The 57,671-nt window shown below is 36.4% G+C and carries 52 protein-coding genes and 1 rRNA gene (1 of these 53 running past the window's edge); 34 read left to right on the top strand and 19 right to left on the bottom strand.

All coding sequences use genetic code 11. From position 1 onward, the window contains the following. From ptsI to A9G10_RS12160, 3 genes are all read right to left on the bottom strand, one after another. Positions 1-404: the beginning of a phosphoenolpyruvate-protein phosphotransferase PtsI gene (ptsI, locus tag A9G10_RS12170; protein ID WP_065559774.1), read on the bottom strand. The gene continues 1,324 nt to the left of window position 1, outside the view; 404 of the gene's 1,728 nt are visible here — the first part of the coding sequence; its start codon is at positions 402-404; the stop codon falls past the left edge of the window. 55 nt (positions 405-459) lie between these two features. Next, a complete protein-coding gene (ptsH, locus tag A9G10_RS12165) occupies positions 460-717 on the bottom strand; it encodes a phosphocarrier protein Hpr (protein WP_065559773.1) in 258 nt (85 codons plus the stop codon). A 141-nt stretch (positions 718-858) separates the two neighbouring features. Further along, positions 859-1,203, bottom strand: coding sequence for a hypothetical protein (locus tag A9G10_RS12160; RefSeq protein ID WP_065559772.1), 345 nt, complete (start codon positions 1,201-1,203; stop codon positions 859-861). Between the two features lie 123 nt (positions 1,204-1,326). On the opposite strand from A9G10_RS12160, the gene A9G10_RS12155 reads away from it, so the two are divergent. Continuing rightward, positions 1,327-1,869: a UPF0149 family protein gene (locus A9G10_RS12155; protein ID WP_081299208.1), complete on the top strand. Its 543-nt coding sequence runs from the start codon at positions 1,327-1,329 to the stop codon at positions 1,867-1,869. 29 nt (positions 1,870-1,898) lie between these two features. Further along, positions 1,899-3,212 carry a Xaa-Pro aminopeptidase gene (gene pepP / locus A9G10_RS12150; RefSeq protein ID WP_065559770.1) on the top strand — a complete coding sequence of 438 codons (1,314 nt, stop codon included), beginning with the start codon at positions 1,899-1,901 and terminating at the stop codon, positions 3,210-3,212. A gap of 102 nt (positions 3,213-3,314) precedes the next feature. Here the strand turns inward: pepP and A9G10_RS12145 are convergent, their stop codons facing one another. Next, positions 3,315-4,154, bottom strand: a complete 840-nt coding sequence (locus A9G10_RS12145; RefSeq protein WP_065559769.1) for a TonB family protein — start codon at positions 4,152-4,154, stop codon at positions 3,315-3,317. A 154-nt stretch (positions 4,155-4,308) separates the two neighbouring features. Here A9G10_RS12145 and ispB point away from each other — a divergent pair, with 154 nt between their 5' ends. Beyond that, positions 4,309-5,295 carry an octaprenyl diphosphate synthase gene (gene ispB, locus A9G10_RS12140; RefSeq protein ID WP_065559768.1) on the top strand — a complete coding sequence of 329 codons (987 nt, stop codon included), beginning with the start codon at positions 4,309-4,311 and terminating at the stop codon, positions 5,293-5,295. A gap of 167 nt (positions 5,296-5,462) precedes the next feature. Then, a complete protein-coding gene (locus tag A9G10_RS12135; protein WP_065559767.1) occupies positions 5,463-6,329 on the top strand; it encodes an EamA family transporter in 867 nt (288 codons plus the stop codon). Positions 6,330-6,428: 99 nt separating this feature from the next. Here A9G10_RS12135 and ffh read toward each other — a convergent pair whose 3' ends face one another. Continuing rightward, positions 6,429-7,796, bottom strand: coding sequence for a signal recognition particle protein (gene ffh / locus A9G10_RS12130; RefSeq protein ID WP_065559766.1), 1,368 nt, complete (start codon positions 7,794-7,796; stop codon positions 6,429-6,431). 185 nt (positions 7,797-7,981) lie between these two features. On the opposite strand from ffh, the gene A9G10_RS12125 reads away from it, so the two are divergent. From A9G10_RS12125 to galU, 4 genes are all read left to right on the top strand, one after another. Then, positions 7,982-8,365, top strand: a complete 384-nt coding sequence (locus A9G10_RS12125) for a RidA family protein (RefSeq protein ID WP_065559821.1) — start codon at positions 7,982-7,984, stop codon at positions 8,363-8,365. 422 nt (positions 8,366-8,787) lie between these two features. After that, positions 8,788-9,981, top strand: a complete 1,194-nt coding sequence (locus A9G10_RS12120) for an amino acid aminotransferase (RefSeq protein ID WP_065559765.1) — start codon at positions 8,788-8,790, stop codon at positions 9,979-9,981. A gap of 29 nt (positions 9,982-10,010) precedes the next feature. Continuing rightward, positions 10,011-10,160 carry an entericidin A/B family lipoprotein gene (locus tag A9G10_RS12530; protein ID WP_081299206.1) on the top strand — a complete coding sequence of 50 codons (150 nt, stop codon included), beginning with the start codon at positions 10,011-10,013 and terminating at the stop codon, positions 10,158-10,160. Positions 10,161-10,917: 757 nt separating this feature from the next. After that, entirely contained in the window at positions 10,918-11,832 is a 915-nt protein-coding gene (gene galU / locus A9G10_RS12115; protein WP_065559764.1) for a UTP--glucose-1-phosphate uridylyltransferase GalU, read from the top strand. Between the two features lie 79 nt (positions 11,833-11,911). On the opposite strand, the gene A9G10_RS12110 is transcribed toward galU, so the two are convergent. The 5 genes from A9G10_RS12110 to orn all read right to left on the bottom strand — a co-directional run bounded on the left by A9G10_RS12110 (position 11,912) and on the right by orn (position 17,872). Next, complete coding sequence (locus tag A9G10_RS12110; RefSeq protein WP_065559763.1) at positions 11,912-13,333, bottom strand: cation:dicarboxylate symporter family transporter; 1,422 nt, start codon at positions 13,331-13,333, stop codon at positions 11,912-11,914. Positions 13,334-13,517: 184 nt separating this feature from the next. Beyond that, complete coding sequence (locus tag A9G10_RS12105) at positions 13,518-14,849, bottom strand: CoA-disulfide reductase (RefSeq protein ID WP_065559762.1); 1,332 nt, start codon at positions 14,847-14,849, stop codon at positions 13,518-13,520. Between the two features lie 207 nt (positions 14,850-15,056). Further along, positions 15,057-16,022 carry a ferrochelatase gene (gene hemH / locus A9G10_RS12100; RefSeq protein ID WP_065559761.1) on the bottom strand — a complete coding sequence of 322 codons (966 nt, stop codon included), beginning with the start codon at positions 16,020-16,022 and terminating at the stop codon, positions 15,057-15,059. A 9-nt stretch (positions 16,023-16,031) separates the two neighbouring features. After that, entirely contained in the window at positions 16,032-17,303 is a 1,272-nt protein-coding gene (waaA, locus tag A9G10_RS12095; RefSeq protein ID WP_065559760.1) for a lipid IV(A) 3-deoxy-D-manno-octulosonic acid transferase, read from the bottom strand. A gap of 5 nt (positions 17,304-17,308) precedes the next feature. Then, positions 17,309-17,872, bottom strand: coding sequence for an oligoribonuclease (orn, locus tag A9G10_RS12090; protein WP_065559759.1), 564 nt, complete (start codon positions 17,870-17,872; stop codon positions 17,309-17,311). 79 nt (positions 17,873-17,951) lie between these two features. Between orn and rsgA the strand changes: the two genes are divergently transcribed. Next, positions 17,952-18,980, top strand: coding sequence for a small ribosomal subunit biogenesis GTPase RsgA (gene rsgA, locus A9G10_RS12085; RefSeq protein ID WP_065559758.1), 1,029 nt, complete (start codon positions 17,952-17,954; stop codon positions 18,978-18,980). Positions 18,981-19,088: 108 nt separating this feature from the next. On the opposite strand, the gene A9G10_RS12080 is transcribed toward rsgA, so the two are convergent. Continuing rightward, positions 19,089-19,637, bottom strand: a complete 549-nt coding sequence (locus A9G10_RS12080; RefSeq protein ID WP_065559757.1) for an HdeD family acid-resistance protein — start codon at positions 19,635-19,637, stop codon at positions 19,089-19,091. A 187-nt stretch (positions 19,638-19,824) separates the two neighbouring features. Beyond that, on the bottom strand, positions 19,825-21,498 hold the full coding sequence (gene dauA, locus A9G10_RS12075) for a C4-dicarboxylic acid transporter DauA (protein ID WP_065559756.1): 1,674 nt from the start codon (positions 21,496-21,498) through the stop codon (positions 19,825-19,827). A 269-nt stretch (positions 21,499-21,767) separates the two neighbouring features. Here dauA and A9G10_RS12070 point away from each other — a divergent pair, with 269 nt between their 5' ends. Beyond that, positions 21,768-23,147 (top strand): histidine-type phosphatase, encoded by a 1,380-nt coding sequence (locus A9G10_RS12070; protein WP_065559755.1) that lies wholly within the window; start codon positions 21,768-21,770, stop codon positions 23,145-23,147. Between the two features lie 90 nt (positions 23,148-23,237). Here the strand turns inward: A9G10_RS12070 and dtd are convergent, their stop codons facing one another. From dtd to rpsT, 4 genes are read right to left on the bottom strand one after another with little or no spacing between them, the layout of a single operon-like run. Further along, positions 23,238-23,672: a D-aminoacyl-tRNA deacylase gene (dtd, locus tag A9G10_RS12065; protein ID WP_065559754.1), complete on the bottom strand. Its 435-nt coding sequence runs from the start codon at positions 23,670-23,672 to the stop codon at positions 23,238-23,240. Positions 23,673-23,679: 7 nt separating this feature from the next. Then, positions 23,680-24,522 (bottom strand): virulence factor BrkB family protein, encoded by an 843-nt coding sequence (locus tag A9G10_RS12060; RefSeq protein ID WP_065559753.1) that lies wholly within the window; start codon positions 24,520-24,522, stop codon positions 23,680-23,682. A gap of 8 nt (positions 24,523-24,530) precedes the next feature. Next, entirely contained in the window at positions 24,531-25,199 is a 669-nt protein-coding gene (locus A9G10_RS12055; protein ID WP_081299205.1) for an SPOR domain-containing protein, read from the bottom strand. 34 nt (positions 25,200-25,233) lie between these two features. Next, a complete protein-coding gene (rpsT, locus tag A9G10_RS12050; RefSeq protein ID WP_025316521.1) occupies positions 25,234-25,497 on the bottom strand; it encodes a 30S ribosomal protein S20 in 264 nt (87 codons plus the stop codon). 229 nt (positions 25,498-25,726) lie between these two features. Here rpsT and pgk point away from each other — a divergent pair, with 229 nt between their 5' ends. The 22 genes from pgk (at position 25,727) to A9G10_RS11940 (ending at position 53,188) form a co-directional block, all read left to right on the top strand. Continuing rightward, positions 25,727-26,890 (top strand): phosphoglycerate kinase, encoded by a 1,164-nt coding sequence (gene pgk / locus A9G10_RS12045; protein ID WP_065559751.1) that lies wholly within the window; start codon positions 25,727-25,729, stop codon positions 26,888-26,890. A 74-nt stretch (positions 26,891-26,964) separates the two neighbouring features. Further along, positions 26,965-28,044, top strand: coding sequence for a class II fructose-bisphosphate aldolase (gene fbaA, locus A9G10_RS12040; RefSeq protein WP_065559750.1), 1,080 nt, complete (start codon positions 26,965-26,967; stop codon positions 28,042-28,044). Between the two features lie 175 nt (positions 28,045-28,219). Next, complete coding sequence (gene rplK, locus A9G10_RS12035; protein WP_065559749.1) at positions 28,220-28,648, top strand: 50S ribosomal protein L11; 429 nt, start codon at positions 28,220-28,222, stop codon at positions 28,646-28,648. 3 nt (positions 28,649-28,651) lie between these two features. Then, positions 28,652-29,353, top strand: a complete 702-nt coding sequence (rplA, locus tag A9G10_RS12030) for a 50S ribosomal protein L1 (RefSeq protein ID WP_065559748.1) — start codon at positions 28,652-28,654, stop codon at positions 29,351-29,353. A 234-nt stretch (positions 29,354-29,587) separates the two neighbouring features. Then, positions 29,588-30,085, top strand: a complete 498-nt coding sequence (rplJ, locus tag A9G10_RS12025) for a 50S ribosomal protein L10 (protein WP_025316516.1) — start codon at positions 29,588-29,590, stop codon at positions 30,083-30,085. 58 nt (positions 30,086-30,143) lie between these two features. Next, positions 30,144-30,512, top strand: coding sequence for a 50S ribosomal protein L7/L12 (rplL, locus tag A9G10_RS12020; protein ID WP_065559747.1), 369 nt, complete (start codon positions 30,144-30,146; stop codon positions 30,510-30,512). A 245-nt stretch (positions 30,513-30,757) separates the two neighbouring features. After that, the gene (gene rpoB, locus A9G10_RS12015; protein ID WP_065559746.1) at positions 30,758-34,786 is read left to right on the top strand and encodes a DNA-directed RNA polymerase subunit beta; all 4,029 of its coding nucleotides are present in this window, start codon (positions 30,758-30,760) and stop codon (positions 34,784-34,786) included. 91 nt (positions 34,787-34,877) lie between these two features. Further along, positions 34,878-39,095 (top strand): DNA-directed RNA polymerase subunit beta', encoded by a 4,218-nt coding sequence (gene rpoC / locus A9G10_RS12010; RefSeq protein WP_065559745.1) that lies wholly within the window; start codon positions 34,878-34,880, stop codon positions 39,093-39,095. 79 nt (positions 39,096-39,174) lie between these two features. Continuing rightward, positions 39,175-39,489 (top strand): antibiotic biosynthesis monooxygenase family protein, encoded by a 315-nt coding sequence (locus A9G10_RS12005; RefSeq protein ID WP_065559744.1) that lies wholly within the window; start codon positions 39,175-39,177, stop codon positions 39,487-39,489. Positions 39,490-39,937: 448 nt separating this feature from the next. Next, positions 39,938-40,534, top strand: a complete 597-nt coding sequence (locus tag A9G10_RS12000) for a LemA family protein (RefSeq protein WP_065559743.1) — start codon at positions 39,938-39,940, stop codon at positions 40,532-40,534. A gap of 8 nt (positions 40,535-40,542) precedes the next feature. Next, a complete protein-coding gene (locus A9G10_RS11995) occupies positions 40,543-41,460 on the top strand; it encodes a TPM domain-containing protein (protein ID WP_065559742.1) in 918 nt (305 codons plus the stop codon). Positions 41,461-41,717: 257 nt separating this feature from the next. Beyond that, a complete protein-coding gene (yceD, locus tag A9G10_RS11990; protein ID WP_065559741.1) occupies positions 41,718-42,227 on the top strand; it encodes a 23S rRNA accumulation protein YceD in 510 nt (169 codons plus the stop codon). A 4-nt stretch (positions 42,228-42,231) separates the two neighbouring features. After that, positions 42,232-42,399 (top strand): 50S ribosomal protein L32, encoded by a 168-nt coding sequence (gene rpmF / locus A9G10_RS11985; RefSeq protein WP_025316508.1) that lies wholly within the window; start codon positions 42,232-42,234, stop codon positions 42,397-42,399. A 33-nt stretch (positions 42,400-42,432) separates the two neighbouring features. Further along, positions 42,433-43,479, top strand: coding sequence for a phosphate acyltransferase PlsX (gene plsX, locus A9G10_RS11980; protein ID WP_065559740.1), 1,047 nt, complete (start codon positions 42,433-42,435; stop codon positions 43,477-43,479). 4 nt (positions 43,480-43,483) lie between these two features. Continuing rightward, positions 43,484-44,437, top strand: a complete 954-nt coding sequence (locus A9G10_RS11975; RefSeq protein WP_065559739.1) for a beta-ketoacyl-ACP synthase III — start codon at positions 43,484-43,486, stop codon at positions 44,435-44,437. 35 nt (positions 44,438-44,472) lie between these two features. Then, positions 44,473-45,408: an ACP S-malonyltransferase gene (fabD, locus tag A9G10_RS11970; RefSeq protein ID WP_065559738.1), complete on the top strand. Its 936-nt coding sequence runs from the start codon at positions 44,473-44,475 to the stop codon at positions 45,406-45,408. A 19-nt stretch (positions 45,409-45,427) separates the two neighbouring features. Then, the gene (fabG, locus tag A9G10_RS11965; RefSeq protein ID WP_065559737.1) at positions 45,428-46,162 is read left to right on the top strand and encodes a 3-oxoacyl-ACP reductase FabG; all 735 of its coding nucleotides are present in this window, start codon (positions 45,428-45,430) and stop codon (positions 46,160-46,162) included. A 150-nt stretch (positions 46,163-46,312) separates the two neighbouring features. Further along, positions 46,313-46,546 (top strand): acyl carrier protein, encoded by a 234-nt coding sequence (acpP, locus tag A9G10_RS11960; RefSeq protein WP_065559736.1) that lies wholly within the window; start codon positions 46,313-46,315, stop codon positions 46,544-46,546. A 160-nt stretch (positions 46,547-46,706) separates the two neighbouring features. Next, positions 46,707-47,951 carry a beta-ketoacyl-ACP synthase II gene (fabF, locus tag A9G10_RS11955; RefSeq protein WP_065559735.1) on the top strand — a complete coding sequence of 415 codons (1,245 nt, stop codon included), beginning with the start codon at positions 46,707-46,709 and terminating at the stop codon, positions 47,949-47,951. Between the two features lie 169 nt (positions 47,952-48,120). Next, positions 48,121-51,597, top strand: coding sequence for a DNA polymerase III subunit alpha (gene dnaE, locus A9G10_RS11950; RefSeq protein WP_065559734.1), 3,477 nt, complete (start codon positions 48,121-48,123; stop codon positions 51,595-51,597). A gap of 241 nt (positions 51,598-51,838) precedes the next feature. After that, positions 51,839-52,798, top strand: a complete 960-nt coding sequence (gene accA, locus A9G10_RS11945) for an acetyl-CoA carboxylase carboxyl transferase subunit alpha (RefSeq protein ID WP_065559733.1) — start codon at positions 51,839-51,841, stop codon at positions 52,796-52,798. Between the two features lie 21 nt (positions 52,799-52,819). After that, complete coding sequence (locus tag A9G10_RS11940) at positions 52,820-53,188, top strand: diacylglycerol kinase (RefSeq protein WP_065559732.1); 369 nt, start codon at positions 52,820-52,822, stop codon at positions 53,186-53,188. A gap of 70 nt (positions 53,189-53,258) precedes the next feature. On the opposite strand, the gene A9G10_RS11935 is transcribed toward A9G10_RS11940, so the two are convergent. The 3 genes from A9G10_RS11935 to metK all read right to left on the bottom strand — a co-directional run bounded on the left by A9G10_RS11935 (position 53,259) and on the right by metK (position 56,013). After that, positions 53,259-54,101, bottom strand: a complete 843-nt coding sequence (locus tag A9G10_RS11935; protein WP_065559731.1) for a 23S rRNA (adenine(2030)-N(6))-methyltransferase RlmJ — start codon at positions 54,099-54,101, stop codon at positions 53,259-53,261. Between the two features lie 273 nt (positions 54,102-54,374). Next, positions 54,375-54,878 (bottom strand): SprT family zinc-dependent metalloprotease, encoded by a 504-nt coding sequence (locus A9G10_RS11930; RefSeq protein WP_065559730.1) that lies wholly within the window; start codon positions 54,876-54,878, stop codon positions 54,375-54,377. Continuing rightward, positions 54,862-56,013, bottom strand: a complete 1,152-nt coding sequence (gene metK, locus A9G10_RS11925) for a methionine adenosyltransferase (protein WP_065559729.1) — start codon at positions 56,011-56,013, stop codon at positions 54,862-54,864. The genes A9G10_RS11930 and metK overlap by 17 nt, the downstream gene beginning before the upstream one ends. 213 nt (positions 56,014-56,226) lie before the next feature. Between metK and murI the strand changes: the two genes are divergently transcribed. After that, positions 56,227-57,042: a glutamate racemase gene (murI, locus tag A9G10_RS11920; protein WP_065559728.1), complete on the top strand. Its 816-nt coding sequence runs from the start codon at positions 56,227-56,229 to the stop codon at positions 57,040-57,042. Between the two features lie 376 nt (positions 57,043-57,418). Next, a 16S ribosomal RNA gene (locus A9G10_RS11915) occupies positions 57,419-57,671 on the top strand; the annotation flags it as partial.

Here is a 57,671-nt window from a genome sequence, read left to right as displayed (position 1 = left end):
TTGCCAATATCACGAATATCAGCAGCACGCTCTTTTAAGTATTCATCGTCTAAGTTTTCAAGCTCTTTAGCTTGAGTTTCAAATACTGATTGGACAGCGGCATCAGCGGTTGAATGCTTGCTTTGTATACGAGAAATAACTTCTTGCTCCAAATCCTCATCTTCTAAAAGCATAATATGCCCTTCAAAGATAGCAGCTTTATCTTCGCCTAATGTGGATTTTGCTCGTTCCATTATCGCATTTAATTGCTCGCTTGATTTTTGACGAGCATCTTTAAAACGCGCAATTTCAGCATCAATTTTGTTATCTGGAATTGCCCTATTATTAACAACAATAGGTTCTTCTTTTAATAATAGCGCTTTTGCAAAAGCGATACCGGGGGAAACAAGTATACCTGATACCATAACATTTAATCCTTATTCAATTTTAAATCTGTTCTTTATCGCATTTTGGATCTAATTATTCCAATTCAGGAATCAATTTAACTAGATGATTTACCGCTTCTTTTTCATCTTCGCCTTCTGCTGAAATGGTGATGGTGGTACCTTGTGTTAGACCAAGTGTTTGTAGTTTGAATAGACTTTTAGCACTAGCACTTTTACCATTTGATGTGACGGTAATTTCAGCATTAAAGTTTTTTGCTTCTTTTACAAATTGTGCAGCAGGGCGGGTATGGAGGCCATTTGGTGCGGTAATGGTTACATCTTGTTTATACATAATAATTCTACTCCTAAAAAAAATTTCATTTACGCGACCAATATAAATAAAAACCGCCTTAATGGCTAGTAACATTTAATCGATCTTTGGAAATTTAGTTAATCTTATTCAAATCAAAATATAGTTGTATATCCATATTTATCAATAACGGTAAATTCGAGTGATTCTATCACTACATTTTTTAAATTCTACTTCTCCATGTATACCACGCTTTATATTTTCAAAAACAATTTCTTCACTACCATCGAGTTGTGACTCTTTTATTTCTTTACTGCAAAATGTTTCAAATTGTTGAAGCTCGTGTTCGCCATTACCTAGTTTATAGTAGTGGGGCAAGCCTTGGCTTGTTACAAAAGTTTGATTTTTATTTTGTACATCGAGAATAATGATACCTTTGTTTGAGAACCATGAACTACAAGCAGTTAATGATACAACAAAAGCTAAAATGAGAAGGGGAAGTTTCACCACAAATCTTACAATATTCAAAATAATTCCTTTATAAAGCCCAGTAACCTGTTTATTATTTATAGCTAGCTGTGGATTATATACTAATAATTAATGAAAGTGCAGAGTGCTTTTTATTGATATGACAAAATCAGGGTGACATTAATGACCAAAACTGTAAATTATGATGAACTTAATCATGAATTAAACTTAAATAAAATGGGTATTACTGCTGCTGAATTACATGGTTTTATTTCCGGTATTTTAGCCGGAGGCAATCATGATGAAAGTTGGCGCCCTTTAGTTGAAGATATGCTTAATAATGGGCAAAAAATACCAGAATCTTTAAATAAGAAAATGGTTGAGCTTTATTGTATTACCAAGCAACAATTTTTGGATGATGATTTTGAATTCCAATTGTTACTTAACGAACATGATCTTTTTTCTCAAATTGATGATTTAGTCGGTTGGGTTAACCATTTTTTATTAGGGATTGGATTGGTTCAACCAAAATTAAATCATATTAAAGGCGATGTGGGTGAAGCAATTTATGATTTAAGGCAAATTGTGAAGCTAGGTTACGATGAAAACGAAGATCAGCAAGAGTTAGGCTTTGCATTTGAGGAGATCAAAGAGTATGTTCGCATGACTTCGATTCTCTGTTTTGATGAATTTAATGAGGCTGATATCATACCAACCATTCATTAATATTAACTTGTTTTTAAAAGGTTATCACTATGCTAAATATCGATACCAAAAAAGAGCTTTTTTCTCGTCGAGAAAAACTTCTTTCGCAAATGCAACCTAACAGCGTCGCACTGTTTTTTGCTTCACCCGAAGTCGTTAGAAGTAATGACACGCATTATCCTTATCGGCAAAATAGTGATTTTTGGTATTTCACCTGTTTTGATGAACCTGAAGCCGTATTAGTGATGATTAAACAACAAGATAATCATACTCGATATGTGCTGTTTAATCGTAAAAAAGACCCTCTGGCTGAAACATGGATAGGATACCGCTTAGGGCAGCAAGCTGCGTTAGAAACCCTTGGCGTTGATGAAGCGCATCCTTTTGATAAAATTGATACTATTTTGCCAGAGTTGTTGAATGGTAAACAGGCAATTTATCATGCTGATCTGCAATATGATTATGCTGACACGATTGTCAAAAAAGCCCTTACGATTTTAAAACAGGGTGCAAGATTTAAGCTTTCAGCACCCAGTAGTGTGATTGATTGGCGTCCTATTGTGCATGAAATGCGGATGTTTAAATCTAATTTTGAAATAGACATCTTACGTCAAGCGTGCAAAATTAGTGCCCAAGCCCACTGTCGAGCTATGCGTAAATGTAAACCTTCGATGTATGAATATCAATTAGAGGCAGAAATTTTACATGAATTTGCTTGGCATGGTGCTCGTTTTCCTTCCTACAATACGATTGTAGGAGCCGGTAACAATGGTTGTATTTTACATTATGAAAATAACAGTGCGCTTTTAAACGAGGGTGATTTGGTGTTAATCGATGCTGGCTGCGAATATCAATATTATGCAGGAGATATAACACGGACTTTTCCTATCAATGGTCAATTTAGCCAAGCACAGCGGGATATTTATGACATTGTTTTAGCAGCTCAATATCAAGCAATTGATCTGTTAAAACCTGGAACATCGATTATGGAAGCAAATAACCATGTTGTGAAAACAATGGTGACGGGCTTAGTTAAATTAGGCATTATGCAAGGGGATGTCGATTCGCTCATTGCTGATAAAGCTTATACCGCATTTTATATGCATGGTTTAGGGCATTGGCTCGGTATTGATGTACATGATGTCGGTAGTGGAAGGGATCGTATTTTAGAGCCGGGTATGGTGTTGACTGTTGAGCCAGGGCTTTACATCAATCAAGATGCAGATGTGCCGGAGTGTTATAAAGGTATTGGTATTCGTATTGAAGATAATATTTTAATCACAACATCAGGTAATGAAGTATTGACCAGTGATGTGCCAAAAGAACCAGAACAAATCGAAAAATTGATGTTATTGGATCAATAATCTTATCGCGAAAGCAATAATCTTCTAACTGTGATTATTGCTTTTGTTTTGATTATAAATAATAAAATCGTCTTTTATTATTTTAAGAAACTATTCAGCCGATTAATTATCTAATCTGATTGATTTATCACGATTAAAGATTATTTTTATTTTTAAATCTTTTGCTTTTTTACCTTCGTATTTCCACGTTTTCATCGCTGTGATAACGGAACGATTAAAAATATTGTTCGGTTTGGTTTCGATAATTCGAATATTTTCGACCCGCCCATTACTATTGACATCAAAAAGTACAACGACATAGCCTTCTATGCGCATATCAAGTGCCCGACGGGGATATTCTGGCTGATTACGACTAATTGGCGAAGGATTACCCGAATGTTGACGGCTATCAGAAATGGAAGATGCGACGGCTGTTTTGGCAAAGTTATCCGTGATCACTTCTTGTCTGACTTGTTGACGAGACTCTTTTTGAATCGGTTTCGAATCCGTTCTTGGCTTGGGTTTTGGCTTCGGTTTCGGTTTTTGCTCGATGATAACGTCATTTTCGGGAATGACTTCCGGTTTTTTTTCAGTAATAGGTTCCGGCTTTTCTTCATTAGTCATTTGGGTTTCGATAACTGGCTCAACTATCGGTTCTGGTATTGGTTTGTTATCGATAATGTCACTTTCTTTTACACCTTTGATATCTGGCGAATTTTCAACTAATGATTGTTCAGGTGCTGCCATTTGCGATATGTCAATCATGATCGCTTTAATTGAGTTGTCACCTTCATCAACGATGATATTTTTGGCAAAAATCATAGGACTGAACAACAACGCTAGTAAAAATAGATGTGACACAATCGAAAGTGACGTGAATAAATAAACACTCTTGGGTTTGATATGTGTTGGCGATTGAGGCGCTTTTTCGTTGCTAATGTCTATATCAAAATCGATTTTCATAACAATTATCATGTTTAACTTAAGGTAATCATTCTAAATGAAAATGCTTATCATTTGTAGTCTTTTTTAAAATATGCTAATCCAATACCTTGTTGCTTGGCAATATTTGTCAGATAATAGCAATTAAATATTTATTTTTTTAGTGGTTTGGGTGATGAATAATCCTTCAATGAGTCAAATACTCGATCTTGTAAAAGATGACTTAGTTAAAGTAAACGAGGCAATTCAGGCGGAGCTTAGCTCGGACGTTGTGCTTATTAATCAATTAGGTAATTATATTATTAGTAGTGGTGGTAAGCGTATTCGTCCTATTATTGCGTTGTTAGTTGCCAAAGCGCTCAATTATCAAGGTGACAAGCATATCGTTGCCGCTGCGTTCATTGAATTTATTCATACTGCTACATTATTACATGATGATGTCGTTGATGAGTCGGATCTCAGGCGTGGAAAGTCAACCGCTAATGCATTATTTGGTAATGCAGCCAGTGTTTTAGTTGGCGATTATATTTATACGCGTTCATTCCAAATGATGGTACGCACTGAATCTTTCAAAGTGTTAACTATTATGTCGGCAGCAACAAATGTGATTGCTGAAGGTGAAGTGCAACAATTAATCAATTGTAATGATCCCGATATTACTAATGAACAATATTTAGAGGTCATTTATCGTAAAACCGCTCGTTTATTTGAAGCAACTTCGCATTCGGCAGCGGTGTTAGCCGGTGCGAATGCAGAGCAAGAATTTGCCTTACAAGAATATGGAAAATATTTAGGTACGGCCTTCCAAATTATTGATGATTTATTAGATTATAGTGCTGATAGTAACCAAACCTTAGGCAAGAATTTAGGTGATGATCTTAATGAAGGCAAACCAACTTTACCTTTATTACATGCGATGCGTCATTGTCAAAATGCTGAGGAAGCTAAGTTGATTCGTCAAGCTATCGAGCAAGGGAATGGGCGACATTTATTGGATCGTATTTTGCAGATCATGAATGAGTGTGGTTCACTTGAATATACTTTACAAATAGCACAGCAAGAAGCCCAAAAAGCTTTTGATGTGATTGCTATCCTGCCAGACTCTCCCTATAAAAAAGCATTGCAAGATCTCGCATTGCTCTCAGTAAAAAGAGAAAATTGACAGGAGTTAAATCGAAGTATGAATTGAAAATATTCATACTCGTACTTATATGGACATTTTATATTAAATCATCATTAGCAATGATCAAAAATTGATTTTTTAGTTTTCATCGTATGTTGTGAAATGACGAGCAATTTTTTCTGATTATATTAACAAGGTAATTAGGTATGTTTAAACGATCTTGGCCGGTCTTTATTATTTTTATTTCTATGATTTCGTTACAATCAAGTGCATCTATGGCCAAATATCTTTTTCCGTTCATAGGCCCTGAAGGGATGACTGCTTGGCGATTAACTTTTTCATCCTTGATGCTTATCATTATTTTTAAACCATGGCGTAAACCCATTACTAAACAAGCTTTTAAGTATGTATTTTTATATGGCTTAGCAACCGGTTGCATGAATTTGGCTTTTTATAGTGCTATCGCCAGAATTCCGCTTGGTATTACCGTTGCAATAGAACTTACTGGACCGATAGTTGTCGCAATGTGTTATTCGCGTCGGTTAGTTGATTTTATTTGGTTAGGCGTTGCGGTTATCGGGCTTGCAATACTTTTACCTATTCATCAAGCTTCTGGGGATTTAGATCCCATTGGCATTTTAATGGCATTATTAGCCGGTTCAGGTTGGGCATGTTATATTGTCTTTGGGCGTAAAGCTGGGGCATTATATGGTTCATCAAGTGTTGCGATAGGGTCTTTAATAGCGTCTTTATTTGTATTTCCTATCGGTGTGTGGGATAGTGGGAGTGCTATGTTTTCTTTGGAACATCTTCCTTTAGTGTTTGTGGTTTCATTATTGGCGTCGGCCATTCCTTATGGATTAGATATGATAGCGTTGCCAAGATTACCCGCTCAAACATTTAGTACATTAATGAGTTTGTCGCCGGTTTTTGCTGCTCTGTCTGGCTTCATTGTTTTGCAAGAGCAATTAACGCGTTATCAATGGTTAGCCATTACATTTATTATTGTTTCATCAATCGGTACAGTATTGACAATGAGCCGACCAACTAAAATTAAATCGGTTAATCCCTAACATTTTCACCAGTATTACACAGATTAATGCGCAATGCTCGTGTAAATATCGCTTGTTATACCTTGTTTAAAGTATAACAAGCGAGTTGATATCAGCTTATTAGCGGTGGGGGAAGCCCATTCCGCCGCCCATAAGTCCTTTCATTTGGCGCATCATTTTCATCATGCCGCCGCCCTTCATTTTCTTCATCATTTTTTGCATATCTTCAAACTGTTTAAGTAGTTTGTTGACGTCTTGTACTTGAGTACCTGAACCATTTGCAATTCGACGTTTTCGAGATCCTTTGATGATTTCAGGATTGGCTCTTTCTTTTAACGTCATTGAACTAATAATCGCTTCCATTTTAATGGTGATTTTATCGTCCATTTGCGCTTTAATGTGTTCAGGTAGCTGCCCTGCACCAGGAAGTTTTGCCAACATTGCTCCCATTCCACCCATATTGCGCATCTGTCTAAGTTGATCTTGGAAATCGTTAAAATCGAACTTGTCACCTTTTTTTAACTTCTTGGCAATTTTTTCTGCTTTTTCACGATCAACATTTTGTTGCAATTCTTCGATTAAGGAAATGACATCTCCCATACCTAAAATTCGTGAAGCAATACGATCTGGGAAGAATGGCTCTAAAGCATCTGTTTTTTCTCCCATTCCTAAGAATTTAATCGGTTTACCCGTAATATGACGAATTGATAATGCCGCACCACCACGGGCATCACCATCCACCTTGGTTAAAATCACACCGGTAAGTGGCAAGGCATCATTGAAGGCTTTTGCTGTATTGGCGGCATCTTGCCCTGTCATTGCATCAACAACAAATAACGTTTCGATTGGATTGATAGCCTGATGTAGTTCTTTGATTTCATCCATCATGTTGCTATCAATATGTAAGCGTCCCGCTGTATCGACAATTAACACATCGAAGAACTGAAGTTTAGCGTGAGAAATGGCTTTATTAACAATATTCACTGGTTTTTCATGAATATCCGATGGGAAAAACTCAACATCAATAGCTTTTGCAAGTGTTTCTAACTGTTTAATTGCAGCAGGTCGATAGACGTCAGCAGACACAACCAGCACTTTCTTTTTTTGCTTTTCTTTTAAAAATTTAGCTAATTTAGCGACGCTGGTGGTTTTACCTGCCCCTTGCAAGCCAGCCATTAAAATAACAGCTGGGGGCTGTGTTGCCAGATTTAGGGTGCTATTAACTTCACCCATAGCCGATGTAAGTTCAGCCTGAACTATTTTGATAAATTCTTGACCCGGTGTTAAGCTTTTAGAAACGTCCAGACCAACGGCTTTTTCTTTTACTTGATTAATAAATTCACGTACAACAGGAAGTGCTACGTCGGCTTCAAGTAATGCCATACGTACATCACGTAGTGCTTCTTTAATATTATCTTCAGACAGTCGTCCTCGACCACTGATATTACGGAATGTCTGCGATAAACGGTCGGTTAAATTCTCAAACATGTTAACTCTCAATAAACAAAAAAATTGTGATTATCATAACAGAAAATCTTAAGAAGTCCCATGATCATAATTTTGTTCTTACTTGACACTAAATAGTGTTCCTGTTCAAATGTTGAAAATTAACTATGCATAACATTCTCCCTTTATTTTTTTAGCAAGGGCAGATGATTAAAGGAGATATTGATATGAAAAAAATCATTAATACAGATAACGCACCCGCTGCAATAGGACCTTATGTACAAGGCGTTGATTTGGGCAATATGTTATTTGCATCAGGACAAATACCGTTAGATCCAGTTACCGGTAAAATGTCAGATTGTGTTAAAGAACAAGCTAAACAAAGTTTAGCAAATGTAAAAGCTATTATCACGGCGGCGGGTTATCAAGTTAGTGATATCGTTAAAACCACCATTTTTTTAGCTGATATGAATGATTTTGCGGCTGTTAATGCAATTTATGAAGCCTTTTTTACAGAACATCATGCTGGGTTTCCTGCTCGTTCTTGCGTACAAGTTGCCAGAATACCCAAAGATGCTAAGGTTGAAATTGAAGTCATTGCGGTAAAATAAACGCATGTTTTAGCAATGAGTTATTTAAAAAGTTTATGCTTTTAAATTAAACGCAATACATCTTTTACACTTAAAGATTTTGGATTTATGCCTATTGCGTCAAATCGAATTGGTGTAGTCACTTGGTGACTACTTTTTATTACATGAATTTTTGCTCTTCATTTTCGCTTTGTTTAGATAATCCTATAAGGTAGTTAGTATACTCGTTTAGGGGGACAAACATCTTTTATGATCAGCAATATCTAAAAAAATTTTATCATTTAAGCCTTGCCATATTTATCTTTGTTGACATTTATCATTCAAGTAAATAATTAATAATACCCAGAACGTGTAAACTTCTATTTAATGATTGATTGCCGATTGAGTTGATGCAATAATCTACAATTATTTATCGTTAATTGCCGTGTAATTAGGTTGCAAATATGTTTGAAAAAGTTGAGTCGTATGCAGGGGATCCTATTTTATCATTAGTTGCTGAGTTTATTCAGGATAACCGAATGAATAAAACAAATTTAAGTATCGGTTATTATTATGATGAAAACAGTGTTGTACCTCAATTAGCATGTGTAAAAGCTGCACGGGATTTTATCTATCGAAACGATAAAACTGCATCACTTTATTTACCGATGAGTGGATTACCTGATTATTGTCGAGCTATTCAATGTTTATTATTTGGTGAAGCACACAGCGCTCTTAAAGATAAACGCATTGCAACCATACAGACTTTAGGCGGTTCAGGCGCATTAAAAATAGGCGCTGATTTTTTATTTCGTTATTTTCCAAAATCAGAAGTTTGGGTCAGTGATCCAACATGGGAAAATCATATAGATATTTTTCATGGTGCCGGATTTAAGGTAAATAAATATCCGTATTTTGATTCACAAACTTGCGGTGTTAAGTTTGATGCAATGCTTGAGACATTACATCAATTACCGGCTAAAAGTATTGTTTTGCTACACCCTTGTTGTCATAATCCAACCGGTGCCGATTTAACCCATGCACAGTGGGATCAGGTTATAGATATATTAAAAACACGCGATCTTATCCCCTTTATGGATATTGCTTATCAGGGATTTGGTAAGAGTATCGAAGATGATGCATATGCAATTAGACGAGTGGCAGAGTTAGGGATATGTGGTTTTGTGTGTAACTCTTTTTCAAAAACATTTTCGTTATATGGTGAAAGAGTGGGTGGTTTATCCGTTTTATGTGATAACAGCGAAGTTGCTCATCGTGTACTTGGTCAACTTCAAGCAACTGTACGTCGAAATTATTCAAGTCCTGCAGCCTATGGTGCTCATATTGTTAGTCATGTTTTGAATAATGTTGAACTCAAAGCCCAATGGATTAATGAAGTTACTGCAATGCGTGAACGTATTATCTCAATGCGAATAAAGCTTGTTGAATTACTGAATAAATTAGTACCCGAAAACAATTTTGATTATCTGATCAAACAGCGAGGTATGTTTAGTTATACTGGATTTTCTCAAGAACAAGTCACACATTTAAAAAATAACTTTGCTGTTTATTTGGTGGGCAGTGGACGGATGTGTGTGGCGGGTTTAAATCACCATAATATTCATCGAGTAGCAGAAGCGTTTGCTACATTAAAATAACCATGTAATTAATTAGAGGAGTATTTAATATGTTCCGAAAAATGTTAATGTTAATGCTGGGGTTAGTTATGGCAACATTTGTCGTGGGTTGTAATACGGTAAGTGGTGTAGGTAAAGATGTTCAATCTGGTGGTAAAGCAATTACCCATACGGCTGATGAAGTGAGCGATAGATTATAAATGGAGCAGTGAGTCGAAATATACATAATTTATCATTTACATTTACTTCTAAAATAAATCTATTTTTCTTATAAAAGCACAGTTCGTCAACTTGACGAGCTGTGCTTTTAATCAAGTAAGAGTTAGATATTTAATAATATATATTAATTCATATTACTTCATATCTTAGTTTTTCTCTGTTTGAAATGAATATTTACATAAAATGATTTTTTATAATTTATTAAATTGGGACAAGCTAATACTAATACAAAAAAATTGTCAGGATTAGAATGGAGCATTGTAGTCACCATTGGTATTTTTTAACTTATTTTTTGTTGGTTATTAACTTTATGATTGATTACATATGATGTTTTCACTGTTTTTAGGAAGAATTTGTTTATAGTAATTCAAATCATTATATTTTATATATTGATAAGTTGTTCTTATCTAAACTAATTGGGAATTGGTTGTTAATTGTTATAAACATCTATCTAACTTACTTATTTTATAAAACAATATAAATTTGTTAACGCATTCGTTTTTTACAGATTATCAATACTATTTTTATCGTTGGCGATCATGGTCTATACCAAAATTTATTGGTTCAATTTTTTAGACCAGTTTGATCGAAAAAAGATGTAGAGAGCATTTATTCATATACTTATTTTGATACTTTCTATGTTAAAGTCTGTGAGAGTTAAAAATCCCATTTATTAATGGTCGTCCAACGGAAGCAAATTATGATAGTATTAGCCGTTAAATTTTTTGAGGAATGATTATGTCATTTAATTTTGAAAATTCCCTTAAGGGTAAAGTAAAAAAAGCGGTTATCCCTGTTGCTGGTCTAGGAACGCGCATGTTACCTGCAACTAAAGCAATTCCTAAAGAAATGTTACCTGTTGTGGATAAACCACTTATTCAATATGTGGTTAATGAATGTATTGCAGCAGGTATTACCGAAATCATTTTTGTTACGCATTCATCCAAAAATTCAATTGAAAACCATTTCGATACCAGCTTTGAATTAGAAGCCATGTTAGAAGCACGGGTGAAGCGTCAATTGTTGCAAGAAGTACAAAGTATACTTCCTAAACATGTAACGATAACAAGTGTTCGTCAAGGTTTAGCTAAAGGGCTTGGTCACGCTGTTTTATGTGCCTATCCTTTAGTGGGTGATGAACCTTTTGCAGTAGTATTACCGGATGTGATTATTGATGAATATGAAAGCGATCTAACTTGTGATAATTTAGCTGCTATGATTCATAATTATCACGAAACTAAACATAGTCAAATTATGGTTGAACCTGTGCCTAAGGAATTAGTGTCTTCATATGGTATTGTCGATTGCCGTGGTGAAGAACTTTCCGCAGGGAATGTGGAACAGATGTATAGTGTGGTTGAAAAACCATCGGTTGAGGATGCGCCATCAAATCAGTCTGTCGTTGGGCGTTATGTATTATCTGAGAAAATTTGGCCATTACTTGCTAAAACGCCATTAGGTGCTGGCGGTGAAATTCAATTAACTGATGGCATTGCAATGTTGCTTGAAGAAGAGCCTGTCGATGCGTACTGTATTAAAGGACAAAGTCATGATTGTGGCAATAAACTTGGTTATATACAAACGTTTGTTCAATATGCCATGCGTCACAAAACATTAGGTAAAGATGTTTCAGATTGGTTGAAATCACTTTAATTGGTTTGTATTGTTTTATTAACCTAAAAAAGGACGCTTAATCGCGTCCTTTTTATCATTGAATTTATATTATTGTTGCTTAAGCTTCTGCATTGTCATTATCCAAAGTGACATTCGGATCGTTAAAGACATTCATATTCATCAATCCTACTTCACGATCAGTGGCAACCGCTGCGGTCATCGCACCTGAAACATTAGCTAACGTTCGAGCCATATCAATAATTGGATCGACAGCGAGTACCATACCAATTAATGGGAAGTATTCGACCATTCCCATTCCAGATAAAACCACTGTCGCAGCTACGGTTGCTGTCCCTGGAATACCTGCGATTCCTATTGAACCAATGACAACGACTATTACAAGCATAATGTAAAATTGAATATTGGTATCTATTCCAACCATATGGGCGACCATTACCGCTAATAACGCAGGAAAAAATCCAGCACAACCATTCATACCCATGGTGCTACCCAGCGAGCCAACTAAGTTTGCTGTACCGGTGTTGACGCCCATTCTGACGGTTAATGTTGAAATAGTCATCGGTAAGGTGCCCACTGACGAGCGGCTTGTGAAAGCTAATAACCATGTTCCTAATGCTTTTTTGATAAACATTACTGGTGAAATACCATGAATTAAGACAATTAGTACATGTACGACAAGCATAATGAGAGTTGCAATATAAACCGCTGCAACAAAACTTGATACTTCAATAATTGCAGGAATACCATTTGATATGATTGTACGGGCAAGTAAGGCAATGACGGCATACGGCATATATTTAATAATGGTCATTGCAATTGACATAACAATTTTATATAACGCTTCAATAAATGTTTTAAACAAGGCGATCGGTTGAGGGTTTTTCTTTTCCATTCTATTGGCAGCAAGCCCCATTAATGCTGAAAAGATAACTAATCCTACAATATTTTCTTTTGCCATGGCACCGATAATATTGCTAGGAATCAGATTAACAAAGGTATCAATAATATTGGTATAGTGTTTAGCTTGAGCTTGATGTACTGATTGTGAACTTATTTCACCAAGTTCAAACACGTTAGCTAATACAATGCCGACTATACAAGCGATTGCCGTTGTGAAAAGTAACCAAAAAATTCCACGGAATGCAATTTGAGGCAAATTCTTTTTTCCCGAAAAATCAATAATAACTTTAACAATTGAGACAAATACCAGTGGAATCACTAGCATACGTATAAAGGCAATAAAGGCACGCCCAAAAAGACCATACCATGTTGCAATCTCTTGCATCCAAACCGTTGAACTTTTAGGAAAACCTGCCGACCATTGGATTCCCAGACCAAGAACCGCACCTAGTATCAAGCCAACTAACATGCGTACTGAAAAATTAATTTTTTTGTCTTGTAATGGTTTCATTATGACAAAAAAACAGATGAGTAATAGCCCAAGACCAATTAATGTTTGGTAATGAGTAATGGATAGGAACTTTTCAAAAAAAATCCCGTGAAAAATGGCATCTGACATAATCGATCCTCGCCCTTTTTAGGGTAAATATAATTAAATAATCATCAATAATGTTTTAATTTTATCTATTAATCAATTTGTTAAGTGCTTTAAGTGTCTGTGTTGATACTAAAGCCGTTGATTAACAAATTTAATTTTTTATTGACTATTTTTGAGTGATTAGTAAACACTCTTTTCATCATCTCTATTTGGCAATGGAACCTGCAATATTTAAAATATCCCAAGGCCGTGAAAAAGGTGGTGCATACAGAAAATCTAACATTGTCAGTTCGTCAATCTTCATTTGTGACCATATTGCTGTTGCTAATACATTTATTCTCAATGCTGAACCACTGCCGCCGACTAGTTGTCCCCCCAAAATCTTGCGTGTTTCAGCATGATAAATAAGTTTAGCCGTAACGGGTGATTGACCTTCGACATAATTACTATGGTTTTTATCGTTCACTAAAACCGTTTTATAAGGTATACCTAATTTAATGGCTTCATTTTCAGTTATTCCTGTTCGTCCTGCTTCGATATTAAATATTCGGAGTGCTGATGTGCCTAACGTACCAGGAAATTGACAATTGCCACCTGCAATGTTTTCACCTACAATTTTCCCCAATTTGTTTGCGCCAGTTGCTAATGGAATATAGACCTTAGTTTGGCTGACTTTATGGAAGAGCGTGGCACAATCTCCAGCGGCATAAATATCAGTGATATTTGTTCTACCTAAATCATCGGTAATAATAGCACCATTATTTAGGGTATTGATGCCAATGTTTTTGTAGATTTGACTATTTGGTCTAACGCCGGTAGCGATAATGACCAGATCGGCAGGATATTGTCCTTTATTTGTAACAACCTGCGTCACTTTATCTTGACCAACAAAGCCTTGGACACTTTCTTGTAGATGTAAGTCACAATGTTGCTTAATATTTTCTTGAATAATGTCTGTAAGTTGCTCATCAAATGCGTCGACTAATACTCGATTATCTAATTGAATTAATTTTACTTTCTTTTTTAATGCAACCAGTGATTCGGCTATTTCCAATCCAATATAACCAGCTCCAACAACAATAATATTTTTGCATTCCGGTTTTGACAGTGCTTCTTTGATTGCTAATCCATCATAAAGATTGCGTAACGTAAAAATATTGTCCAGCTGATCATTAGCCAGATTTGGAATAATAGGACTTGCGCCTACAGCAAATAGCAATTTGTCATAGTTATCTTCAATGTTTTCACCGTTATTTAAATCTTTAATAAGTAATTTTTTTTGTTTAACATCAACAGATATCACTTCATGTCGTGTTTTTATCTCAATACCATCTTTTTGAAATTGTTCAGGTGTTCGGGATATCATTTCATTAGCATCAGTAAAATGATTGCCAATATAATAAGGTAAGCCACACGCACCGAATGAAACAATATCCGATTTTTCATAGATACGAATTGTTGCATTGGGATTTATTCTTTTGGCTTTAGCTGCAGCACTCGCCCCAGCTGCTTGAGCTCCAATAATGATTATTTTCATCTATTATTCTCCTTTGTGCGCCTATTTTGACTACTTATCTGCTTATTGTTCAAGTTAAAATAACAAAGCATATCGATAAGTATTCATAATTGTCCATTTTAATTGTAATAAATGTACAATGATGTGTTAAATTTAAGATTTCACTTGCAAATATAGTTTTAATCTTATTTTAAATCAAATTAATCGAAAAAAAAGTCGGATCGGTTTTTAAGATTCAGTCTGATGTATGAGATCGATGATAGTATTAATATGTTGTTGTGAATCATTTAATGCAGGGATGTAATAAAAGTGTTTTCCCCCTGAATTAAGAAATATTTCCCGATTTTCTTGATCTATTTCATAACAAGTTTCAATACAATCCGCAGAAAATCCTGGGCACATCACATGCACACGAGTCACGCCATTTAAAGCTAAATTTTTAAGTATGTCACTCGTGTTTGGTTCCACCCATTTTCCTTTTCCAAATTTTGATTGATAGGCCATTTGTATTGGCAGCGTGATACCATTCGCTAAACACTTTTCAATTAATAATAAGGTGGTGAGTTCACATCGCTCAATATAATCATCATGGCGTTTAAGAATATATCGCTCAGGCATACCATGATAAGAAAGGAGTAAAACATCGGGTTGTCCTTGCTCTAAAAATGCCTGTTTTATCTGCAAATAGAGTGCATTAATGTAACTTGGGTGATCAGCATAGTCTCGAATATAGTGAATATTACTTCTTATAATATTGGTTTCATTTAATTGTTTAATTTTATCCAGAACGGCAAGTGTTGTGGTTGTAGAATATTGCGGGAATAGGGGTAACAACGTAATTTTCTTACAGGATTTTAAGTTATTTAAAGCTGTTTGAAGACTCGGTTCACCATACGTCATAGCCAGCTCACATTTTATATTGGGTAAATGTTGCTGCAATTTTTCGTGTAACAATTTACTGTAATGTAACAAAGGTGAGCAACCCTCTATCCAGATTTTTTGGTAATGCTTGAGAATGTAGGGGATGCGTTTAGGTAAAATAATATATTTTAAAATTGGATACCAAATAAAGCTGGGTAGATCAACAACATGTCTATCAAGCAAAAACTCTGTTAAATACTGTTTTATAGCATCAGGCGTTGTCGCGCTTGGTGTACCTAAATTAACCAATAATAAACCGTTTTTTTTATCCACAGCTTAGCCTCATTTGATATTCAGATAATGGTTTATAACTGCTAATAGTCTACTGAGTGCACCTTGATTTTGCATCAAAACGTGATAGGCATTTTCGCCAAGTTGTACTCGGCGACTATTATCATTTAATAGGCGATCTATTGTTGAATATAAATCATCCGCTGAGTTTGTGCAAACAATCATTCCTTGTGCTTCAATTAACTGTTCACAAATCACTTGGAAATTAAAAAAATATTCACCCGTAATAATAGCCATATGGTGGAGTGCAGGCTCTAAAGGATTATGTCCACCCTGTTTTACTAGGCTGCCACCAACAAAAGCGATATCTGCCATTGCGTAAAGCTCGAGTAGTTCGCCCATTGTATCGCCCAAAACTATTTGAGTTTGTGCTGTCGGTATTTGATTTGTGCTACGCTTTAGATAATTAAAACCACTATCACTAATCAGTTTTTCAACTGTTTTAAAACGTTCAGGATGACGTGGAACCAGAATTAACAATAAATTGGCATGTTTAAGCAGTAATTTTTTAAATGCAGTTAAAATAATTTCATCTTCGCCACTATGGGTACTTGCTGCAATTAACACAGGTCTTTTTAATTGCCATTGTTGTGTTAACTGGTTTATTTTTTGGCGCTGTTCATTGGATAAGTTAATATCAAACTTGATGCTGCCAGTTATTGCTAAATGATCCGCAGGTAAACCAAGTGAAACAAATCGTTCACCATCTTGCTGATTTTGAGCGGCCACCATACTAATTTTTGAAAATAATTGTTTGACAGCTTTGCCTAATTTGCCATAGCGAGCAGCTGATCGTTCAGATAATCTGGCATTTGCAATAATTAAAGGAATTTTTTGTTTATAACATTGGCTAATGAAATTAGGCCAAAGTTCAGTTTCCATAATAATGACAATTTTGGGCTTTGTGGTTTTCAAAAATCGTTTTATGGCACCAGGCAGATCATAGGGTAGATAAACATGACTGACACTGTCTTTTAATAACGATTTTACTCGCTCAGAACCTGTCGGTGTCATGGTGGTAACAGTGATTGGTAACTGTGGATATTTTTGTTGTAATGCTTTAATTAGCGGAATCGCCGCTATTGTTTCACCTACGGATACGGCATGTACTAAAATACCATTTGCTTTGACTTTATTTTTGCAAAAACCATATCGTTCTAACCAGCGCTGACGGTAGGCTGGCGCTTTACGACTGCGCCATAATAGTTTTAGCCAAACAAAAGGCTGAATTAGATATAATAAAAGGGTATAGATAATTTGCATGCACGTTAATGATCTAAATTAAAAAAATGCTGACGATAATAGACAAGTTCTGAAATGGAATCACGAATATCGTCAAGCGCTTGATGGGTACCTTGTTTAGTAATACCTTTTAAAATTTCGGGTTTCCAACGTTTTGCTAATTCTTTAATGGTACTGACATCTAAGTAACGATAATGAAAATATTTTTCTAACTTAGGCATATAGTTAAATAAAAACCGCCGATCTTGACCAATCGTATTACCACATATTGGTGAGCAGTTTTCTGGTACCCATTGTTGTAAGAATGCGATTGTTTGTTGTTCAGCTTGCTGTTCTGAAATAGTACTTTTGCGTACACGGTCGATTAACCCAGAATTGCCATGAGTATTTTGATTCCATTCATCCATGAGCGCTAATTGTTCATCCGATTGATGAACAGCAATAACCGGACCTTCTGCAAGAATATTAAGGTCAGAATCAGTTACAATGGTGGCAATTTCAATAATACGATCAGTTTTTGGATCAAGTCCCGTCATTTCAAGATCAATCCAAATTAGATTACTACTATTAATTTGAGAGTGTTTGATCATAATTTGCTGTGGAAATTTTCTTTTTAATGCCGAGTAGTGTAGCATATCTGTCAAACTGTTTAGTAAAAAATTCGTAACTGTGGCAAAAAATCAATTATCAAAAAATCAAAAAAGGCGTGTAGCTGCTAAACATCAGCAACGATTAGAGACAAGACAAGATGACAACTTGTCGAGTTTTTCGTTGCCGCGTGAAGGTGTCGTTGTGAGTCGTTATGGTAAATCTGCTGACGTCGAAGATGATACTGGACTAATTTATCGTTGCAGTATTCGCCGTACATTACCGTCGTTGGTTACTGGTGATAAAGTAATATGGCGAGAGAGCTTGGAACCCAATACTAATGGTATTATTGAGGCGGTGCATCCTCGACACTCAGAATTGGTGCGTCCGGATTTTTATGATGGTGTCAAACCTGTGGCAGCCAATGTTGATCAGATTGTCATTATATCGGCAGTTTTACCGGAATTATCCTTGAACATTATTGATCGTTATTTAGTGGCGTGTGAAGCAACCAATATTCATCCCATAATTGTGTTAAATAAAATTGATTTACTTACTCCTGAACAGCGTACTGAGATTGAAAAGCAGTTATCAATTTATCGGGAAATTGGTTATCCGTTATTGTTTGTTTCTTGCCAAAATCAACAAGGTCTGGCTCCTTTGCAAGATGCATTGCAAGGAAAAGTGTCTATTTTGGTTGGTCAGTCTGGCGTAGGTAAATCAAGCATTATTAATCTGTTATTACCTGAACAGGCACAATCAGCTTTAACAGGCGATATCTCTGAATTATCGGGTCTTGGTCAACATACCACAACCTCTACAAGGCTTTATCATTTACCCAATGGTGGCGATATCATTGATTCGCCGGGGATTCGTGAATTTGGATTATGGCATCTTGAACCTGAACAGGTTATTCATGGCTTTATAGAATTTGATGATTATTTAGGCGGGTGTCAATTTCGTGATTGTAATCACTTAAATACACCAGGGTGTTTGTTACAAAAAGCGGTAAAAGAAGGAAAAATAGCACCATCGAGACTTGATAATTATCATCGTATTTTACAATCGATGAAGGATGTGAAGGCTAAAACAAATAAAAGCTATAAATAGCCTGCTTTTCAATACGTTCAGAAAATGACAGTGAGCTTGAATGAGTTAGAAAACAGTGCTCATAATCTCAAAACACATGATTATGAGCAATCGCATTAGCTATTTTAACTATTGGCGCTTTTTAAGTGCAAAACCGATAGCGACATACGCCCAACCTTGGAAAATAAGGTCAATTCCTAAAAACATACCCAATACCCAAAGGCTATCGTATGGCCAGCCGGCAATAATCATTAAACCTAAAATTAGCGTAATAATGCCCGATGCTAAAATCCATCCCCAACGCGGTATTTCTCGGTTATTTAATGATGCAAATATTTGTGTAAACCCACTGATAACCAGTAAGAGTGAAATCAGTAAGGTAAATGCAGAAGAAACGGCAATAGGTTGGAAATACGCCATGAATCCAATGAAGATATATAAGATGCCCATTACTGCCCATAAGGCTGTTTGACCAAACCCTTTGATATTAAAGGCATGGACTATTTGCGCAATACCTGCAATTAAGAGTAATGAACCGATAAAGTAAACAGAAAAGACAGTTGCTATAAACTGGTAGCCTAATGCTAAGCATCCCAGAATAATTAAAATCACACCGATAAAAATAAACCAGCCTGTTTTTTGTTTAAGATCTTGAGTGTTATTTTCAGTAGATATCATATTAAATTCCTATTTTATATGGTTAACTTTCGGTTGTAATCAACATATTCTTTCAATTCAAACTTGCCAGACGTTTTAAGCAAGCGAAAAGAAAGCATGACGGTGGTAATGCTAAATGTGCAAAGAAAATGCGTACTATTTCCATTGCGTATAATTATTAATCAATATAATAAAACTAATTGTCCTTTTAATTTTTATCTTTCAGTGCTTCATCTAATGTTGAATAAAACATTAATTTATTCGAAATTGGTATAAACTTGGCTCTGGCTAATGTTTTCAGTGGTTGGAATTGTAATTCACAAATAGATAAATCTACCTGATCTGGCAATTCGTCAATAAAATGGCGTAATGCATTAAGCCCACCCGCATCAAGAATAGGCACCGCATCCCACTGTAATACGATGTGCTCATAGCCATTTATTTTCTGATAGATTTCAGAAAAGGTACGTTCAGCGGCGGCAAAAAATAGCGGTCCATTAATGCGAAGCACTAATGTTTTTTCACTGCTTCGATTAAGTTCAACCAATCGTGTCATGTGTGCAATACGACGCATAAATAGGATTGAAGCTAAGACTATGCCAAGTGTTATAGCAATAACCATATCAAATAATACGGTTAAAGACATGCAAATAAGCATGATTAAAATATCATCTTTAGGTGCGCATTTAATTATGTATATCACTCTTTGCACAGCGCTCATATTCCATGCCACAATTAATAACAAGGCAGCCATTGCTGATAAAGGGATATAGGACAATAATGGCGCAAAACAAATAAGTGCAAGCAATACGACAATCGAATGCAGTACGGCCGCAATAGGTGATGTTGCGCCAGCTTTGACATTAGCAGCGGAACGGGCTATAGCAGCTGTTGCTGAAATTCCTCCAAAAAACGGCGCAATAATATTGCCTAATCCTTGTCCGATAAGTTCACTATTTGAATGATGTTTTGTGTGGGTCATTTCATCTAATACAACGGCACATAATAATGATTCAATCGCACATAACATCGCCATTGTAAGCGAAATTGGAAGCAGAGCGGATAACATTGACCAATCCCATTTAAAATCAGCGTGCTGCCAAGGTAAGATAAATTCGGGTAAAACGGACGGGATACCATGCCCGATGCTATTATCAGGTAAAATATAGGTAAATCGAGAACCGATAGTTTCAATTTCATAGCCAAATTGATTCAAAATAAACATGACCAAAATACCCGTTATTAATGCCGGTAAATGCCCGGATATTTTTATCCGAAGTTTTGGCCACACAATCAGTACTATCAGTGTTACAATCCCTACTAAAGTATCGGCAAGATTAATAGTTGGAAAGGTTTTCACTAAAGCGGTTACTTTGCTGATATAGCTTTCCGGCATGTGCTCAAGTGTTAAACCAAAAAAGTCTTTGATTTGCATGGTGGCGATAGTTATCGCAATGCCAGAGGTAAAGCCTAAAACAACAGGTAAAGGAATATATTCAATTAACCGACCAAGTCGAATTACCCCCATGATAATCAGAAAGACACCGGATAATAAGGTAGCAACAAGTAATCCGGATAAACCAAATTGCAATGAAACGGGATATAAAATCACGACAAATGCCGCTGTTGGGCCTGACACGCTGAAGCGTGAACCTCCGGTTAATGCAATGACAAAACCTGCAATTATTGCGGTGTAAAGCCCATGTTGTGGTGGAACACCACTCGCTATTGCTAAAGCCATGGCTAATGGTATAGCAATAATACCAACAGTAATACCAGCAATTAAATCCTTAAAAAAACGGGTTGATGTGTAACGATCTTTTATGCACGCTGCGATAAAAGCGCAACAAATTTTAGTGCCAGTTATGCCATATAATTTCATTATTTTTATTCGACTGAGAGAAGTTTTTTGAAATGCTTACTAAGATAATCTTTTTTACAAAAATTAAAAGAGTGTTATCAAAATAATTTATATTGTCATTTAATTGCGTTCGGCTTTTTCAATTTAAATATAGATGAATTGATTTGAGATGATTTTGTAAATTGTTTCTAAAGTGCTTTTTTCTATTGATTTGATACTGGAAACGATTAAAAATAATGTCTTAGACCGATTCGCTTTTCTCGATATGGTGTGATTAGTCGGAGCAATGTATGGAAGTAATTAATCAAAACGTGTTTGTTCATTCTTTTAGGGGAATAGGTGCAATTATGTTACTGGCTTTCTCTTCATTTTGCTTTGCATTACCACAACTAGCAGGCTCAAAGACGGCCTATCATTATGATACTAAACAAACCATTACCCCTACTCCAAAAGGCTATCAAGCATTTTATATTAATCACATTGGTCGCCATGGTTCTCGCTATATTAGTAAATCAAAAAATGAAGAAATTGCTTATCACACATTATTATTAGCCGACAAAGATAATCAACTCACTGATAGTGGAAAATTGTTACTCAAGCAAGTTTTGTATATTAAACAGTTGAATAATAATCATTATGGAGAGTTAACCGATTTAGGGCGTCAAGATATTGGTCTCATCAGTCAGCGAATGTTAAAAAATAATCCAACTGTCTTTAAAGGACATAACATTGCGGTGATTTCATCTACTTCGCCTAGAGCTAAAGAAACGGCTGAAATTTTTGTTCAACCATTTAAAGAAAAGTATCCTTATATTCACGTCACCACCCAGCCCGAAAATGAACAAACGTTGTTACGCTTTTTTAACTATTCGCCTGCTTATGATAAATATAAACAGAGTAAAGTGGTTAAAAATGCTTTAAAAGAAATTAAATTTTCACCTAAAACTATCGAACTGAGTCAAACAGTTGCCATGAAATTTTTTACCCATAATTTTATTGAAAAATTAAATGTTGGAATGGATATTGGTGAATATAATTCGATTAAAACCGAAGATTTTAGTCTGGCTGTTTATCAACTCTATCAAGAGTTAGAGTCATTACCTACTGAGGTATTAGTTAATCATCAACTTAATTTTGATGATTATTTTTCAGAGCAAGCAAATGCGTGGTTTAATACAGTTGTCACCGCCAAAAATTATTTACAAATCGGTCCGGCATTTGATGCTAATGGTATTCAAATTAAAATTGCTGCACCTTTATTAAGGGATATGCTAATGACAGCCGATAACGCAATTACCAGTAATAATGTTGATGCTAATTTGCGTTTTGCCCATGCAGAGACACTTTCACCGTTAGCAACGCTAATGGAAATTGAGGGTACAGCAAAAGTTGCCAAGACGTTATTTGATTATCCGACTGTCTGGCATGCAGAAAAAATTATTCCTATGGGCGCCAATATACAATGGATTTTTTATAAAAGCGAACAAGCACACCATCCGATACTGGTTAAAATCTTGTTAAATGAACAAGAAGTCCATCTACCAATTAGCACCCAACAATATCCTTATTATCATTGGCAGGATGTTAAACAGTTTTATACCAATAAATTAAATCAATTAGGCTTAAATGAAAATCAACCCGATATCGATATACTTAAAAAATTAAAATGATTTTAGATTGAGTATATGGTAAATGATTGTATTTCTGAACTTAGATGAAGTAGTAACTATTCCTGAATAAGCTTATGATTCGTCCGATGACTAAACCTGAAGCCAGAAGGTCACCGGACCATCATTAATTAATGATACTTGCATATCTGCTGCAAACTGACCAGTTTGCGTCTTAATATTCTTTTGGCATTGCTCAACAAAGAATTGATACAGTCTTTTGGCATCTTCTGGTTTAGCACCTTTGGTAAAGCTTGGACGCATTCCTTTTTGGGTATCTGCAACTAAAGTAAATTGGGATACAACAAGAACTTCCCCTTGAGCTTGATTAACACTAAGGTTCATCTTACCGTCGCTGTCACTGAAAATACGGTAGCCAAGGACTTTTTCACATAATCGAATTGCTTTTTGTTCATCATCATCTTGCTCAACACCGAGTAATATCAACAAGCCATGATTAATTTTTCCAATAATCTGATCTTCAACTGTGACAGAAGCTTGTTTAACACGTTGGATTAAGGCGATCATAAAAATATTACTCCGGTTGAGTTTGGTTATCCGATATTCGTTTTTTGGGGCGGTTAAATTCGGTTAAGGTTGCTGCAAATTCAGCGCCAAATAAGACAATACACCAAGAACAGTAAATCCAAACAAGCATGATTGGAATGGAAGATACTACGCCATAGATTAATTGATAAGTTGGAAATGAACTTACATAAAACGCAAAGGCACGTTTACCTATTTCAAATAATATCGCTGCAACAATCGCACCAATGAATGACTCTTTAAAAGGAACGGATTCAGTAGGAATAATACTGTAAAGTAGCCAAAATCCAACGACAGAAATGATAAACGGTAAACTACTCAGCATAATATTTCCCGTTGCTCCAGTTGATAACCAGTTTAACGAAAATATATACGAACTGACCGCTACACTTGAGCCCGCTAAAATAGGGCCCAAAGTCAATATGGTCCAGTACATAGTTAAATTATACATAAATGAGCGTTTGCGTTTTGTTCTCCAAATATGATTAAGGGCACTATTAATTGAGTTAATAAGCAATAATGAGGTAACGATTAATCCAACTATACCCACTACCGTCATCTTTTTAGTATTGGTAATAAATTGTTCTAAGTAATTTTGAATGGTATCACTTGCGGTGGGCACAAGATTACTGTAGATGAGCTGTTTTAGCGATAGGCTAATTTCATCAAACATTGGAAAAGCGGATAATAATGAAAAAATAACAGTGATAAGCGGAACAAGTGCCAGTATTGTGGTATAGGCAAGGCTGGCAGAGGATGTGGTCAACTGATCCTGATTAATTTTAACCCACAACATTTTTAAGAACAACGTTATCTGCTGAAATGTTTTCATGGTTTTTTCTATTTGTTAGAAAGAATACAATTATTGATCCCACTATTTTTTAATGAGTTCAACGCTTTATCAGCTTCGCTTTTGCTAGCATAGGGCCCAGCTGTAACGCGATATAACTGACCTGAAGAAATATTACCATTTATACCTGTCATAGCAAGTTGAGCTTTTAGGGTGTCCGCATTGGCTTTTTCCTTAAAAGCACCACATTGTAATGTCCATTTCGTTGTTGTCGATGATGTTTGATTGGTATTCGATCGTGTATTGGTGTTATTCGCAAAACTATCTAAAATTTGTTGCCGTTCGCTTGCAACTGAATTCGATGTTGCGTTTGAACTGGCATTGGGTGTTTCTAGCGCTTTAAGGTATGTCCAACGTTCCTGAGGTTGCTCTGGTAAGGTAACGGCAGGTGGAGGCGTTTTGACTTTTGGTTGTTCAACGGGTTTGTTAGGTTTATTATTGGTAATTAAATAGAGAATGGCGGAAAATAAGACAATAAGAACAATTGCCATAAATATCATAAATTTTGGCATAAAGCTTGATTTGTTTTTTTTCGGTCGACCTTTTCTTCTCACATAATCACGCTGAACCACAATATACTCTCTTATTCTTTTTTTATTGATATGGAATAACTGATTATTATACAAATAAAAAAAGTGGCTTACACCACTTTTTAGCATTTTCTTTAACTACAATAGTTAACAGATTCGGGCATTAAGCCAATGCTTTAATCTGTTTAATTAAATTTGCTTTATGACGTGCAGCTTTATTTTTGTGGATTAAGCCACGAGCCGCTTGACGGTCAACAACTGCTTGCATGTCTTTGAATGCTACTTCAGCTGTTTGTTTATCACCAGCTGCAACAGCTGCGTAAACTTTCTTGATATAAGTACGCATCATTGAACGGTTACTAGCATTATGTTTACGGCGTTTTTCGGATTGAACCGCACGTTTTTTAGCTGATTTGATATTAGCCAAAGTCAACTCCCAAGTTTAAATAAAATTACATATTAATAAGGCGGCAAAATATGCCTGATTTTCTGCCAGTTGTCAATGCTGTTACATAAAAAATTTGCAATTTATAAATTACACATTGATGACAAACGTTTACTATTTGAACAATAATCGCTATAACCTAAAAAGAATTTTTATGTTAGAATACGTGAAGTTTATTTTTATTTATATTTTTTTATTAAGAGGAAGTCTCATGTCTGTTATTAGAATGCAAGATCTTGATCTAAAAGGGAAACGTTTATTTATTCGTTCAGATCTTAATGTACCAGTCAAAAATGGTAAAGTCACTTCTGATGCACGTATCAAGGCATCATTACCGACAATTGAAGAAGCAATCAAAAAAGGCGCTAAAGTGATGGTGACTTCTCACATTGGTCGTCCAACAGAAGGAGAATACAACCCTGAATTCTCGTTGCAACCAGTCGTTGATTACTTAAAAGAACATGTTTCATTTCCTGTCCGTCTTGTTAAAGATTACCTTGATGGTGTAGATGTTAAAGAAGGCGAATTAGTGGTTCTTGAAAATGTACGCTTCAATGTAGGTGAAGGTAAAGATGATGAAACATTATCAAAAAAATATGCTGCACTTTGTGATATCTATGTAATGGATGCGTTTGGAACAGCTCACCGTGCTCAAGCTTCAACGCATGGCGTGGGTAAATTTGCACCAATTGCTTGTGCTGGTCCTTTATTAGCTGCTGAACTTGATGCATTAGGTAAAGCACTTGATAACCCAGCTCGTCCAATGGTTGCGATTGTTGCGGGTTCTAAAGTATCAACTAAACTTACTGTACTTGATTCGCTTTCAAAAATCGCTGATCAAATTATTGTCGGTGGTGGTATTGCTAATACTTTCATTGCGGCTGAAGGTTATAATGTAGGTAAATCGCTGTATGAAGCAGATTTAATCCCAGAAGCGAAAAAATTGATGGCTAACTGTCATATTCCTGTACCTACTGATGTGCGTGTTGCGACTGAATTCAGTGAAACAGCAACGGCTACAGAAAAATCAGTTTCTGATGTTAAAGAAAATGAACAAATTCTTGATTTAGGTGATAAATCAGCTGAAGCATTAGCTGATATTATTAAAAAAGCGAAAACCATATTATGGAATGGTCCAGTTGGTGTATTTGAATTCCCTAATTTCCGTCGTGGGACTGAAATTGTTGCTAAAGCAATTGCTGATAGTGAAGGTTTTTCAATTGCCGGTGGTGGTGATACGTTAGCTGCAATTGACTTATTTGGAATTGAAGATAAAATTTCTTACATCTCAACTGGTGGAGGTGCCTTCCTTGAGTTTGTTGAAGGTAAAAAACTTCCTGCTGTTGCAATGTTAGAAGCGAGAGCAAAAGCATAATATAGATTCAGTAAAAAGGATGAGATGATTACTCATCCTTTATTTTTTATAATAATTAAATCATAGGTAATAAAATGGCTACAAAGATTTCTGATGTCGTTAAACCCGGTGTTGTAACTGGTGATGATGTTCAAAAAGTATTTCAAATCGCTCGTGAAAATAACTTTGCTTTACCAGCAGTTAACTGTGTTGATACCAACACAATTAATGCGGTAATTGAAACAGCGGCAAAAGTAGGTTCTCCTGTTATTGTTCAATTCTCAAATGGTGGTGCACAGTTCATCGCTGGTAAAGGTCTTAAATTAGAAGGACAAGAATGTGCAGTACTAGGTGCTATCTCTGGTGCAAAACATGTTCATTTAATGGCTGAAAAATATGGTGTGCCAGTGATTGTTCACACTGACCACTGTGCAAGAAAATTACTTCCATGGGTTGATGGCTTACTTGATGCTGGTGAAACTCACTTTGCTAAAACCGGTAAACCACTATTTTCTTCACACATGATCGACCTGTCAGAAGAAACATTAAAAGATAACATTGATATTTGTTGTCAGTATCTTGCTCGTATGTCTGCAATGAAAATGACATTAGAGCTAGAATTAGGTTGTACTGGTGGTGAAGAAGATGGTGTGGATAACAGCCATATGGATAGTTCAGCACTTTATACTCAACCTGAAGATGTCGCTTATGCTTATGAGCGTTTAAGCGAAATTAGTCCTCGTTTCACTATCGCTGCATCATTTGGTAACGTGCATGGTGTATATAAACCAGGTAATGTTAAATTAACACCAAAAATTTTAGATAACTCACAAAAATACGTATCAGAAAAATTCAACTTACCTGAAAAATCACTGAACTTCGTATTCCATGGTGGTTCAGGCTCAACACCTGAAGAAATTGCAGAAGCAGTTAGTTATGGCGTTATTAAAATGAATATCGATACCGATACTCAATGGGCTAACTGGGCGGGTATTTTAGATTACTACAAAGCAAATGAAGCTTATTTACAAGGTCAATTAGGTAATCCAGAAGGACCTGATGCGCCAAACAAAAAATACTATGATCCACGTGTTTGGTTACGTAAAGGTCAAGATTCTTTAGTTGCTCGTTTAGAACTTGCATTTAAAGAACTTAACGCTGTTAACGTACTTTAATTAACGTTTTCATTTTTAATACAAAGTGGGGAATCGCCTACTTTGTATTAATTGTTCATAAAATAAATCTTGCATTTGTATATCAATTGTAGGATAATTCTGCCCTCATTTAACTTAGGGGAGCTGTCTATTTATATAATAGAAGCGTTTGCACCCGAGAGAAGGAAACCAAAAAATGGCAAAAAAAGTACAGGCTTACATCAAGTTGCAAGTTGCAGCTGGTGCAGCAAATCCTAGTCCACCAGTTGGTCCAGCACTTGGTCAACATGGTGTTAATATCATGGAATTCTGTAAAGCATTTAATGCGAAAACAGAAAGCATGGAAAAAGGTCTACCTATTCCAGTTGTTATTTCAGTCTATTCAGACCGTTCATTCACCTTTGTTACTAAGACTCCTCCTGCGGCAGTACTATTAAAGAAAGCTGCTAAAATCAAGTCTGGTTCAGGTGAGCCTAACAAGAAAAAAGTAGGTAAAGTAACGAGTGCTCAAATTCGCGAAATCGCTGAATTAAAAGCTGCAGATATGAATGGTGCTACCATTGAATCAATGATGCGTTCTATTGAAGGAACTGCTCGTTCAATGGGCTTGGAAGTGGAGGGTTAATCAATGGCTAAATTATCTAAGAAAGCTAAACTTATCCGCGAAAAAGTGAATGCAACTAAACAATATGAAATCAACGAAGCAATTGCTTTATTAAAAGAGCTTGCAACTGCTAAATTTACTGAAAGCGTTGATGTTGCCGTAAATTTAGGTATTGATTCACGTAAATCAGACCAAAATGTTCGTGGTGCAATTGTATTACCACATGGTACTGGTCGTAGCGTTCGTGTAGCTGTGTTTACACAAGGTGCAAATGCAGAAGCAGCTAAAGAAGCTGGTGCTGAATTAGTTGGTATGGACGATCTTGCGGATCAAATCAAAAAAGGCGAAATGAATTTTGATGTCGTTATCGCATCACCAGATGCTATGCGTGTAGTTGGTCAATTAGGTCAAATTTTAGGTCCACGTGGTTTAATGCCAAACCCTAAAGTTGGTACTGTAACGCCTAACGTTGCTGAAGCAGTAAAAAATGCGAAAGCAGGTCAAATCCGTTACCGTAATGATAAAAATGGTATTATCCATACGACTATCGGTAAAGCTGATTTTGATGCAGCTAAACTTAAAGAAAATTTAGAAGCATTACTTGTTGCGTTAAAACGTGCAAAACCAGCATCTTCTAAAGGTGTCTTTGTTAAGAAAGTAAGTCTTTCTACTACTATGGGCGCTGGTGTTGCTATCGATCAAACAACATTGAATGCATCTGTTTAATTAATCATTATTAATTAAACAAAAAAATCGGTTGGTGTCTGGCCTTAACCAGACCCCGTCCAAGACCGTAGGTGTAATTGACGTTTAATTACTTAATTTTCCTACGTAGACGGTGACAGAACCTGATAAGATATAATACAGGAATTCTGCTCATCGTGGTTGTGCTAACTATATTGTTATAGTTAGTTTAAATAAGTCTAGGCTTTGCCTAGTTTTAATCCAGGAGCAAAACCAATGGCACTAAATCTTCAAAATAAACAAGAAATTGTTGCTGAAGTTAATGAAATCGCCAAAGGTGCGCTATCTGCAGTTGTTGCCGATTCTCGTGGCGTAACTGTAGAAAAAATGACTGCATTACGTAAATCTGCTCGTGAAGCGGGTGTTTATATGCGTGTTGTTCGTAATACGCTATTACGCCGTGTTGTAGAGGGCACTCAATATGAGTGTTTAAAAGATACGTTTGTTGGTCCTACTCTAATTGCGTTTTCAAACGAGCACCCAGGTGCTGCTGCGCGTATTTTTAAAGCGTTTGCAAAAGAAAACGATAAATTTGAGATTAAAGCCGCAGCCTTTGAAGGTGAGTTAATTACTGCAGCGAACATTGATCGCTTAGCAACATTACCTACTTATGAAGAAGCATTAGCTCGCTTGATGTCAACCATGAAAGAAGCCGCAGCTGGCAAATTGGTTCGTACTCTTGCAGCTGTTCGTGATCAAAAAGAAGCTGCTTAATTAGCAGTATGATGACGAATTTTATTAATTAAAAATTGTAAATTTGGGAAACTATATTATGTCTATCACTAAAGAACAAATTTTAGATGCAGTTGCTGAAATGTCTGTAATGGACGTTGTTGAACTAGTATCTATGATGGAAGAAAAATTCGGTGTTTCTGCAGCAGCAGCTGTTGCAGTTGCAGCAGCAGGTCCAGCTGAAGCAGCTGAAGAGAAAACTGAATTTGATGTAATCTTAAAAGATGTTGGTGCAAATAAAGTAGCTGTTATCAAAGCAGTTCGTGGTGCAACTGGTTTAGGCTTAAAAGAAGCTAAAGATCTTGTTGAATCAGCTCCTGCAACAGTTAAAGAAGGTGTTAGCAAAGCTGATGCTGAAGAACTTAAAAAGGCACTTGAAGAATCTGGTGCAGCTGTCGAACTTAAATAAGTTAATCGATAGCAAGCTAAATGGCTGGGGGTTTTACCTCCAGCCTTTTTGCGCTGTAAAAAGTCGAAGAATTTTATTTGAAGACTATCAATAAAAAGCAATAAAGAAATAGTATATTTATTAAGCCTAATCAATTGATATTTATAGATATTTTCGATGAGGTGTCAGGCGTTATTACTCGATTGAAGTGCTCCTGATGAATATTTAATCATGCTAAAATAGCAGATAAGCAAGTTGAGGAACTAATGGTTTACTCTTATACCGAGAAAAAACGAATTCGTAAGAATTTTGGTAAGCGTCCACAAGTCTTGGATATACCGTATCTTCTTTCTATTCAACTTGATTCGTTCCAGAAATTTATTGAGCAAGATCCAGAAGGTCAGTATGGTTTAGAAGCCGCTTTTCGTTCAATATTTCCGATAAAAAGTTATAGTGGTAATGCTGAGTTACAATACGTGAGCTTTAAGATGGGCGAACCTGTGTTTGATGTAAAAGAATGTCAAATTAGAGGGATCACTTACTCAGCACCGTTGCGCGTAAAATTACGTTTAGTTATTTATGATAAAGATGCACCAGAAGGAACTGTAAAAGATATTAAAGAGCAAGACGTCTACATGGGCGAAATTCCTTTAATGACGGACAATGGAACATTTGTAATCAATGGCACCGAACGGGTAATCGTTTCACAGTTACATCGTAGTCCAGGTGTGTTCTTTGATAGTGATAAAGGTAAAACACACTCTTCTGGTAAAGTTTTATATAATGCTCGGATTATTCCTTATCGTGGCTCTTGGCTTGATTTCGAATTTGATCCAAAAGACAATCTTTTTGCTCGTATTGACCGTCGTCGTAAACTTCCAGCAACAATTATTTTGCGCGCATTAGGTTATGAAACAGAAGAAATTTTAAATATCTTCTTTGAGAAAACCATTTTTGAAGTTGGCAAATCCAAATTAAAAATGGATTTAGTCCCAGAGCGTTTACGTGGTGAAACAGCCTTATTTGATATTGAATCAAAAGGTAAAGTGTACGCTGAAAAAGGTCGCCGTATTACTGCACGTCATATTCGTGAATTAGAAAAAGATAAAGTAAGCAAAATTGATGTACCTGTTGAATACATCGTTAATAAAGTGCTTGCTAAAAACTATGTTAATGACGCAACAGGTGAAGTAATTGCATTTGCTAATACACCAATTTCATTAGAATTGTTATTAGAATTAACCAATGCAGGCTACAAAAAAATTGAAACATTATTCACCAATGATCTTGATCATGGTGCATTTATCTCTGAAACATTAAATGTTGATTCAACACGCGATCGTTTAGGTGCATTAGTTGAAATTTATCGCATGATGCGACCGGGCGAGCCACCAACAAAAGAAGCTGCAGAAGCGTTATTTGACAACTTATTCTTCTCTGATGAACGTTATGATTTATCAGCGGTTGGTCGAATGAAGTTTAATCGTTCTTTAGGGCGTGATGATATTGAAGGTCAAAGCGTTTTAACTAAAGATGATATCGTTGACGTTATGAAGAAATTAATCAGTATTCGTAATGGTCATGGCGATGTTGATGATATCGACCATTTAGGTAATCGTCGTATTCGTAGCGTTGGTGAAATGGCAGAAAACCAATTCCGTATTGGTTTAGTACGTGTTGAAAGAGCCGTGAAAGAGCGTTTATCTTTAGGTGATCTTGATTCATTAATGCCACAAGATATGATTAATGCTAAACCAATTTCAGCGGCAATCCGTGAGTTCTTTGGTTCTAGCCAGTTATCTCAGTTTATGGATCAAAACAATCCATTATCTGAAATTACGCATAAACGTCGTATTTCTGCATTAGGTCCGGGTGGTTTAACTCGTGAGCGAGCAGGCTTTGAAGTACGTGACGTACATCCAACTCATTATGGTCGTGTATGTCCGATTGAAACGCCTGAAGGTCCAAATATCGGTTTGATTAACTCGTTAGCGGTCTATTCTCGTACTAATGAGTATGGTTTCTTAGAAACACCATATCGTCGAGTGATTGACGGTGTTGTGACTGATGAAATTAATTATTTATCAGCGATTGACGAAAGTGAATTTGTTATTGCACAGGCAAACTCAAACCTTGATGAAGAAGGTCGCTTTAAAGAAGATTTAGTGACTTGTCGTTTAAATGGTGAGTCAGGCTTATATAGTCCAGAACAAGTTCATTATATGGACGTTTCAACACAACAAATCGTGTCAGTCGGTGCGTCATTAATCCCATTCTTGGAACATGACGATGCGAACCGTGCTTTGATGGGTGCAAACATGCAACGTCAAGCCGTTCCGACGTTAAAAGCGGAAAAACCATTTGTTGGTACCGGTATGGAACGTGCGGTAGCTGTTGACTCAGGTGTAACAGCCGTTGCTCGTCGTGGTGGTACTGTTCAATATGTTGATGCGTCACGTATCGTAGTCAATGTAAATGCTGATGAAATGTATGCGGGTGAAACAGGGATTGATATTTATAACTTAACTAAATATACCCGTTCTAACCAAAATACCTGTATCAATCAAATTCCATGTGTGGAATTAGGCGAAAAAGTTGAACGTGGTGATGTACTTGCAGATGGTCCATCAACTGATTTAGGTGAACTTGCATTAGGTCAAAACATGCGCGTGGCATTTATGCCATGGAATGGTTATAACTTTGAGGATTCTATTTTAGTTTCTGAAAAAGTGGTACAAGATGATCGTTTCACCTCGATCCATATTCAAGAGTTATCTTGTGTATCTCGAGATACTAAATTAGGTGCTGAAGAAATCACAGCTGATATTCCAAATGTGGGTGAAGCAGCGCTTTCTAAATTAGATGAATCAGGTATTGTTTATATCGGTGCTGAAGTTAAAGGTGGTGATATTCTTGTTGGTAAAGTGACGCCTAAAGGTGAAACACAATTAACACCAGAAGAAAAATTACTACGTGCAATTTTCGGTGAAAAAGCATCTGACGTTAAAGATACGTCTTTACGTGTACCAAATGGTGTTTCTGGTACGGTTATTGATGTCCAAGTCTTCACTCGTGATGGTGTACAAAAAGATAAACGTGCACTTGAAATTGAAGAGATGCAACTTAAACAAGCAAGAAAAGATTTAACTGAAGAGCTTAAAATCTTAGAAGCAGCTTTATTTGCGCGTATTCGTGATGTGTTAATTTCAGGTGGTATTAAAGCTGATAAATTAGATGCCTTACCACGAGAAAAATGGTTAACAATCGGTATTTCAAACGAAAGCAAACAAGCACAGTTAGAGCAACTTGCTGAACAGCACGAAGAAATTAAACTTGAGTTTAACAAAAAACTTGAAGCTAAACGCATGAAGATTACACAAGGTGATGATTTACAACCTGGTGTTCTCAAAATTGTTAAAGTTTACTTAGCGGTTAAACGTCAAATTCAGCCTGGTGATAAAATGGCGGGTCGTCATGGTAACAAAGGGGTTATCTCTAAGATTAATCCAATTGAAGATATGCCATATGATGACAAAGGTCGTCCAGTTGATATCGTGTTAAACCCACTAGGGGTTCCATCTCGTATGAACATTGGACAGATTCTAGAAACCCACTTAGGTATGGCGGCTAAAGGTATTGGTCAAAAAATTGATACAATGCTTAAAGAACAGCAAGAACTTGCTAAATTACGTGAGTTTATCCAAAAAGCATACGATCTTGGTTTGGGTGCTGCACAAAAAGTTAATGTTGCAGAATTTACCGATCAAGAAGTGATGACATTGGCACAAAATTTACGTAATGGTATGCCACTTGCTACACCAGTGTTTGATGGTGCAAAAGAGCAAGAAATCAAGTCATTACTAGAATTGGGTGATTTGCCGACTTCAGGCCAAATTACATTGTATGATGGTCGTACAGGTGAACAGTTTGAACGTCCGGTAACGGTAGGTTATATGTACATGCTGAAATTAAATCACTTAGTTGATGATAAGATGCATGCACGTTCTACAGGTTCATATAGTCTGGTTACTCAACAGCCATTGGGTGGTAAAGCTCAATTTGGTGGTCAGCGTTTCGGTGAGATGGAAGTATGGGCACTTGAAGCTTATGGTGCTGCTTACACACTACAAGAAATGCTAACGGTTAAATCAGATGACGTAAACGGCCGTACTAAGATGTATAAAAATATTGTAGATGGTGATCATCGTATGGAACCGGCGATACCAGAATCATTTAATGTATTGTTAAAAGAGATTCGTTCGTTAGGTATTAATATCGAGTTAGATGAAGAGTAATCTTCACTCACTAAAAATGATTTCTATTTATAGGGATAACTTATTAGCGATAATAAGTTATCTAATTGGTTTAACTCCATAGGAGCCAATTGTGAAAGACTTACTAAAGTTTCTAAAAGCACAGACAAAAACAGAAGATTTTGATGCTATCAAGATAGGTCTTGCCTCTCCTGATATGATTCGTTCATGGTCTTTTGGTGAAGTTAAAAAACCTGAAACAATCAACTATCGAACGTTCAAACCTGAGCGTGATGGATTGTTTTGTGCGCGTATTTTTGGACCAGTTAAAGACTATGAATGTTTATGTGGAAAATATAAACGTTTAAAACACCGTGGTGTGATCTGTGAAAAATGTGGCGTTGAAGTAACACAAGCGAAAGTACGTCGTGAGCGTATGGGGCATATTGAACTTGCATCGCCAACTGCACACATCTGGTTTTTAAAATCATTACCATCTCGTATTGGTTTATTGTTAGATATGCCACTTCGTGATATCGAACGTGTTCTTTATTTTGAATCATTTATGGTTCTTGATGGTGGTATGACCAACTTAGAGCGTGGTCAAATCTTAACAGAAGAGCAATATTTAGATGCGTTAGAAGAGTTTGGTGATGAATTCGATGCTCGCATGGGTGCCGAAGCTATCCAAGAGTTGTTGCGTAATATTGATGTACAAGCTGAATGTGAAGCACTACGTGACGAACTTTCAACAACAAACTCTGAAACAAAACGGAAAAAAATCACTAAACGGATTAAGATTATTGAAGCATTCATTCAATCAGAAAATAAACCTGAATGGATGATCTTAAACGTATTGCCTGTGTTGCCACCAGATTTACGTCCATTAGTACCACTTGATGGCGGACGTTTTGCAACATCAGATTTGAATGATCTTTATCGTCGAGTGATCAACCGTAATAACCGTTTAAAACGTTTATTAGACTTAGCTGCGCCAGATATTATTGTACGTAATGAAAAACGTATGTTACAAGAATCTGTCGACGCATTATTAGATAATGGTCGCCGTGGTCGTGCTATTACCGGTTCAAACAAACGTCCATTAAAATCACTTGCCGATATGATTAAAGGTAAGCAAGGTCGTTTCCGTCAAAACCTATTAGGTAAACGTGTTGACTACTCAGGTCGTTCTGTAATTACAGTAGGGCCATACTTGCGTTTACACCAATGTGGTTTACCGAAAAAGATGGCACTTGAGCTTTTCAAACCATTTATCTACGGTAAATTAGAGCGTCGTGGCTATGCAACAACCATCAAAGCTGCGAAGAAAATGGTTGAACGTGAAGATGCGATTGTTTGGGATATCTTAGATGAAGTTATCCGTGAACATCCAGTATTACTAAACCGTGCACCAACACTTCACAGATTGGGTATTCAGGCATTTGAACCTATCTTAATTGAAGGTAAAGCGATTCAGTTACATCCATTAGTTTGTGCGGCATTCAATGCTGACTTCGATGGTGACCAAATGGCGGTTCACGTACCATTAACGTTAGAAGCGCAATTAGAAGCGCGTGCGTTAATGATGTCAACCAACAACATTCTTTCGCCTGCGAGTGGTGAGCCTATTATTGTTCCTTCTCAGGACGTGGTATTAGGTCTTTACTACATGACTCGTGATAAAGTCAATGCGAAAGGTGAAGGCATGATTTTAACCGGTCCTAAAGAAGCAGAAAAACTGTATCGCTTAGGTCTTGTTGAGTTACATGCTAAAGTTAAAGTGCGTATCACAGAAAGCCAACGTAATAGTGTTGGTGAGTGGGAAGAAACAACCTCAGTTATTGATACAACTGTTGGGCGTGCTATTTTATGGTTGATTATGCCAAAAGGGATGAGTTACTCAGTGATTAACCAACCACTTGGCAAAAAAGCAATTTCACGTATTTTGAATATTTGCTATCGTCAACTAGGTATGAAAGAAACCGTTATTTTGGCTGACCAAGTGATGTATACCGGTTTTGCTTATGCTGCACGTTCTGGTGTTTCAGTTGGTATTGATGATATGGAAATTCCAGCTAAGAAATTACAAATCATCAACGAAGCTGAAATTGAAGTTGCTGAAATTCAAGAGCAATTCCAATCAGGTTTAGTCACAGCAGGTGAACGTTATAATAAAGTTATCGATATTTGGGCAGCAGCCAATGAACGTGTTGCAAAAGCCATGATGGATAACTTATCAACTGAAAAAGTGATTAATCGTGAAGGTAAAGAAGAAGTACAATCTTCTTTCAACAGTATTTATATGATGGCCGACTCAGGTGCGCGGGGTTCTGCAGCACAGATTCGTCAGTTAGCAGGTATGCGTGGTTTGATGGCAAAACCGGATGGTTCTATTATCGAAACACCAATTACGGCAAACTTCCGTGAAGGATTAAACGTACTTCAGTACTTTATTTCTACCCATGGTGCGCGTAAAGGTCTTGCTGATACAGCGTTAAAAACGGCGAACTCTGGTTATTTGACTCGTCGTTTAGTTGATGTTGCTCAAGATTTAGTTGTTATTGAAGACGATTGTGGCACATTAGAAGGCGTAGTGATGACACCGGTTATCGAAGGTGGGGATGTTAAAGAGCCACTTCGTGAACGTGTATTAGGTCGTGTAACGGCTGAAGATGTGTTAAAACCAGGTAGTGCCGATATATTAATTCCACGTAACACATTACTTGATGAAAGCTACTGTGATTTACTAGAGGCTGAATCGGTTGATAGTGTTAAAGTCCGTTCTGTGGTTTCGTGTGATACTGATTTTGGTGTTTGTGCGAAATGTTATGGTCGTGACTTAGCACGTGGTCACTTAGTGAACAAAGGTGAAGCAATTGGTGTTATCGCAGCTCAATCAATCGGTGAGCCAGGTACACAGTTAACCATGCGTACGTTCCATATCGGTGGTGCGGCATCAAGAGCGGCGGCAGAATCAAGTGTTCAAGTTAAAAACAAAGGTAGTATTAAATTAACCAATGCTAAATTTGTGACTAACCCAGACAAGAAATTGGTTATTACATCACGTAATGCTGAGTTAACGATTATCGATGATTTAGGTCGAATGAAAGAGACTTACAAAGTTCCTTATGGTTCGATTTTAACAAAAGGTAATGGTGCAGCAGTCGATGCTGGTGAAACAGTTGCTAACTGGGATCCACATACAATGCCAGTTATCTCTGAAGCGAAAGGCTTTGTAAAATTTGTTGATATGGTGGATGGTCAAACTATTACCCGTCAAACCGACGAATTAACAGGTTTATCATCGATTGTTATTTTAGATGTCGCTGAGCGAACAGGTGTTGGTAAAGATTTACGTCCGGCAATCAAGATTGTTGATGCTAAAGGTAAAGATATCTATGTTGCGGGTACTGAAATGCTTGCACAATACTTCTTACCAGGTAAAGCATTAGTTCAATTAGAAGATGGTGCAGAAATCAATGTCGGTGATACGCTTGCACGTATTCCACAAGCCTCTGTAGGGACTAAAGATATTACCGGTGGTTTACCACGCGTAGCTGACCTATTTGAAGCTCGTAAACCGAAAGAATCAGCTATTCTTGCTGAAATTGATGGTATTATTTCGTTTGGTAAAGAGACCAAAGGTAAACGTCGCTTGATCATCACGCCATTAGATGGCAGTGAACCATATGAAGAGATGATTCCTAAATGGCGTCAACTTAACGTATTTGAAGGCGAACAAGTTGGACGTGGTGATGTGATTTCCGATGGGCCTGAATCAGCACATGATATCTTACGTCTACGTGGCGTAAATGCGGTAACACGTTACATTGTTAACGAAGTTCAAGAAGTTTATCGTCTGCAAGGTGTAAAAATCAATGATAAACACATTGAAGTTATCGTTCGTCAGATGCTGCGTAAAGCAACGGTTATTCATCCGGGTGGTTCTCGTCTACTTGACGGTGAACAACTTGAAGTTTCACGCTTGAAGATTATTAATCGTGAGCTTGAAGCACAAGGTAAAGAACCAATTGTTTATTTACACGATCTACTTGGTATTACTAAAGCATCATTAACAACTGAATCGTTTATTTCTGCGGCATCGTTCCAAGAAACGACTCGCGTATTAACCGAAGCAGCTGTTGCTGGTAAAAACGACGAATTACGTGGCTTAAAAGAAAACGTTATTGTTGGTCGATTGATTCCGGCTGGTACTGGTTATGCTTACCATAAAGAGCGTTTACGTAAACGTGCAATGCCATCAAGTGATGATATTCAAACAACAATTTCTGCTGAAGAAGCAACAGCTAACTTAGCTGAGTTGCTTAATTCTGCAGAAGAAAATCAATAGTCACTAGGACGAGTTATTAAAATAGCACGTGATTGCACGTGCTATTTTTTTATCTCAAATGAAATGAAAGGAGTTTTATATGTATATTGTTATGAACCGTTTTAAAATAAAACGAGGTAGTGAAGAGACTTTTATTGACATATGGCGTAACCGGGATAGCCATTTAAAAGAGATGAAAGGCTTTAATCGTTTTTACTTTCTACAAGGAAAAACTGAGCAGGATTATACTTTATTTTCCTCATTTGCTGAATGGGAATCTAAGGCGGATTTTGAAGCTTGGGTAAATTCAGATCACTTCAAACATACTCATCGTAATACGAATAATCGACCGAATAATAGTGATATCTATTTTGAACCGGCACAATTAGAATGTTTTGATGTTTTACTAAAATAATAAATTTGATGAAACAAGCAAAAATCTAATATTCTGATTCATCATTAATTCATTAAGGTTATGTGAGCAATAATCCAATAATGACATACTAGACTTTAATAAGTAGTTATGATTATACTTCGCAAAGTTTATAAAAATAGCTATAATACAATCTAACTATTATAAAAAATTAGTGTGATTAGCGTATACTTATTCTAAAAAAATATAAAACCAAAGAAAAATTAAGCTAATCCACATTGAATTACTTTTTTCCTGACTATCTTTTCTTTATTACTTATAGTGTTCTTTTTAGTTCTGATTCAACTCATGTTTATGTATTAATGATATTCAGTACTCATTTCATATATTGATCTATATTTTGATGTCCTTAGTTTAATTGTTATTGGTTTCAATCAGTTGTGTTTTTCTAAATTACCTATTAATTAGACAATTTTATAAGGGGGTTACGATGAAATCAAAACTAGTGTTACTCATTATTGCGTTACTTATTGTTGCAGGATTCATTTTTTTTAAAAACTACAATAGTATCCAAACCCAAGATGAAAAAGTGGCAGCTTCATGGTCAGAAGTTATTAACCAGTATAAACGTCGAGCCGATTTAGTTCCTAATTTGGTTAATACTGTTAAAGGGTACGCGACACACGAAAAAGAGGTATTTACACAAGTCACTGACGCCCGAGCCAAAGTTGGTTCAATACAATTAAATGCAGATCAACTTACCGATCCTGCTTTATTTTCTAAATTTCAACAAGCACAATCTGAATTAAGTTCTGCATTAAGTCGTTTGATAGCAGTTAGTGAAAATTATCCAGAGCTTAAAGCTAATACACTATATCAAGATTTAATGAGTCAATTGGAGGGTACCGAGAACCGTATTGCTGTTGCTCGAGGACGCTATATTGAAGCTGTACAAAATTTCAATACATATATCCGTCGATTACCCACAAAATGGGTAGCAGATGTTTTAGGTGTAAAACCAAAACAACAGTTTAGTGTTGAAAATGAAAAACAGATTTCTAATGCACCTACAGTTAATTTTGGGTAGAGAATATAATGAAGAGATATTTTTCAGTTAGCTTATTATTAATATTCAGTTGGTTTTGTTTTGGACTGACTGAAATTCCACAATTTACACGGCGGGTGATTGATACGACAAATACACTGACGCCATCACAAATTGATGATTTAGAATCGAGTCTAATTGAATTTGAAAAACCAAGAACTGATGGTGCACAAATTATAATTTTAATGATTGCAAAGCTTGAAGATGAAACCATTGAACAATGTGCAACTCGAGTTTTTGCTCAATGGGGAATAGGAAAAAAAGGACAAGATAATGGTATTTTATTATTAATCGCTAAAGACGATAGACGTATTCATATTGAAGTCGGTTATGGGTTAGAGGGAACCATAACCGATTTAATTGCTAGTCATATTATACGTGAACAATTAACACCGGAATTCAAACAAAATAACTATTATCAAGGTATCAAAAATGCTATATCCGTCTTGAAACAAAAAATAGATAATTCAGAACCGCTGGGGAATGAAAATAGCAATGAATCTGATATTGGTACGCTTCTTGCTGGTGAATTTGGTGCTAAATTATTTAATTATGGTTTGGTCTCTTTTTTCATTTGCTTTGTTATCAATAGCATTATACCGCTAGGATCGTCTAAACGTTCGGCCAGTCGAAATTTGGGTACTGGGCTACTTAATGGGTTATCAGTAGGAGGGTTTACCTTATGGAATGGTCATTCTATATCCATTGCTTTTATCTTATTATTCTTGGCGTTTGTCATGAGCACGATTGCGAGTGGATTTTTACGAATAAACGGTAGCAGTGGTTCAGGTGGAGGCGGATTCCGTGGAGGAGGTTTTGGCGGTGGTGGGTTTGGAGGTGGTTCAGGAGGATTTAGCGGTGGCGGAGGTGGTCGTAGTGGTGGTGGTGGCGCTTCTGGTAGCTGGTAAATTGATTAGAAATCGTTTTAATTTGTTTGTTAAAATTGGCTTATAATTATCAAATAGAAATCTCAAATTTGATGTTTTTTTATATTATTGAAATAATAGAGTAATAAAAATATCAAGCCAATAATCAACGACTAAAACAAATTATCTTATACAATCCCATTGACGAAACCTTGATTTAAAGGTAATATGCGCGCCTTACGGCATCGTGTAGTTTTTAGCTACACTAAATAATTTTTTAAGGTAGATGTGCATATTTTATGCAAAATAAATTGCCATTAACGATCGACCCTATTAAAGCTGCACAGAAACGACTTGATTATGTTGGATATTATCCAGCAAAAAGTGCAACAAGGGTTGAAAGTCCAAAAAGTGATATCGAGTGCCGCTTATCTTTTGATTATGATGAGCAAAAACTCTGTGTTATCAAAATTGATGCGAAGATAACGTTGGAACTGATTTGCCAACGTTGTTTTAAACCTTTTATCACTGAAATTCATGTGATGAATAAATTTAGTCCTGTAAAGAGCGATGCTCAAGCAGAGACACTACCGGAACATTATGAACCTGTTCTGATGAACGAGTTCGGTGAAGTGGATATATTAGCGTTACTTGAGGACGAAATTATTCTCTCGTTACCAATTGCGCCGGTACATGATAGTAAACACTGCGAAGTGTCAGAGGCAGATATGGTCTTTGGTGATATTCCAAAAGAGAATGAAAAGCCAAATCCATTTGCAATTTTAGTTAGTTTAAAGAATAAGGGGTAAATCCATGGCTGTTCAACAGAATCGTAAAACTCGTGCAAAACGTGGTATGCGTCGTTCACATGATGCATTAACTGTTGCTAATATCTCAGTTGATGAATCAGGTAAAACACATTTACGTCACCACGTAACCGCTGATGGTTATTATCGTGGTCGTAAAGTGATTTCTAAATAATTACTGCGAATTTAGAAATCCTCAGGTGACATTTTGGATAATCTAACCATCGCGTTAGATGCTATGAGCGGGGACTTCGGTCCTCGTATTGTTGTTCCTGCTGCAATACAAGCATTAAATCGTTATCCAAATCTTTCTATCTTTCTGGTAGGTAATCTAACAGAAATAAGCTCCTTTTTGTCTAAAGAAAATACCAAACTTATTGCACAGTATCAAAACGATGGTCGATTGGTATTGATAGAATCAACCACTGTGATTACGAATGACATGAAGCCCTCTTACGCAATTCGTCATAGTCAAGGCTCTTCAATGAGAATCGCATTGGAACTTGTCAAAGATAACTCTGCTCAGGCATGTGTTAGCGCGGGTAATACGGGCGCTTTGATGGGGTTATCTAAATTATTATTACATTCTCTAACCGGTATTGACCGCCCCGCTCTGGTTGCGACTATACCAGCATTAAATAATCATGATACAGTCGTTTTGGATCTTGGCGCTAATGCTGAATGTGATAGTGATATGTTAGTACAATTTGCGATAATGGGTGAGATTCTTGCCAAAACCGTACTTAAGATCGAAACTCCACGAGTTGCGTTACTTAACATCGGTGAAGAGGATATCAAAGGATTAGATAAAATTCGTGCAGCAGCGACAGTTTTAAAATCGAATGAACAAATTAATTATATCGGTTATTTAGAAGGCAATGATCTTTTAACTGGTAAAACCGATGTATTAGTCTGTGATGGATTTGTGGGTAATGTAACATTAAAAACGGTAGAAGGCTTAATCAAAATTTTTATGTCTTCGCTCAAATTATCCTTAAATCATAATTCATTTTTAATGAAATTAATGAGCAAATGGATACAAAGAAAGATTGCAAAAAATTTTTGTTATTTGGATCCTGGGCGATATAATGGAGCCTGTTTACTTGGACTTCAAAGTATTGTGATTAAAAGTCACGGTAGTGCCAATCAAAAATCTTTTTTTGCAGCAATAGAACAAGCTATTTTGGCTATCCAAACAAATATACCAGAGAAGATTGCAACCAGTCTTTCTTCCGCACTACCTAAGAGCGAATAATTAGATGTATACAAAGATATTAGGAACAGGAAGTTATCTTCCAAAACAGATACGAACCAACGCGGATCTTGAAAAAATGGTTGATACTAGTGATGAATGGATTACGACACGCACTGGCATCAAAGAAAGGCGTATTGCCGCTCCTGACGAAACTGTAACAACAATGGCCTATGAAGCGGCAATTAATGCTATTGACATGGCTGGTATCGATAAAAATGATATCGGTTTGATCATTGTTGCAACAGCAACCTCAGTGAATGCTTTTCCAAGTTCTGCAACTGAACTACAAGCTAAACTTGAAATAGGGGATGTGATTGCCTTTGATGTTTCGGCTGCATGTTCAGGATTTGTTTATGCGTTAGATATTGCGGATAAATATGTAAAAAGTGGTGCGATCAAATATGCTTTAGTTGTGGGATCTGACATGTTAACACGTGGTGTTGATCCAGATGACCGCGGCACTATTATTATTTTTGGTGATGGAGCAGGTGCTGTTGTTGTAGGCGCATCTGAAGAGCCTGGTATTATTGCTTCACATCTACATGCCGATGGACGTTATGGTGATCTATTAAAATATCCCTATGTCGATCGCCGTGATATGAATGATCCTGTTTATATGACGATGCATGGTAATGAAGTGTTTAAAATAGCAGTTAAAGAACTCTCAAATTTAGTTGATGAGCTTTTAACTGAAAATGCTTTTAATAAAGCCGATTTAGATTGGTTAGTGCCTCACCAAGCAAATTTAAGAATTATTTCAGCGACAGCTAAACGTTTAGATATGGATATGAGTAAAGTCATTGTAACATTAGATAAACAAGGAAACACTTCTGCTGCATCGGTACCTTGTGCATTAGATGCAGGTGTCCGAGATGGACGCATCCAACGTGGCCAATTAATTCTATTAGAGGCTTTTGGTGGCGGTTTTGTATGGGGCTCTGCGCTCGTTAGATTTTAACTAATCAATTATTTTAAGTAATCAAGGATTTTAAAATGACCAAATTTGCAATGGTATTTCCAGGACAAGGTTCACAAGCAGTAGGTATGCTAAAAGATCTTGCTGATAATTATCCAATTGTGAAATCAACTTTTGATGAAGCTTCACAGGTATTAGGTTATGACTTATGGACACTAGTACAAGACGGTCCAGTAGAAGAATTAAATAAAACTTGGCAAACACAACCAGCGTTACTTGCTGCATCTGTAGCAATTTATCGGGTATGGCAGAGTGTAAATGGTGCACAACCAGAATTTATGGCAGGTCATAGTTTAGGTGAATATTCGGCATTAGTTTGTGCAGGTGTTATTGATTTTAAAGATGCTATCAAATTAGTTGAATTACGTGGACAACTTATGCAAGAAGCCGTACCAACAGGTACAGGAGCCATGTATGCAATCATCGGGCTCGATAATGAGTCAATTCGTGAAGCATGTGAACAAGCCGCTCAAGGTCAAGTTGTTGCACCAGTTAATTTCAATTCTCCGGGTCAAGTTGTTATTGCTGGTAATAAAGAAGCGGTTGAACGTGCTGGTGCTTTATGTAAAGAAGCGGGTGCGAAACGCGCATTACCTCTTGCTGTCAGTGTTCCCTCGCATTGTGCATTAATGAAACCGGCAGCAGATAAATTAGCAATAGCGTTAGAAAACATTACTTTTAATACGCCAAAATTCGCGGTAATTAATAATGTTGATGTTAAAGTTGAATCATCTGCAGATCAAATTAAAGCAGCACTTATTACTCAGCTTTATAGTCCTGTTCGATGGACTGAAACAGTTGAAGAAATGGCAAAACAAGGTATAACACTTTTAGTTGAAATGGGACCAGGTAAAGTATTAACGGGATTGACTAAACGTATTGTTGATTCATTGTCTGCTTGTGCAGTTAATGATAAAGCTTCATTAGATGTTGCGTTAGAAAATACTAAATAAAAATTTAAAAGAGGTAGTTATGAACCTATCAGGAAAAATTGCTTTAGTTACAGGTGCCAGCCGCGGAATAGGTAAAGCAATTGCAGAAAAATTAGTTGCATGTGGTGCAACAGTTATTGGTACAGCAACAACAGAAAAAGGTGCTGAAGCAATAAGCCAATATTTAGGCTCACACGGTAAAGGTTATGCTTTGAATGTGACAGATGAAGCATCAATTGAATCGGTTATTGGTGCAATTAAAACGGAATTTGGTGATATCGATATTTTGGTTAATAATGCAGGTATTACCCGTGATAATTTATTAATGAGAATGAAAGAAGATGAATGGCAAGATATTTTGAATACCAATTTAACTTCTGTGTTTCGTCTCTCAAAAGCCTTAATGCGAACTATGATGAAAAAACGTTATGGCAGAATTATTACTATCGGTTCAGTTGTGGGAACGATGGGTAACGCCGGTCAAGCAAATTATGCGGCAGCAAAAGCAGGTTTAATTGGTTTTAGTAAATCATTAGCTCGTGAAGTCGCATCACGAGGAATTACAGTCAATGTTGTTGCGCCAGGCTTTATCGCAACAAATATGACAGAAGCACTTACTGATGAACAGAAAGCGTTAACATTAGCACAAGTCCCTACAGGACGTTTAGGTGAACCCGCTGAAATTGCAAGTGCTGTGGCATTTTTGGCATCTGATGAAGCTTCTTACATCACAGGTGAAACTTTGCATGTCAATGGTGGCATGTATATGGTGTAATTGATTGGAATAGTGTAAAATAAGTTAATATTTTGACGATTCGAACAAAAATTAAGCAATTGGGTTGAAAAATGATTTGCATCTTTTTCAACATTTTATAAACTTACATTCACCGCCACTTTCGGCGATTTTTATAGGAAAAAAAAGAGTATGAGCACTATTGAAGAGCGAGTTAAAAGTATTATTGTTGAGCAACTTGGTGTGAAAGAAGACGAAGTGAAAAATGAATCTTCTTTTGTAGAAGATCTTGGCGCTGACTCTCTTGATACTGTTGAACTAGTTATGGCTTTAGAAGAAGAATTCGATACAGAAATTCCTGACGAAGAAGCTGAAAAAATCACAACTGTTCAATCAGCAATTGATTATATTACTGCAAATCAATAATTTTAGCTGAGTTTTCATAATAGGCGGTCAACTGATCGCCTAGTTTATATTTATGTCTTTAACTTGTTGAAGTATATCAACTTGATATTTATTATTAGAAAACTCAAAGTAAAAATTTCATTGATTCAAATTTCATCTTAATCCTTTTCTGGAGGACAATGTGTCTAAACGCAGAGTTGTTGTTACTGGAATGGGCATGATATCTCCAGTTGGTAATACAGTTGAATCCACTTGGCAAGCTTTATTAGCAGGTCAAAGTGGTGTTGAACTCATCGAACATTTTGATACAGCCCCTTTTGCAACGCGCTTCGCAGCGATGGTTAAAAACTTTAATGGCGAAGATTATAATATTTCACGTAAAGATGCACGTAAAATGGATTATTTTATCCAATATGGCATAGCCGCTGGTATTCAAGCAATGCAAGATGCTGGCATCGAAATTACGGAAGAAAATTCAGAACGTATTGGCTGCGCGATTGGTTCAGGTATTGGTGGACTTGGATTAATTGAGGAAAATCACAGTGCGCTAATTAATGGCGGACCACGTAAAATTAGCCCGTTTTTTGTTCCATCAACCATTGTTAATATGATTGCTGGTCATTTATCCATTATTTATGGATTAAAAGGACCGAGTATTACTATAGCGACCGCTTGTTCCTCTGGCGTTCATAATATTGGGCATGCAGCAAGAATGATTGCTTATGGTGATGCAGACGGCATGCTTGCCGGTGGTGGCGAAAAAGCGAGTACACCGCTTGGTATTGGTGGTTTTGGTGCAGCACGTGCATTATCAACCAATAATGACAATCCTAAAGCGGCGAGTCGACCTTGGGATAAAGACCGTGATGGTTTTGTACTTGGCGACGGTGCAGGAATCATGTTTTTAGAAGAGTATGAACATGCTAAAAAACGTGGCGCTAAAATTTATGCTGAAGTCGTCGGTTTTGGAATGAGTGGCGATGCTTATCATATGACTTCACCTCCAGAAGATGGTAGTGGTGCAGCTTTAGCGATGAAATGTGCAATTCGTGATGCAGGTATTACACCTGAACAAGTTGGTTATATCAATGCGCATGGGACATCGACTCCTGCCGGTGATAAAGCTGAAACTCAAGCAGTAAAAAGTATTTTCAAAGAAAATTCAAGCAAAGTAATGGTCAGTTCAACAAAATCAATGATTGGTCATTTACTGGGTGCAGCTGGTGCTGTTGAATCAATCTTTACTGTACTTGCATTACGTGATCAAGCTGTACCGCCAACAATTAATTTAGATAATCCTGATGAAGGATGTGATCTCGATTATGTACCTCATACAGCTCGTCAAGTTAAGAACTTAGAGTATGCACTGTGTAACTCGTTTGGTTTCGGTGGAACTAATGGTTCAGTGTTATTCAAAAAAATCTAATTTCTTATTCTGAAATTATTCGTCGGTAATTTTTATTATCGACGAAAGCCTTCCTGAAAATTATTTTAGATGTGTTAAATCTTATCGACAAAGAGAATAAGAATATTTATTTATATAGCTTGTGTTATAATCTGATATAAATTTTAAGGCATTATCATTACTGGAAATTATGGCAGAACCTCAATTTATTCATCTCCATTTGCATAGCGATTTCTCTATGGTTGACGGAATTGCGAAAGTAGGCACATTAGTAAATGAGGTGAGCAAGTTACAGATGCCAGCCTTTGCGATTACTGATTTTACTAATCTATGTGGTCTTGTAAAATTTTATGGTACAGCCATGTCAAAAGGTATTAAACCCATTATTGGCGCTGATCTTGCTATAAAAAATCCACAAATGCCAGATGATATTTTTCGCTTAACTTTACTTGCAGCCAATAATGATGGATATAAAAATCTTACCTTATTAATTTCCAAAGCTTATGAAAGAGGTTACATCGGTGATATTCCGGTTGTTGATCAAGAATGGTTAACAGAGTACCGCTCAGGATTGATTGTTCTAGCTGGTCGTGAGAGTGATGTTGGTATCGGTATTATCCGTAATAATCAAGCAATAATTGACAGTGCTATCCAATTTTATTGTGAAAACTTTAAAGACCACTTTTATTTTGAATTAGTACGCACAAAGCGTGCTAATGAAGAACTTTTTATTCATAGTGCAGTTAAACTTGCAGAACAATATGCATTACCTGTTGTGGCAACTAATGATGTAAGATTTTTAGTTCCTTCTGATTTTGAAGCTCACGAAATTCGGGTTGCCATTCACGACGGTAACACCCTTGAAGATCCTAATAGACCCAAACACTACTCAGCTGAACAATATTTACGTTCAGAACAAGAAATGTGTGAACTGTTTTCTGACATTCCAGAAGCATTAGAAAATAGTGTTGAAATTGCTAAACGTTGTAATGTGTCGATTCGATTAGGGGAGTATTTTTTACCTAAGTTCCCAACTGGGAATATGTCTACTGAAGATTTTTTAGTTCACAAATCACGTGAAGGTTTGGAAGAAAGATTAGAACTTTTATTTCCTGACCCTAACGTTAGACAACAAAAACGACCAGAATATGATGAACGTTTAGAAACCGAATTAAACGTAATCAACCAAATGGGGTTTCCTGGCTATTTCCTCATCGTTATGGAATTTATTCAATGGTCTAAAGATAATGATATTCCTGTCGGTCCTGGTCGTGGTTCAGGGGCTGGTTCTCTGGTTGCTTATGCACTGAAAATAACAGATTTAGATCCGTTAGCCTTTGATTTACTTTTTGAACGTTTTTTAAATCCTGAACGGGTATCAATGCCAGATTTTGATGTTGATTTCTGTATGGAAAAACGTGACTTAGTGATTGATCATGTTGCTGACATGTATGGTCGAGATGCGGTTTCACAAATTATTACATTTGGTACAATGGCTGCTAAAGCCGTTATACGCGATGTGGGACGAGTGCTGGGACACCCTTATGGCTTTGTTGATCGTATCGCAAAGCTTATACCTCTTGACCCCGGAATGACCCTTGCAAAAGCGTTTGAACTTGAGCCGCAATTGCAAGAAATTTATGACAATAATGAAGATGTCAAATCGTTAATTGATATTGCCAGACAATTAGAAGGGGTGACTCGAAACGCCGGTAAACACGCTGGTGGGGTCGTGATTTCACCAACTAAAATTACTGATTTCTCGCCGATCTATTGTGATTCTGAAGGTCATCATCCTGTTACACAATTTGATAAAAATGATGTCGAATATGCTGGACTAGTCAAATTCGACTTTTTAGGATTACGTACGTTAACCATTATTGATTGGGCAATCAAAATGATTAATGAGCGTCAGGCAAGAGAAGGTCTGGAAGCGGTTGATATCACACGCATTCCGCTTGATGATCAGAAATCGTTTGATTTACTGTTAAATGCAGAAACGACTGCTGTTTTCCAGCTTGAATCGCGTGGTATGAAAGATCTCATCAGACGTTTAAAGCCTGACTGCTTTGAAGATATGATTGCATTAGTCGCATTATTTCGACCAGGACCTCTACAATCAGGAATGGTGGATAATTTTATCGATCGTAAACATGGTCGTGAAGAAGTGTCTTATCCCGATATTAATCATCAGCACGAATCCTTGAAGCCTATATTAGAACCAACCTATGGCATTATTCTCTATCAAGAACAGGTCATGCAAATAGCACAAACGTTATCTGGTTATACCTTAGGTGGTGCGGATTTATTACGTCGAGCTATGGGTAAGAAAAAGCCAGAAGAAATGGCTAAGCAACGTTCTGTATTTAAAGAAGGCGCTGAAAAGCAAGGCGTTGATGGTGAACTGGCTATGCGAATTTTTGATTTAGTTGAAAAATTCGCAGGTTATGGATTTAATAAATCACATTCGGCTGCATATGCACTTGTTTCTTATCAAACTCTCTGGCTAAAAACACACTATCCAGCAGAGTTTATGGCGGCAGTTATGACGGCTGATATGGACAATACAGATAAAATCGTTGGTCTGGTCGATGAATGTCTACGCATGGGACTCAAAATTAATCCGCCCGATATTAACAGTGGGTTGTATCATTTTCATGTGAATGAAAAAGGTGAAATTGTTTACGGTATTGGTGCAATAAAAGGTGTGGGTGAAGGTCCGATTGAGGCGATAGTTGAAGCGCGCAATAGTGGTGGTTATTTCAAAAATATTTTTGAATTATGTGCGCGAACAGATATGAAAAAAATTAACCGTCGTGTTTTAGAAAAACTCACCATGGCCGGCGCTTTTGATAAATTAGGGCCACATCGAGCAGCAATTTTAAATAGTATCAACGACGCTATGCAAGCGGCGGATCAATATGCTAAAGCACAAGATATTGGTCAAGAGGATATGTTTGGAGTTTTAGCCGAAGAGCCAGAACAAGTTGAACATGCTTATGCCGCTGTTCCTGAATTGCCAGAACAAGTTTTGCTTGATGGTGAACGTGATACTTTAGGACTTTATTTAACTGGGCATCCGGTTACACAATACCTGAAGGAGTTAAATCGTTATGCTGGAGGCTTACGGATAAGTGAAGCTTCTCCAACTGGTTGGGGTAAAATGGCCACTTTTGCGGGTATTGTTGTTGATGCTAGAGTGCGCATTACTAAAAAAGGAAACAAAATCGGTTTATTTACGTTGGATGATCGCTCAGGTCGTATTGACGGTATGCTTTTTACTGATGCATTAGAAAAATTTGAGCATTTATTGGTTAAAGATAAAATTTTGATCGTCACCGGTCAAGTCAGCCATGATGATTTTAATGGTGGATTCAAAATGACGGTACGTGATATGGTCGACTTAAAGGATGCCCGAGCGAAGTATGTTAAAGGTTTGTCGGTGACATTAACTGACAGTGAAGCAGATAGAGCAATGTTACAGAAGTTACAACAATTATTTGAACCCTATCGACATGGTAGTGTACCTGTAAATCTTTACTATCATAGGGATGACTCGATCGTTAGAATACAATTCGGTACGACTTGGCGAGTTATTCCAGAGGATGCTTTAATTGTAGAACTCAAAACCTTGCTAGGTAATGATCGTATTGAATTTGAATTTTAGTAAATTAGTATAAAATTATTCCTATTAAGTAAAATAAAAGAATATAGCAAATCTACATTTATGGATAAAAATAAGTTGTTCTTTTTTATATCGCAGTCGATAACTGATAAATGTAGATGACTTTAATTAGTATTACATAGTAAAATTGACTTAATTTTATTTTAAGAATTAGTCTTTATACTATATTAAATAATGTATTTATTACAAATACAAAATAAATTAAGAGGCAATCATAAGCGTTATGAACAATTTTTTGGAATTTGAAAAGCCGATAGCGGAATTAGAAGCAAAAATTAATTCCTTAAAGAATATTGATTCACAACAAGTTGAATTAGATATCAATTTAGACAAAGAGATTAAACAACTAAATAAAAAAAGTCGAGAGTTAACAAAAAAAATATTTGCAAATTTATCTCCATGGGAAATTGCTCAATTAGCCAGACATCCAAATAGACCTTATACATTAGATTATATCAAAGAAATTTTTACTGATTTTGATGAGTTAGCAGGTGATCGTGCTTATGCTGATGATAAAGCAATCGTCGGTGGTATTGCTCGTATTGATGATCGACCAGTTATGGTAATTGGTCATCAAAAAGGTCGTGAAACAAAACAGAAAATATATCGTAACTTTGGTATGCCTGCACCTGAAGGTTATCGAAAAGCATTACGTTTAATGCAATTAGCTGAACGTTTTAAATTACCCATTATTACTTTTATTGATACGCCGGGAGCATATCCTGGTATTGGTGCTGAAGAGCGAGGACAAGCTGAAGCGATAGCTAGAAATTTACGAGAAATGTCTCGCCTTAACGTTCCAACTATCTGTACTGTTATTGGTGAAGGTGGATCAGGTGGTGCGCTTGCAATTGGTGTCGCGGATAAAGTCAATATGTTGCAGTATAGTACTTATTCGGTTATTTCTCCTGAAGGATGTGCATCTATTTTGTGGAAAAGTGCCGATAAAGCCCCTGTTGCTGCTGAAGCAATGAATATGACAGCTGATAAATTACTTAAATTGAATCTAATTGATTCAATAATTCCTGAACCATTAGGTGGTGCTCATCGTGATTATTTTGCGGTATCCGATTCTTTGAAAAACCAGTTAATTAATGATCTTAATGAACTTGAAGAAATGGATTTATCCGTATTGCTTGAAAGAAGATTTCAACGCCTGATGAACTATGGTTATGCAAGATAGCCTTATTGGAATACTATTATTATGGAAAAAAAGACGGGTTTAAAACGTATAATCAATGCAACAAAGTACTCTTTTAAAGGGTTTAAATCAGCGATCAAATATGAAACCGCATTTCGTCAAGAATTATTGTTGTTGATTGTGGCTTATATTGTGGTCATGTTAATTGATTTCACGATATATGAACGTATTTTATTATTAGGTTCTATTGGTGTTGTGATGATTGTTGAGCTTATCAACAGTGCCATTGAATGTGTAGTAGATAGAATCGGTAGTGAAAGACACGAATTATCGGGTCGTGCTAAGGATTATGGATCTGCAGCCGTATTTTTATCGTTATTATTAACGGTAATTTTATGGATTTACTTATTTTCCTGCCACTTTTTTCCCTAAATTATTTGTAACTCATTGACAATTTTAATGATAATAATGCGAGTGAAATACTCGCATTTTGTTCAGTTTTTTATTCAGATACTAGCTCTTTAATGGTGAAGTTGCCTGTTTTTTCTATATCCAGCGTTTCTTTTAACCATGGCATAATCGATTGCATTTGCTCATGCAGCTTCCAAGGTGGATTAATTACAATCATACCGGATGCTGTCATCCCTTTCTGATTATTGTCAGGTTTTAGAGCAAGCTCAAACTGTGAAATTCGCTTAATTCCTAAATTTACAATTCCATCAATCATTCTTTGGGTTTGTGTTCGAGATACGACAGGATACCAGATGAGATAAACTCCAGTAGCAAAACGTTTATACGCTTCATTTATCGCTGTAGGAATTTTTTGATAATCATCTTTGATCTCATATGAAGGATCAATTAATATCAGTCCTCGGCGTGATTCGGGAGGTAACTTTGATTTTAATTGTGCAAAGCCATCTTCACGTAATACTTTTGCGCGTTTATCTTTATTAAATTCTTGTCTTAACAAAGGATAATCGGTTGGATGTAATTCAGTAAGATTAAGTTTGTCTTGTTCCCGAAGTAGTTGTTTAGCAATGAGCGGTGAACCAGGATAATACTTTAAAGTATCAAACGGATTGTAGCGCTTAAGAATTGATAGATAAGTATCAAGTTGTTCTGGAAGATCGGGTTGTTGCCATAATAAATTAATCCCAGATAAATATTCTCCCGTTTTTTCAGCATGTTCACTTTTTAATAAATATCGCCCTGCACCACTGTGAGTATCCAGATATAAAAAAGGTTTATCTTTTTCCTTTAACGATTCAATACATAGTGTTAATACAATATGTTTTAAAACATCTGCATGATTACCAGCATGGTAGCTATGACGATAACTTAACATTAAAAATTTAGCCTCATTTGTTTATTATTTTGCGTGTGAAATAGATAAAGCTTAATAAAGTAGGCAAGTCATTTTCATTAATTTTCAATTAAAGTTGAATACTGATGTTATCATCAGAAATTGATAGCCATATAAACTATATTTTGCGATATCGGTGTAACCTAAATATAAGGAGAATGAGTATTATAAGTCAGAAAGGGATTTTTTCAACTTTGTAGCCTTAAAGTGTATATGGCAAAGGATTATACGTAACGTGTGCTCGTCATCTCACATTTAGGACAACATTTTCTGTTTAAGTTGTGTACCACATTTGCGACATAAATAATTGATATTATTGTGCTGAACTTTATTGTGTCTAATCTTTGTTAATTGATGCTCCTGACACTCACAATAGTATAAATAAAAGTCTCGTTTAACATCGAAATTATGAGTTGTTTTAGGAATTTTACCTAGAATATTTGACATAACATATTGCCATTCTTTGCCATGGGGCTTTACGTTGCCAAATTTTTTAAAAACAATTAGATGCGCTAACTCATGGGGCACAACTTCTTCAATAAATATATGTCCATTATCAACAAGCATCATTGTATTTAATTGAATTTCCCATCGCATTAGAAAGGCACTTCCTGCCACACTTCCTTTAGGTTTATAAATTATTTTAGGTTCGGTAAATTGCATATTTAGCAATTGATTAGCTTGCGCTAAGTGTTTTCTTAGGCAAGCTATGACTTGGTTGTGCAAATTTATGGGGATACGTTTAAAGTCCTGCTGCATCTCGTAATTGAGCCGCTTTATCTGTTTGTTCCCAAGGAAAAATATCTCGTCCAAAGTGACCATAACTTGCTGTTTTTTGGTAAATTGGTTGAATTAAATTCAGCATTTTAATCAGTCCATAAGGTCTTAAATCAAAAAATTCCTTAATTAATGCAACAATTTTATCATGCGCAATTTTTTCCGTGCCAAATGTATTGACGTAAATTGACGTTGGATTAGCAATACCAATTGCATAAGATAGTTGCAATTCACATCTATCAGCTAATCCAGCTGCAACAATATTTTTTGCAACATAACGAGCAGCATAAGCAGCCGAACGGTCAACTTTTGATGGGTCTTTACCAGAAAAAGCACCACCACCATGGCGAGCTGCTCCACCATAAGTATCCACAATTATTTTACGTCCGGTTAACCCACAATCCCCCATAGGCCCGCCAATCACAAAGCGCCCAGTTGGATTAATGAAATATTTAGTTCTGGAAGTTAACCACTCAGCAGGTAAAGTTGGTTTAATGATCTCTTCCATTACCGCTTCATGTAATGCATTTTGTTCAATATCTTCTGCATGTTGAGTGGATAAAACAATAGTATCGACACCTTTAATTAAGCCATTTTCATAAATTAATGTTACTTGGCTTTTGGCATCAGGTCTTAACCATGGAAGTATTCCTTTCTTTCTAACTTCAGCCTGACGATGCATAAGATCATGAGCATAACTGATTGCTGCTGGCATAAAGTTTGGCATTTCATTGGTTGCATAGCCAAACATTATCCCCTGATCACCTGCTCCTTGCTCTAAAGGATCTTCACGATCTACACCTTGGTTAATATCGGGTGATTGTTTTCCAATTGCATTTAAAACAGCACAAGAATTAGCATCAAATCCCATTTCTGAACTGGTATATCCAATATCACTAATTGTTTTTCGGGTTAACTCTTCTATATCTACCCATGCTGAGGTTGTAATTTCGCCACCAACAAGTGCCATACCTGTTTTTACATAGGTTTCACATGCAACACGAGCTTTAGGATCTTGCTTTAAAATAGCATCAAGTACCGCATCCGAGATTTGATCGGCAATTTTATCTGGATGGCCTTCTGAAACTGATTCAGAAGTGAATAGAAATTCTGACATTAAATACCTTCTTAAATTTATTCGTACGAATAACCTATAAATTCAAAATAGTGCTCATTTTAGCAGTTTTACCATCTAGACGTCTAGTTAAAAAAATTTTTCTAATAGTGTCTTTTCTTCAATGACGACTAATAAAATAACTTGCATTAATTTTTAATCAATTTACGATAGTTTGCGTTTTTACCTATCAATTAGCTAAACATCTACACAAATATGAAAATAAAAAATACAACTCCTACAGTGCTAGTATTTGATTCCGGTATTGGTGGTTTATCGGTATATGACGCCATTTACAAGAAGATGCCTAATCTACATTATATTTACGCATTTGATAATGAAATGTTTCCTTACGGCGATAAGTCGTCTGAATTTCTTATTGATAGGGTCACGTCAATTATTGAACATATTTCGAAACGTTATTTAATTGACATAGCTGTTATTGCATGTAATACCGCAAGTACTATCTGTTTACCGAGTTTAAGAACTAAATTTTCTTTTCCTATTGTAGGTGTTGTTCCTGCGATTAAACCAGCTTGCCAAATTACCCAAAACAAATGTATCGGACTGCTGGCAACAAAGGCAACTATTGAACGCGCTTATACAACAAATCTTATTCAAGAATTTGCAACTGACTGTACAGTTAAACTACTTGGCTTATCTGAGCTTGCATTTATTGCAGAAAATAAATTGCAAGGTATTACTGTTGATATAAATCAATTACAAACTTTACTTGCGCCGTGGCTTTCTGAACCTGTTATACCAGATACTATTGTATTAGGTTGTACTCACTATCCATTTATCAAAGAGGAGTTGCAAGTAATTTTTCCTAATGCCACATTTATTGATTCAGGAAATGCTATCGCCACTCGTGTCTATCATTTACTCAACGAACAATTTGACTTAAATGCAGAAAACGAGAGTGCTAAGGAAAATATTGTAATGAGTACCAACTATAACCAATATGTTGAAAAATTAACTGAAAAATTAGCTAAATATAAACTTAATAAATATCAATGCATTAATATTTAGCGTGCTTAAAGCTTACTCGAACAGAGAGAAGATCTGCTTTTTTTGCTTGTAAAAAAAAATGAAGTGCCTATAATGCGCATCCACTGACACGGCGTCAGCGAAAGCAGGCGGTACAAGAGGTTAGTGAGCAGGATCAAAAATTTTGAAAAAAGATCTTGACGAATAAAAAGGTGTAGCGTAGTATACGCAGCCCTTGAGACAGTAAAAGCGAAAGCAAAAAAATACTGTCAGCTCTTTAAAAAGAAGAAACAGACAATCTGTGTGGGCACTTGCGAGACGAAAGAATAAAGTCTACGGACTCAAAAATTAAGTCTTGATAAGTGACACTGAAGATTCATTTGAATATGTCAGAGACAGTTATTGAGCATCAAACTTTAAATTGAAGAGTTTGATCATGGCTCAGATTGAACGCTGGCGGCAGGCTTAACACATGCAAGTCGAACGGTAACATGAGTGCTTGCACTTGATGACGAGTGGCGGACGGGTGAGTAAGGTATGGGGATCTGCCAAATGGAGGGGGACAACAGTTGGAAACGACTGCTAATACCGCATAAAGTTGAGAGACCAAAGTACGGTTCCGCAAGGACGTGCGCCATTTGATGAACCCATATGGGATTAGCTAGTTGGTG

It is taken from the genome of Gilliamella sp. wkB308, assembly GCF_001690185.1.
GTDB lineage: Bacteria > Pseudomonadota > Gammaproteobacteria > Enterobacterales > Orbaceae > Gilliamella > Gilliamella apicola_I.
This window is presented reverse-complemented; position numbering and strand designations above follow the sequence as displayed.

Bases quoted from the DNA above. Each gene is read 5' to 3' on its own strand.
- ptsH (WP_065559773.1), bottom strand. From the start codon at position 717: ATGTATAAACAAGATGTAACCATTACCGCACCAAATGGCCTCCATACC.
- A9G10_RS12155 (WP_081299208.1), top strand. From the start codon at position 1,327: ATGACCAAAACTGTAAATTATGATGAACTTAATCATGAATTAAACTTA.
- pepP (WP_065559770.1), top strand. From the start codon at position 1,899: ATGCTAAATATCGATACCAAAAAAGAGCTTTTTTCTCGTCGAGAAAAA.
- A9G10_RS12145 (WP_065559769.1), bottom strand. From the start codon at position 4,154: ATGAAAATCGATTTTGATATAGACATTAGCAACGAAAAAGCGCCTCAA.
- ispB (WP_065559768.1), top strand. From the start codon at position 4,309: ATGAATAATCCTTCAATGAGTCAAATACTCGATCTTGTAAAAGATGAC.
- A9G10_RS12135 (WP_065559767.1), top strand. From the start codon at position 5,463: ATGTTTAAACGATCTTGGCCGGTCTTTATTATTTTTATTTCTATGATT.
- ffh (WP_065559766.1), bottom strand. From the start codon at position 7,796: ATGTTTGAGAATTTAACCGACCGTTTATCGCAGACATTCCGTAATATC.
- A9G10_RS12125 (WP_065559821.1), top strand. From the start codon at position 7,982: ATGAAAAAAATCATTAATACAGATAACGCACCCGCTGCAATAGGACCT.
- A9G10_RS12120 (WP_065559765.1), top strand. From the start codon at position 8,788: ATGTTTGAAAAAGTTGAGTCGTATGCAGGGGATCCTATTTTATCATTA.
- A9G10_RS12530 (WP_081299206.1), top strand. From the start codon at position 10,011: ATGTTCCGAAAAATGTTAATGTTAATGCTGGGGTTAGTTATGGCAACA.
- galU (WP_065559764.1), top strand. From the start codon at position 10,918: ATGTCATTTAATTTTGAAAATTCCCTTAAGGGTAAAGTAAAAAAAGCG.
- A9G10_RS12110 (WP_065559763.1), bottom strand. From the start codon at position 13,333: ATGTCAGATGCCATTTTTCACGGGATTTTTTTTGAAAAGTTCCTATCC.
- A9G10_RS12105 (WP_065559762.1), bottom strand. From the start codon at position 14,849: ATGAAAATAATCATTATTGGAGCTCAAGCAGCTGGGGCGAGTGCTGCA.
- waaA (WP_065559760.1), bottom strand. From the start codon at position 17,303: ATGCAAATTATCTATACCCTTTTATTATATCTAATTCAGCCTTTTGTT.
- orn (WP_065559759.1), bottom strand. From the start codon at position 17,872: ATGATCAAACACTCTCAAATTAATAGTAGTAATCTAATTTGGATTGAT.
- A9G10_RS12080 (WP_065559757.1), bottom strand. From the start codon at position 19,637: ATGATATCTACTGAAAATAACACTCAAGATCTTAAACAAAAAACAGGC.
- dauA (WP_065559756.1), bottom strand. From the start codon at position 21,498: ATGAAATTATATGGCATAACTGGCACTAAAATTTGTTGCGCTTTTATC.
- A9G10_RS12070 (WP_065559755.1), top strand. From the start codon at position 21,768: ATGGAAGTAATTAATCAAAACGTGTTTGTTCATTCTTTTAGGGGAATA.
- dtd (WP_065559754.1), bottom strand. From the start codon at position 23,672: ATGATCGCCTTAATCCAACGTGTTAAACAAGCTTCTGTCACAGTTGAA.
- A9G10_RS12060 (WP_065559753.1), bottom strand. From the start codon at position 24,522: ATGAAAACATTTCAGCAGATAACGTTGTTCTTAAAAATGTTGTGGGTT.
- A9G10_RS12055 (WP_081299205.1), bottom strand. From the start codon at position 25,199: ATGCTAAAAAGTGGTGTAAGCCACTTTTTTTATTTGTATAATAATCAG.
- pgk (WP_065559751.1), top strand. From the start codon at position 25,727: ATGTCTGTTATTAGAATGCAAGATCTTGATCTAAAAGGGAAACGTTTA.
- fbaA (WP_065559750.1), top strand. From the start codon at position 26,965: ATGGCTACAAAGATTTCTGATGTCGTTAAACCCGGTGTTGTAACTGGT.
- rplK (WP_065559749.1), top strand. From the start codon at position 28,220: ATGGCAAAAAAAGTACAGGCTTACATCAAGTTGCAAGTTGCAGCTGGT.
- rplA (WP_065559748.1), top strand. From the start codon at position 28,652: ATGGCTAAATTATCTAAGAAAGCTAAACTTATCCGCGAAAAAGTGAAT.
- rplJ (WP_025316516.1), top strand. From the start codon at position 29,588: ATGGCACTAAATCTTCAAAATAAACAAGAAATTGTTGCTGAAGTTAAT.
- rplL (WP_065559747.1), top strand. From the start codon at position 30,144: ATGTCTATCACTAAAGAACAAATTTTAGATGCAGTTGCTGAAATGTCT.
- rpoB (WP_065559746.1), top strand. From the start codon at position 30,758: ATGGTTTACTCTTATACCGAGAAAAAACGAATTCGTAAGAATTTTGGT.
- A9G10_RS12005 (WP_065559744.1), top strand. From the start codon at position 39,175: ATGTATATTGTTATGAACCGTTTTAAAATAAAACGAGGTAGTGAAGAG.
- A9G10_RS12000 (WP_065559743.1), top strand. From the start codon at position 39,938: ATGAAATCAAAACTAGTGTTACTCATTATTGCGTTACTTATTGTTGCA.
- A9G10_RS11995 (WP_065559742.1), top strand. From the start codon at position 40,543: ATGAAGAGATATTTTTCAGTTAGCTTATTATTAATATTCAGTTGGTTT.
- yceD (WP_065559741.1), top strand. From the start codon at position 41,718: ATGCAAAATAAATTGCCATTAACGATCGACCCTATTAAAGCTGCACAG.
- rpmF (WP_025316508.1), top strand. From the start codon at position 42,232: ATGGCTGTTCAACAGAATCGTAAAACTCGTGCAAAACGTGGTATGCGT.
- A9G10_RS11975 (WP_065559739.1), top strand. From the start codon at position 43,484: ATGTATACAAAGATATTAGGAACAGGAAGTTATCTTCCAAAACAGATA.
- fabD (WP_065559738.1), top strand. From the start codon at position 44,473: ATGACCAAATTTGCAATGGTATTTCCAGGACAAGGTTCACAAGCAGTA.
- fabG (WP_065559737.1), top strand. From the start codon at position 45,428: ATGAACCTATCAGGAAAAATTGCTTTAGTTACAGGTGCCAGCCGCGGA.
- acpP (WP_065559736.1), top strand. From the start codon at position 46,313: ATGAGCACTATTGAAGAGCGAGTTAAAAGTATTATTGTTGAGCAACTT.
- dnaE (WP_065559734.1), top strand. From the start codon at position 48,121: ATGGCAGAACCTCAATTTATTCATCTCCATTTGCATAGCGATTTCTCT.
- accA (WP_065559733.1), top strand. From the start codon at position 51,839: ATGAACAATTTTTTGGAATTTGAAAAGCCGATAGCGGAATTAGAAGCA.
- A9G10_RS11940 (WP_065559732.1), top strand. From the start codon at position 52,820: ATGGAAAAAAAGACGGGTTTAAAACGTATAATCAATGCAACAAAGTAC.
- A9G10_RS11935 (WP_065559731.1), bottom strand. From the start codon at position 54,101: ATGTTAAGTTATCGTCATAGCTACCATGCTGGTAATCATGCAGATGTT.
- A9G10_RS11930 (WP_065559730.1), bottom strand. From the start codon at position 54,878: ATGCAGCAGGACTTTAAACGTATCCCCATAAATTTGCACAACCAAGTC.
- metK (WP_065559729.1), bottom strand. From the start codon at position 56,013: ATGTCAGAATTTCTATTCACTTCTGAATCAGTTTCAGAAGGCCATCCA.
- murI (WP_065559728.1), top strand. From the start codon at position 56,227: ATGAAAATAAAAAATACAACTCCTACAGTGCTAGTATTTGATTCCGGT.